Source organism: Ramlibacter albus, from assembly GCF_014297445.1.
GTDB classification, from domain to species: Bacteria; Pseudomonadota; Gammaproteobacteria; order Burkholderiales; family Burkholderiaceae_C; genus Ramlibacter; species Ramlibacter albus.
In genome coordinates this window covers 334,827-390,102 of the sequence record NZ_JACORU010000004.1, presented here as the reverse complement: position 1 = coordinate 390,102, position 55,276 = coordinate 334,827, and the positions used below count along the sequence as shown (strand labels likewise).

Annotated in this window: 56 protein-coding genes and 1 other RNA gene (1 of these 57 running past the window's edge); 9 read left to right on the top strand and 48 right to left on the bottom strand. The window is 68.2% G+C overall.

Annotated features, from left to right (window positions below; genetic code table 11):
- Window positions 1-58: 58 nt before the first annotated feature.
- From ftsZ to H8R02_RS13510, 21 genes are all read right to left on the bottom strand, one after another.
- Window positions 59-1,300, bottom strand: coding sequence for a cell division protein FtsZ (gene ftsZ, locus H8R02_RS13610; protein ID WP_187081965.1), 1,242 nt, complete (start codon window positions 1,298-1,300; stop codon window positions 59-61).
- A gap of 127 nt (window positions 1,301-1,427) precedes the next feature.
- Window positions 1,428-2,657, bottom strand: coding sequence for a cell division protein FtsA (ftsA, locus tag H8R02_RS13605; RefSeq protein ID WP_187081964.1), 1,230 nt, complete (start codon window positions 2,655-2,657; stop codon window positions 1,428-1,430).
- 15 nt (window positions 2,658-2,672) lie between these two features.
- Window positions 2,673-3,455, bottom strand: coding sequence for a cell division protein FtsQ/DivIB (locus H8R02_RS13600; protein WP_187081963.1), 783 nt, complete (start codon window positions 3,453-3,455; stop codon window positions 2,673-2,675).
- Window positions 3,452-4,426: a D-alanine--D-alanine ligase gene (locus tag H8R02_RS13595; RefSeq protein WP_187081962.1), complete on the bottom strand. Its 975-nt coding sequence runs from the start codon at window positions 4,424-4,426 to the stop codon at window positions 3,452-3,454. Before H8R02_RS13595 ends, H8R02_RS13600 begins: the two co-directional genes overlap by 4 nt.
- Window positions 4,423-5,820, bottom strand: coding sequence for a UDP-N-acetylmuramate--L-alanine ligase (gene murC, locus H8R02_RS13590; protein ID WP_187081961.1), 1,398 nt, complete (start codon window positions 5,818-5,820; stop codon window positions 4,423-4,425). Before murC ends, H8R02_RS13595 begins: the two co-directional genes overlap by 4 nt.
- Complete coding sequence (gene murG / locus H8R02_RS13585; protein WP_187081960.1) at window positions 5,817-6,875, bottom strand: undecaprenyldiphospho-muramoylpentapeptide beta-N-acetylglucosaminyltransferase; 1,059 nt, start codon at window positions 6,873-6,875, stop codon at window positions 5,817-5,819. Before murG ends, murC begins: the two co-directional genes overlap by 4 nt.
- Window positions 6,872-8,107 (bottom strand): putative lipid II flippase FtsW, encoded by a 1,236-nt coding sequence (gene ftsW / locus H8R02_RS13580; RefSeq protein WP_187081959.1) that lies wholly within the window; start codon window positions 8,105-8,107, stop codon window positions 6,872-6,874. The genes murG and ftsW overlap by 4 nt, the downstream gene beginning before the upstream one ends.
- The gene (gene murD / locus H8R02_RS13575) at window positions 8,104-9,633 is read right to left on the bottom strand and encodes a UDP-N-acetylmuramoyl-L-alanine--D-glutamate ligase (RefSeq protein WP_187081958.1); all 1,530 of its coding nucleotides are present in this window, start codon (window positions 9,631-9,633) and stop codon (window positions 8,104-8,106) included. Before murD ends, ftsW begins: the two co-directional genes overlap by 4 nt.
- Complete coding sequence (gene mraY, locus H8R02_RS13570; protein WP_187081957.1) at window positions 9,633-10,811, bottom strand: phospho-N-acetylmuramoyl-pentapeptide-transferase; 1,179 nt, start codon at window positions 10,809-10,811, stop codon at window positions 9,633-9,635. The genes murD and mraY overlap by 1 nt, the downstream gene beginning before the upstream one ends.
- Window positions 10,808-12,160, bottom strand: coding sequence for a UDP-N-acetylmuramoyl-tripeptide--D-alanyl-D-alanine ligase (locus tag H8R02_RS13565; RefSeq protein ID WP_187082061.1), 1,353 nt, complete (start codon window positions 12,158-12,160; stop codon window positions 10,808-10,810). The genes mraY and H8R02_RS13565 overlap by 4 nt, the downstream gene beginning before the upstream one ends.
- A gap of 5 nt (window positions 12,161-12,165) precedes the next feature.
- On the bottom strand, window positions 12,166-13,632 hold the full coding sequence (locus H8R02_RS13560; RefSeq protein ID WP_187081956.1) for a UDP-N-acetylmuramoyl-L-alanyl-D-glutamate--2,6-diaminopimelate ligase: 1,467 nt from the start codon (window positions 13,630-13,632) through the stop codon (window positions 12,166-12,168).
- Complete coding sequence (locus tag H8R02_RS13555) at window positions 13,632-15,395, bottom strand: peptidoglycan D,D-transpeptidase FtsI family protein (protein ID WP_187081955.1); 1,764 nt, start codon at window positions 15,393-15,395, stop codon at window positions 13,632-13,634. Before H8R02_RS13555 ends, H8R02_RS13560 begins: the two co-directional genes overlap by 1 nt.
- The gene (gene ftsL, locus H8R02_RS13550) at window positions 15,392-15,667 is read right to left on the bottom strand and encodes a cell division protein FtsL (RefSeq protein ID WP_187081954.1); all 276 of its coding nucleotides are present in this window, start codon (window positions 15,665-15,667) and stop codon (window positions 15,392-15,394) included. The genes H8R02_RS13555 and ftsL overlap by 4 nt, the downstream gene beginning before the upstream one ends.
- Window positions 15,664-16,572, bottom strand: coding sequence for a 16S rRNA (cytosine(1402)-N(4))-methyltransferase RsmH (rsmH, locus tag H8R02_RS13545; RefSeq protein WP_187081953.1), 909 nt, complete (start codon window positions 16,570-16,572; stop codon window positions 15,664-15,666). Before rsmH ends, ftsL begins: the two co-directional genes overlap by 4 nt.
- A gap of 9 nt (window positions 16,573-16,581) precedes the next feature.
- Complete coding sequence (gene mraZ / locus H8R02_RS13540) at window positions 16,582-17,010, bottom strand: division/cell wall cluster transcriptional repressor MraZ (RefSeq protein ID WP_187081952.1); 429 nt, start codon at window positions 17,008-17,010, stop codon at window positions 16,582-16,584.
- A 244-nt stretch (window positions 17,011-17,254) separates the two neighbouring features.
- Window positions 17,255-18,562: an ATP-dependent protease ATPase subunit HslU gene (gene hslU / locus H8R02_RS13535; RefSeq protein ID WP_187081951.1), complete on the bottom strand. Its 1,308-nt coding sequence runs from the start codon at window positions 18,560-18,562 to the stop codon at window positions 17,255-17,257.
- On the bottom strand, window positions 18,559-19,104 hold the full coding sequence (hslV, locus tag H8R02_RS13530) for an ATP-dependent protease subunit HslV (RefSeq protein WP_187081950.1): 546 nt from the start codon (window positions 19,102-19,104) through the stop codon (window positions 18,559-18,561). The genes hslU and hslV overlap by 4 nt, the downstream gene beginning before the upstream one ends.
- Before the next feature lie 41 nt (window positions 19,105-19,145).
- Window positions 19,146-21,092, bottom strand: a complete 1,947-nt coding sequence (locus H8R02_RS13525; protein ID WP_187081949.1) for an STAS domain-containing protein — start codon at window positions 21,090-21,092, stop codon at window positions 19,146-19,148.
- Window positions 21,093-21,150: 58 nt separating this feature from the next.
- Window positions 21,151-22,104, bottom strand: a complete 954-nt coding sequence (gene dksA, locus H8R02_RS13520) for an RNA polymerase-binding protein DksA (RefSeq protein WP_187081948.1) — start codon at window positions 22,102-22,104, stop codon at window positions 21,151-21,153.
- A 204-nt stretch (window positions 22,105-22,308) separates the two neighbouring features.
- Window positions 22,309-23,349 carry a CobW family GTP-binding protein gene (locus tag H8R02_RS13515; RefSeq protein ID WP_187081947.1) on the bottom strand — a complete coding sequence of 347 codons (1,041 nt, stop codon included), beginning with the start codon at window positions 23,347-23,349 and terminating at the stop codon, window positions 22,309-22,311.
- 32 nt (window positions 23,350-23,381) lie between these two features.
- Window positions 23,382-24,563 carry a class I SAM-dependent rRNA methyltransferase gene (locus H8R02_RS13510; protein WP_187081946.1) on the bottom strand — a complete coding sequence of 394 codons (1,182 nt, stop codon included), beginning with the start codon at window positions 24,561-24,563 and terminating at the stop codon, window positions 23,382-23,384.
- A gap of 70 nt (window positions 24,564-24,633) precedes the next feature.
- On the opposite strand from H8R02_RS13510, the gene H8R02_RS13505 reads away from it, so the two are divergent.
- The gene (locus H8R02_RS13505) at window positions 24,634-26,406 is read left to right on the top strand and encodes a sensor domain-containing diguanylate cyclase (protein ID WP_187081945.1); all 1,773 of its coding nucleotides are present in this window, start codon (window positions 24,634-24,636) and stop codon (window positions 26,404-26,406) included.
- 92 nt (window positions 26,407-26,498) lie between these two features.
- Here H8R02_RS13505 and H8R02_RS13500 read toward each other — a convergent pair whose 3' ends face one another.
- The 4 genes from H8R02_RS13500 to H8R02_RS13490 are packed head-to-tail and all read right to left on the bottom strand — an operon-like array spanning window position 26,499 to window position 29,619.
- Window positions 26,499-27,416, bottom strand: a complete 918-nt coding sequence (locus tag H8R02_RS13500) for a tyrosine recombinase XerC (RefSeq protein WP_255429326.1) — start codon at window positions 27,414-27,416, stop codon at window positions 26,499-26,501.
- 1 nt (window position 27,417) lies between these two features.
- Complete coding sequence (locus H8R02_RS30405) at window positions 27,418-28,116, bottom strand: DUF484 family protein (protein WP_255429325.1); 699 nt, start codon at window positions 28,114-28,116, stop codon at window positions 27,418-27,420.
- Entirely contained in the window at window positions 28,117-28,977 is an 861-nt protein-coding gene (gene dapF / locus H8R02_RS13495; protein ID WP_187081943.1) for a diaminopimelate epimerase, read from the bottom strand.
- 9 nt (window positions 28,978-28,986) lie between these two features.
- Window positions 28,987-29,619 (bottom strand): 2-hydroxychromene-2-carboxylate isomerase, encoded by a 633-nt coding sequence (locus H8R02_RS13490; protein ID WP_187081942.1) that lies wholly within the window; start codon window positions 29,617-29,619, stop codon window positions 28,987-28,989.
- Window positions 29,620-29,628: 9 nt separating this feature from the next.
- On the opposite strand from H8R02_RS13490, the gene H8R02_RS13485 reads away from it, so the two are divergent.
- Window positions 29,629-31,113 (top strand): NAD(P)-binding domain-containing protein, encoded by a 1,485-nt coding sequence (locus H8R02_RS13485; protein WP_187081941.1) that lies wholly within the window; start codon window positions 29,629-29,631, stop codon window positions 31,111-31,113.
- A 3-nt stretch (window positions 31,114-31,116) separates the two neighbouring features.
- On the opposite strand, the gene H8R02_RS13480 is transcribed toward H8R02_RS13485, so the two are convergent.
- A complete protein-coding gene (locus H8R02_RS13480) occupies window positions 31,117-32,100 on the bottom strand; it encodes a Bug family tripartite tricarboxylate transporter substrate binding protein (RefSeq protein WP_354004917.1) in 984 nt (327 codons plus the stop codon).
- Between the two features lie 64 nt (window positions 32,101-32,164).
- Between H8R02_RS13480 and H8R02_RS13475 the strand changes: the two genes are divergently transcribed.
- Window positions 32,165-33,799 carry an MBL fold metallo-hydrolase gene (locus tag H8R02_RS13475; protein ID WP_187081939.1) on the top strand — a complete coding sequence of 545 codons (1,635 nt, stop codon included), beginning with the start codon at window positions 32,165-32,167 and terminating at the stop codon, window positions 33,797-33,799.
- 12 nt (window positions 33,800-33,811) lie between these two features.
- A complete protein-coding gene (locus H8R02_RS13470) occupies window positions 33,812-34,813 on the top strand; it encodes a DUF898 family protein (protein ID WP_187081938.1) in 1,002 nt (333 codons plus the stop codon).
- On the opposite strand, the gene rnpB is transcribed toward H8R02_RS13470, so the two are convergent.
- Window positions 34,808-35,122: RNase P RNA component class A (gene rnpB / locus H8R02_RS13465), an RNA gene on the bottom strand. The two genes, H8R02_RS13470 and rnpB, sit on opposite strands and share 6 nt — an antisense overlap.
- A gap of 61 nt (window positions 35,123-35,183) precedes the next feature.
- On the opposite strand from rnpB, the gene H8R02_RS13460 reads away from it, so the two are divergent.
- Window positions 35,184-35,432 carry a type II toxin-antitoxin system Phd/YefM family antitoxin gene (locus tag H8R02_RS13460; RefSeq protein WP_187081937.1) on the top strand — a complete coding sequence of 83 codons (249 nt, stop codon included), beginning with the start codon at window positions 35,184-35,186 and terminating at the stop codon, window positions 35,430-35,432.
- Window positions 35,429-35,842 (top strand): type II toxin-antitoxin system VapC family toxin, encoded by a 414-nt coding sequence (locus tag H8R02_RS13455; protein WP_187082060.1) that lies wholly within the window; start codon window positions 35,429-35,431, stop codon window positions 35,840-35,842. Before H8R02_RS13460 ends, H8R02_RS13455 begins: the two co-directional genes overlap by 4 nt.
- 40 nt (window positions 35,843-35,882) lie before the next feature.
- On the opposite strand, the gene htpX is transcribed toward H8R02_RS13455, so the two are convergent.
- From htpX to H8R02_RS13360, 19 genes are all read right to left on the bottom strand, one after another.
- On the bottom strand, window positions 35,883-36,755 hold the full coding sequence (htpX, locus tag H8R02_RS13450; RefSeq protein ID WP_187081936.1) for a protease HtpX: 873 nt from the start codon (window positions 36,753-36,755) through the stop codon (window positions 35,883-35,885).
- Window positions 36,756-36,818: 63 nt separating this feature from the next.
- Window positions 36,819-37,580: a DUF3025 domain-containing protein gene (locus tag H8R02_RS13445; protein WP_354004916.1), complete on the bottom strand. Its 762-nt coding sequence runs from the start codon at window positions 37,578-37,580 to the stop codon at window positions 36,819-36,821.
- Window positions 37,562-38,596 (bottom strand): dihydroorotase, encoded by a 1,035-nt coding sequence (gene pyrC / locus H8R02_RS13440; RefSeq protein WP_187081935.1) that lies wholly within the window; start codon window positions 38,594-38,596, stop codon window positions 37,562-37,564. The genes H8R02_RS13445 and pyrC overlap by 19 nt, the downstream gene beginning before the upstream one ends.
- A gap of 31 nt (window positions 38,597-38,627) precedes the next feature.
- Window positions 38,628-39,365, bottom strand: a complete 738-nt coding sequence (locus tag H8R02_RS13435) for an amino acid ABC transporter ATP-binding protein (protein WP_187082058.1) — start codon at window positions 39,363-39,365, stop codon at window positions 38,628-38,630.
- A gap of 18 nt (window positions 39,366-39,383) precedes the next feature.
- Entirely contained in the window at window positions 39,384-40,055 is a 672-nt protein-coding gene (locus H8R02_RS13430) for an amino acid ABC transporter permease (protein WP_187081934.1), read from the bottom strand.
- Between the two features lies 1 nt (window position 40,056).
- Window positions 40,057-40,824: an amino acid ABC transporter permease gene (locus H8R02_RS13425; protein WP_187081933.1), complete on the bottom strand. Its 768-nt coding sequence runs from the start codon at window positions 40,822-40,824 to the stop codon at window positions 40,057-40,059.
- Window positions 40,825-40,881: 57 nt separating this feature from the next.
- Window positions 40,882-41,778 (bottom strand): amino acid ABC transporter substrate-binding protein, encoded by an 897-nt coding sequence (locus H8R02_RS13420; protein WP_187081932.1) that lies wholly within the window; start codon window positions 41,776-41,778, stop codon window positions 40,882-40,884.
- A gap of 92 nt (window positions 41,779-41,870) precedes the next feature.
- Window positions 41,871-43,286, bottom strand: coding sequence for an aspartate ammonia-lyase (gene aspA / locus H8R02_RS13415; protein WP_187081931.1), 1,416 nt, complete (start codon window positions 43,284-43,286; stop codon window positions 41,871-41,873).
- Between the two features lie 80 nt (window positions 43,287-43,366).
- Window positions 43,367-44,299 carry a LysR substrate-binding domain-containing protein gene (locus tag H8R02_RS13410; RefSeq protein ID WP_187081930.1) on the bottom strand — a complete coding sequence of 311 codons (933 nt, stop codon included), beginning with the start codon at window positions 44,297-44,299 and terminating at the stop codon, window positions 43,367-43,369.
- A 7-nt stretch (window positions 44,300-44,306) separates the two neighbouring features.
- On the bottom strand, window positions 44,307-44,807 hold the full coding sequence (locus H8R02_RS13405) for a GFA family protein (RefSeq protein WP_187081929.1): 501 nt from the start codon (window positions 44,805-44,807) through the stop codon (window positions 44,307-44,309).
- Window positions 44,792-45,256: a YybH family protein gene (locus H8R02_RS13400; RefSeq protein WP_187081928.1), complete on the bottom strand. Its 465-nt coding sequence runs from the start codon at window positions 45,254-45,256 to the stop codon at window positions 44,792-44,794. Before H8R02_RS13400 ends, H8R02_RS13405 begins: the two co-directional genes overlap by 16 nt.
- 10 nt (window positions 45,257-45,266) lie before the next feature.
- A complete protein-coding gene (locus H8R02_RS13395; protein ID WP_222622460.1) occupies window positions 45,267-45,926 on the bottom strand; it encodes a glutathione S-transferase in 660 nt (219 codons plus the stop codon).
- A gap of 17 nt (window positions 45,927-45,943) precedes the next feature.
- On the bottom strand, window positions 45,944-46,450 hold the full coding sequence (locus tag H8R02_RS13390; RefSeq protein WP_187081927.1) for a GNAT family N-acetyltransferase: 507 nt from the start codon (window positions 46,448-46,450) through the stop codon (window positions 45,944-45,946).
- 27 nt (window positions 46,451-46,477) lie between these two features.
- The gene (locus H8R02_RS13385) at window positions 46,478-47,788 is read right to left on the bottom strand and encodes a Y-family DNA polymerase (RefSeq protein WP_187081926.1); all 1,311 of its coding nucleotides are present in this window, start codon (window positions 47,786-47,788) and stop codon (window positions 46,478-46,480) included.
- A gap of 4 nt (window positions 47,789-47,792) precedes the next feature.
- A complete protein-coding gene (locus H8R02_RS13380) occupies window positions 47,793-48,173 on the bottom strand; it encodes a LexA family protein (RefSeq protein WP_187082056.1) in 381 nt (126 codons plus the stop codon).
- A gap of 59 nt (window positions 48,174-48,232) precedes the next feature.
- Window positions 48,233-49,960, bottom strand: a complete 1,728-nt coding sequence (locus H8R02_RS13375) for a DUF3482 domain-containing protein (protein ID WP_187081925.1) — start codon at window positions 49,958-49,960, stop codon at window positions 48,233-48,235.
- Window positions 49,961-49,972: 12 nt separating this feature from the next.
- Window positions 49,973-50,902, bottom strand: coding sequence for a threonine/serine dehydratase (locus H8R02_RS13370; RefSeq protein WP_222622483.1), 930 nt, complete (start codon window positions 50,900-50,902; stop codon window positions 49,973-49,975).
- An 8-nt stretch (window positions 50,903-50,910) separates the two neighbouring features.
- Complete coding sequence (gene ispH, locus H8R02_RS13365) at window positions 50,911-51,849, bottom strand: 4-hydroxy-3-methylbut-2-enyl diphosphate reductase (protein WP_187081923.1); 939 nt, start codon at window positions 51,847-51,849, stop codon at window positions 50,911-50,913.
- Window positions 51,846-52,298: an FKBP-type peptidyl-prolyl cis-trans isomerase gene (locus tag H8R02_RS13360; protein WP_187081922.1), complete on the bottom strand. Its 453-nt coding sequence runs from the start codon at window positions 52,296-52,298 to the stop codon at window positions 51,846-51,848. Before H8R02_RS13360 ends, ispH begins: the two co-directional genes overlap by 4 nt.
- A gap of 76 nt (window positions 52,299-52,374) precedes the next feature.
- Here H8R02_RS13360 and radC point away from each other — a divergent pair, with 76 nt between their 5' ends.
- The 3 genes from radC (at window position 52,375) to H8R02_RS13345 (ending at window position 54,258) form a co-directional block, all read left to right on the top strand.
- On the top strand, window positions 52,375-53,052 hold the full coding sequence (gene radC / locus H8R02_RS13355) for a RadC family protein (RefSeq protein WP_187081921.1): 678 nt from the start codon (window positions 52,375-52,377) through the stop codon (window positions 53,050-53,052).
- Window positions 53,049-53,684, top strand: a complete 636-nt coding sequence (locus H8R02_RS13350) for a Smr/MutS family protein (protein ID WP_187081920.1) — start codon at window positions 53,049-53,051, stop codon at window positions 53,682-53,684. Before radC ends, H8R02_RS13350 begins: the two co-directional genes overlap by 4 nt.
- Before the next feature lie 181 nt (window positions 53,685-53,865).
- Window positions 53,866-54,258, top strand: coding sequence for a hypothetical protein (locus H8R02_RS13345; protein WP_187081919.1), 393 nt, complete (start codon window positions 53,866-53,868; stop codon window positions 54,256-54,258).
- Between the two features lie 10 nt (window positions 54,259-54,268).
- On the opposite strand, the gene H8R02_RS13340 is transcribed toward H8R02_RS13345, so the two are convergent.
- Window positions 54,269-54,649, bottom strand: a complete 381-nt coding sequence (locus H8R02_RS13340) for a group II truncated hemoglobin (protein WP_187081918.1) — start codon at window positions 54,647-54,649, stop codon at window positions 54,269-54,271.
- A 10-nt stretch (window positions 54,650-54,659) separates the two neighbouring features.
- A protein-coding gene (locus H8R02_RS13335) for an ABC transporter permease (RefSeq protein WP_187081917.1) crosses the window boundary here: on the bottom strand, window positions 54,660-55,276 show its end. It continues 1,903 nt past the right edge of the window; the window shows 617 of its 2,520 coding nt (coding positions 1,904-2,520); its start codon lies off the right edge, out of view; its stop codon occupies window positions 54,660-54,662.

The following is a 55,276-nucleotide window of genomic DNA, read 5'->3' as shown; positions in this document are numbered from 1 at the left end:
GGGGGCGGGTGCCACCGTACCCGCCCCAATCCCCTTGGAGAACGCCTTCTGGCCGGCTTCAGTCCGCCTGCTTTCGCAGGAAGGCGGGGATCTCGAAATCGTCCATGCCACCGGAGGACAGCGCGTCCACCTTGGCTGCCGCCTGCGTGCGGTTGGTGCGCCACACGCTGGGCACGGCCATGCCGTGGTAGTCGGGCTGGGCCTGCGCGGCAGCCTGCATCTCGCGCGTGACGATGGCACCCGGGCCGCCGACCGCGTTGTTCACCGTGGGCACATGCACCGGCGCGTTGTCGGTGCCGGTGCGCAGCACCTGCAGCGGCGGCGCGGTGCGGCGCTGGCCCTGGCGCGACAGGCCCGTGGCGATGACGGTCACGCGCATCTGGTCGCCCAGCTGCTCGTCGTACGCGGCGCCGTAGATCACGTGCGCGTCCGGCGACGCATACGCGCGGATCGTGTTCATCGCCAGCTTGCTCTCGGCCAGCTTCAGGCTGCCCTTCGACGCCGTGACCAGCACCAGCACGCCCTTGGCGCCGGACAGGTCGATGCCCTCCAGCAGCGGGCAGGCAACGGCCTGTTCGGCGGCGATGCGCGCGCGGTCCGGGCCGGCGGCGAGCGCCGTGCCCATCATCGCCTTGCCCGGCTCGCCCATCACGGTGCGCACGTCCTCGAAGTCGACGTTGATGTTGCCGTAGTCGTTGATGACTTCCGCGATGCCGCCCACGGCGTTCTTCAGCACGTCGTTGGCGTGCGCGAACGCCTCGTCCTGCGTGACGTCGTCACCCAGCACTTCGAGCAGCTTCTCGTTGAGCACCACGATCAGCGAATCGACGTTGGCTTCGAGCTCGGCCAGGCCCTGGTCCGCATTGGTCATGCGGCGCCCGCCTTCCCAGTCGAACGGCTTGGTGACCACGCCGACGGTCAGGATGCCCATCTCCTTGGCGATGCGCGCGATCACCGGCGCGGCACCGGTGCCCGTGCCGCCGCCCATGCCGGCCGTGATGAACAGCATGTGCGCGCCGTCGATGGCCTCGCGGATGCCCTCCTCGGCCGCCACCGCCGCCTCGCGGCCGCGCTCGGGCTTGCTGCCCGCGCCCAGGCCGCTGATGCCCAGCTGGATGTGCTTGGCCGCGCCGTTGCGCGCGAGCGCCTGCGCGTCGGTGTTGGCGCAGATGAACTCCACGCCCTGCACCTTGCGTTCGATCATGTGCTGCACGGCGTTGCCGCCGCCGCCGCCCACGCCGATCACCTTGATCTGCGTGCCCTGGTTGAACGCCGCTTCTTCGATCATCTCGATACTCATTTGCGAATCTCCTGTTGCAGTTGCCAGTTGCGAAGCTTGTTGGTTTGGATACTTCAACGTTGCACGGGTGGATCGGTGGACCGACATCGTCGTCGTCGTCGTGGGGGTGTTCGGGTTCTGAGCATCTCTAGAAGTTCCCCACGATGAAATCCTTGAATCGGCCGAAGGCGGTTTTGACGGACCCGTGCTTCTGCGCCACCTTCTGCCCGCGCACGCGCGCGATCCGCGCTTCCTCGAGCAGGCCCATGACCGTTGCCGCGCGCGGCTGCGCCACCATGTCGGCCAGCGCGCCCTTGTAGTTCGGCATACCGCGGCGAACCGGCTTGAGGAAGATGTCCTCGCCCAGTTCCACCATGCCCGGCATCACCGCGCTGCCGCCCGTGATGACCACGCCCGACGAGAGCACTTCCTCGTAGCCCGAATCGCGGATGACCTGCTGCACGAGCGAAAAGATCTCCTCCACCCGCGGCTCGATCACGCCGGCCAGCGCCTGCTTGCTCAGCATGCGCGGGCCGCGGTCGCCCAGGCCGGGCACTTCCACCTGCTGCTCGGGGTCGGCCAGCAGCTGCTTGGCATAACCCGACTCCACCTTGATGTCCTCGGCGTCCTTGGTCGGCGTGCGCAGGGCCATCGCGATATCGCTGGTGATCAGGTCGCCGGCGATCGGGATCACGGCCGTGTGGCGGATCGCGCCGCCGGTGAAGATCGCGACGTCGGTCGTGCCCGCGCCGACATCGACGAGCGCGACGCCGAGGTCCTTCTCGTCGTCCGTGAGCACCGCGGCGCTGGAGGCGAGCGGGTTCAGCAGCAGCTGCTCCACCTCGAGGCCGCAGCGCCGCACGCACTTGATGATGTTCTCCGCCGCGCTCTGCGCGCCGGTGACGATGTGCACCTTGGCCTCCAGCCGGATGCCGCTCATGCCGATCGGCTCCTTCACGTCCTGGCCGTCGATCACGAATTCCTGCGGCTCCACCAGCAGCAGGCGCTGGTCCGTGGAGATGTTGATCGCGCGCGCGGTCTCGACAACCCGCGCCACGTCGGTCGGCGTCACTTCGCGGTCCTTCACGGCCACCATGCCGCTGGAGTTGATGCCGCGGATGTGGCTGCCGGTGATGCCGGTGTAGACGCGCGTGATCTTGCAGTCCGCCATCAGCTCGGCCTCTTTCAGGGCCTGCTGGATGCTCTGCACCGTGGCGTCGATGTTCACCACCACACCGCGCTTGAGGCCGTGCGATGGCGCGACCCCGAGCCCGGCGAGCTTGAGTTCGCCGTTGGGCATGACCTCGGCCACCACCGCCATCACCTTGGCGGTGCCGATGTCCAGGCCGACGACCAGGTCCTTGTAGTCTTTTGCCATCTCCGTCCTCTTCTCCTACCTCTTGGGCTGCGCTTCGGTCGTCGTGACCCCGCGCAACCTGATCGCGTACCCGTTCTCGTGCCGCAGGTCCGCCGACACCAGCGCCTCCGGCCGCCGCGCGTACTTGCCCGTCACCTGCGTCAGCGTCTGCACGAAGCGCTGCGCGCGTGCGGCCACTTCCTGCGGCGTGCCGCGCCCCAGCTCCACGACGGCGCCGGTGTCCAGCTGCAGCGACCAGCTGCCGCGGCCCGTGAGCGTGAGCTCCTCCACCGACAGGTCCAGCGGCTCGAAGAGCGGCGCCACGGAGCGGTACAGGCCCAGCACCTGCGCCGACTCGCCGTCGGGGCCCGCCAGGCGGGGCAGGTTCTCGGTTTCCACCTCGCCCGCGTTGGCTTCGAACACCTCGCCGAAGCTGTTGACCATGCGCGTCTCGCCTTCCGCGCCCCAGAACGCCACCGCCTGGTGCTCCTGCAGCTGCACCTTCAGCCGGTTGGGGAACTGCTTGCGCACCACCGCCTTGCGCACCCACGGCGCCGTCTCGAAGACGCCCTGCGCCTGCTTGAGGTCCAGCGTGAAGAAGTTGCCCGCGAGGCGCGGCGCGACGTTGGCGCGCAGCGTCGCCACGCTGTTGTGCGCCGTGTCGCCCGTCACCGTGATGCCCGCGATGGCGAAGAGCTGGTGGTTCAGCGCCCAGCGCACGCCTGCCACGACCAGCAGCACGCCGAAGCCGAGGAACAGCACCGTGGCGGTGATGTTCATCAGCTTGACGTCGACCGGTGCGGGCAGGCTGGCGGTCATTTGGTCTTCGCCTCCTGGTCCAGCGCCGCGTCGGCGAGCAGCATCAGGCACAGGTCCTCGTACGAGATGCCTGCGGCGCGCGCCGACATGGGCACGAGCGAGTGGCCCGTCATGCCGGGCGAGGTGTTGATCTCCAGCAGGTAGGGCTTGCGCGTCTTGCCGTCGATCATCACGTCGATGCGGCCCCAGCCGCGGCAGCCCAGCACCTTGTACGCCTTGAGCACGATCTCCTGGATCGCGGCCTCCTCGCCTTCGGGCAGGCCGCAGGGCACGAGGTACTTGGTGTCGTCGGTGAAGTACTTGTTCTGGTAGTCGTAGTTGCCCTCGGGCGCGACGATGCGGATCACCGGCAGCGCGCGCGCCGTGTCGCCGGTGCCGAGCACCGGGCAGGTCACCTCGTCGCCGGAGACGAACTGTTCGCACAGGATGTCCGCGTCGAGTTCCGCGGCCTTCGTCACCGCGTCCTGCATCTCGGAGTAACCCTGCGCCTTCGTCACGCCGATGGACGAGCCTTCGCGGGCCGGCTTCACGATCACCGGCAGGCCCAGCTCGTCGGGGACCTGGATCACCTGCTCGCGCGTGAACAGGCCGCGCCTGAGCAGCTGGTACTTCGGCGTGGGGATGCCCTCGGCGACCCACACGCGCTTGGTCATCGTCTTGTCGATGGCGATGGCGCTGGCCATCACGCCGGAGCCGGTGTAGGGGATGCCGAGCAGTTCCAGCGCGCCCTGCACCGTGCCGTCCTCGCCGAAGCGGCCGTGCAGCGCGATGAAGCAGCGCTTGAAGCCCTTGCGCTTGAGTTCCACGAGGTCGCGCTCGGCCGGGTCGAACGCATGCGCGTCCACGCCTTTCGATTGCAGTGCCTTGAGCACGCCCGCGCCGGACATGAGCGAGACTTCGCGCTCGGCGGACTGGCCGCCCATCAGCACGGCGACCTTGCCGAAGGACTTGACGTCGACCGGGCCGCTCATTTCGCCATCTCCACCAGCTTGGCCGGGACGCCGCCGATCGAGCCGGCGCCCATGCACATCACGACGTCGCCGCCCTTGGCGATGTCCTGGATCGCCTGCGGCATCGCGGCGATCTCGGGGACGAAGTGCGGCTCGACCCTGCCGGCGACGCGCAGCGCGCGCGCCAGCGAGCGGCCGTCCGCTGCGACGATGGGTTCCTCGCCGGCCGCGTACACCTCGGACAGCAGCACCACGTCGGCCTGCCCGAGCACGCGAACAAAGTCTTCGAAGCAGTCGCGCGTGCGCGTGTAGCGGTGCGGCTGGAAAGCGACCACGAGGCGCTTGTCCGGGAACGCGCCTCGTGCAGCAGACAGCGTCGCGGCGAGTTCCACCGGGTGGTGGCCGTAGTCCTCGATCACCGTGAACTTGCCGCCATCCTTGGCCGGGAGTTCGCCGTAGCTCTGGAAGCGCCGCCCCACGCCCTTGAACTCGGCCAGCGCCTTGAGCACCGCTTCGTCGGGGATGTTCAGTTCCACGGCCACCGCGATCGCGGACAGCGCGTTCAGCACGTTGTGCATGCCCACGAGGTTGAGCGTGACATGCAGGTCCGGCAGCGTCACGCCGTTGCGGCGTTGCACGCGGAACTTCATCTGCGTGCCCTCGGCGCGGATGTCCAGCGCGCGCACCTGCGCGTCCTCGCTCGTGCCGTACGTGGTGACCGGGCACTGCACGTCGCCGATGATCGAGCGCACGGCCGCATCGTCCACGCACAGGATGGCCGTGCCGTAGAACGGCATGCGGTGCAGGAACTCGACGAAGGCGCGCTTCAGGTTGTTGAAGTCGTGCCCGTAGGTGTCCATGTGGTCGGCGTCGATGTTCGTCACGACCGCCATCACCGGCATCAGGTTCAGGAACGACGCGTCGGACTCGTCGGCTTCCACGACGATGTAGTCGCCGCTGCCCAGCTTGGCGTTGGCGCCGGCACTGTTCAAGCGGCCGCCGATCACGAAGGTGGGGTCGAGCCCGCCCTCGGCCAGCACGCTCGCGACGAGGCTCGTCGTCGTCGTCTTGCCGTGCGTGCCCGCGATGGCGATGCCCTGCTTCAGGCGCATCAGCTCCGCGAGCATCACGGCACGCGGCACGATCGGGATCTTGCGCTTGCGCGCAGCCACGACCTCCGGGTTGTCGGCCTGTACGGCGGTGGAGGTCACCACCGCATCGGCGCCGATCACGTTCGCGGCCTGGTGGCCGATGAAGGTCTGGATACCGATGGATTGCAGGCGCTTGGTGGTCGCGCTCTCGGCGAGGTCCGAGCCGGAGATCAGGTAGCCGAGGTTGCGCAGCACCTCGGCGATGCCGGACATGCCGGCGCCGCCGATGCCGACGAAGTGGATATGTTTGATTGCGTGTTTCATGTGGCCAGTTCCTCGCATGCGGACACGATGTCCGCAGTGGCCTCCGTCTTCTGCATCTTCTTGGCAGCAACCGCCCTCTGGAGCAGCTCGTCCCGCTTGAGGTTGCTGATGAAATCCGCCAGCTTCTGCGGCGTCAGGTCTTTTTGCTGGATCAGCCAGCCGCCGCCGTTGTCGGCAAGGAAGCGGGCGTTGGTTGTCTGGTGGTCGTCCACGGCGAAGGGGAACGGCACGAACAGCGCCGCGGCTCCGACCGCCGCGATCTCGGTCACCGTGCTCGCGCCAGCGCGGCAGATCACGAGGTCCGCTTCGGCGAACGCTTCCGCCGTGTTCTGGATGAAGGGCGTGAGCTCGGCGAACACGCCCGCGTTGGCGTAGTTCGCCTTCAATTCGTCGATCTGCTTCTGGCCGCTCTGGTGCAGCACGTAGGGCCGCAGCTCGGGCGGCATCAGCGCGAGCGCCTGCGGCACGATCTCGTTGAGCGCCTTGGCGCCCAGGCTGCCGCCCACCACCAGCACCTTGAACTTGCCGGCGCGCGACTTGAGCCGCTGCTCCGGCGGCGGCTGCTTGAGGAACTCCTCGCGCAGCGGGTTGCCCACCCAACGGCCCTTTTTGAACACGCCCGGGAACGCGGTGAACACGCGGTCCGCCACACCGGCGAGCACCTTGTTCGCCATGCCCGCCACCGAGTTCTGCTCGTGCAGCACGAGCGGCTTGCCGAGCAGCACGCTCATCATCCCGGCCGGGAAGGTGATGTAGCCGCCGAGACCCACCACCACGTTCGGCTGCACGCGCCGCACCACCTGCAGGCTTTGCCAGAAGGCGCGCAGCAGCCGCAGCGGCAGCAGGAACAGCGTGAGCGGACCCTTGCCGCGCACGCCGCCGAAGTCGATCGATTCGAACGCGATGCCGCGCGCGGGGACGATCTGGCTTTCCATGCTGTTGGGGCCGCCCAGCCAGTGGATGGTCCAGCCGCGGCCGCGCAGCGCCTCCGCGACCGCGAGGCCGGGGAAGATGTGGCCGCCGGTGCCGCCTGCCATGACCAGGGCCCGCTTCATGCGCGGCCCCCTCGCATCAGCACCCTGTTCTCGTAGTCGATACGCAGCACGATCGCGATCGCGATGACGTTCATCAGCACCGCCGACCCGCCGTAACTCATGAGAGGCAGCGTGAGCCCCTTGGTGGGCAGCGCGCCGAGGTTCACGCCCATGTTGATGAACGCCTGGAAACCGATCCAGATGCCGACACCCTGCGCCACGAGGCCTGCGAACACGCGGTCGAGCGCAATGGCTTGACGCCCGATGTGCATGATGCGGCGCGTCATCCACAGGAACAGGCCGATGACGGTGAGCACGCCCACGAGGCCGAACTCCTCGCCGATCACGGCCAGCAGGAAGTCGGTGTGCGCCTCGGGCAGCCAGTGCAGCTTCTCCACGCTGCCGCCGAGGCCGACGCCGAATATCTCGCCCCGGCCGATGGCGATGAGCGAGTGCGACAGCTGGTAGCCCTTGCCCAGCGCGTGCTTCTCGCTCCACGGGTCGAGGTAGGCAAAGATGCGCTCGCGGCGCCACTCGGACAGCGCGATCATCAGCACGAACGCGATGGTCATCACGGCCGCGATCAGGAAGAACATCCGCGCGTTGACGCCGCCGAGGAACAGGATGCCCATCGCGATCACCGCGATCACCATGAAGGCGCCCATATCGGGCTCGGCCAGCAGCAGCAGGCCGACGACGGCGACGGCGACCGCCATCGGCAGCACGGCGCGGAAGAAGCGCTCCTTCACCTCCATCTTGCGGACCATGTAGTCCGCCGCGTAGAGCACGACGGCCAGCTTGGCCAGCTCCGACGGCTGGAAGCTCATGAAGCCCAGGCCGATCCAGCGGCGCGCGCCGTTGACGCCCTTGCCCACGTGCGGGATCAGCACCACCATCAGAAGCACGAGGGACGCGACGAAGAGCCACGGGGCGAGGCGCTCCCAGCTCACCACCGGGACCTGGAACGCGAGCAGGCCGGCGACGAAGGCGAGGCCGACGAAGAGCGAGTGGCGCGTGAGGAAGTAGTCGTGCGCGTAGCGCGCGAACTTCGGGTTGTCCGGCATGGCGATGGACGCGGAATAGACCATTACCAGGCCGAAGGCGAGCAGGGCGACCGTGACCCACACCAGCGGTTGATCGACGCCGGACACCACAGCCTTGTCATGCCGTGCTCGACCGGGCATCCATGGTGGCGTGTCGCCGCGCCGGAATGGATTGCGGGTCAAGCCCGCGATGACGTTGGCGACACTCATGCGGTGTCACCTCCGAGCATGGACCCGGCCTCGTCCGCCAGCGATTGCACGGCCGCGCGAAACACTTCCGCCCGATGCGGATAGTTGCGAAACATGTCGAAGCTGGCACACGCCGGCGACATCAGCACCGCGTCGCCCGCGTGCGCGCGCGTCGTCGCGAGCTTCACGGCCTCTTCCATCGACCCCGCATCGATCAGCGGCACACCGGTCGGCTCCAGCACCGCACGGATCTGCGGCGCGTCGCGCCCGATCAGCACCGCCGCCCGCGCGAAGCGCGACACCGGCGCCGCCAGCGGGGCGAAGTCCTGCCCCTTGCCGTCGCCGCCGAGGATGACGACCAGCTTGCGTTCGGCACCCAGGCCCTGCAGCGCGGCGACGGTCGCGCCGACGTTCGTGCCCTTGCTGTCGTCGAAGTACTCCACTTCGTTGACGATGCCGACGGGTTCGACACGGTGCGGCTCGCCGCGATACTCGCGCAGCCCGTAGAGCATCGGCGCGAGCGGCAGGCCCGCCGCCGTTGCGAGGGCAACCGCCGACAGCGCGTTGATCGCGTTGTGCCGGCCGCGGATGCGCAGCGCATCGGCCGGCATGAGGCGCTGCAGGTGCAGCTCCTCTTCTTCTTCGTCCTTCCGGCGCTTCAGCGTCTCGTCCGCTTCGTGCGCGCGCACGAGCCAGGCCATGCCGTGCACGACCTCGATGCCGTAGTCGCCCGGCCGCTGCGGCATGTCGCCACCGAAGGTGACGTACTCGCGTTGCTCCATCTTCCCGCCCTTCAGCCGGACGGCAGGAGGCAGCATCGACATCACGACCGGGTCCTCGCGGTTGAGCACCATCAATGCGTGCGAGCCGAAAATGCGCGATTTCGCCGCCGCATAGGCAGTCATGTCGCCATGCCAGTCCAGGTGGTCCTGCGTGACGTTGAGCACCGTCGCCGCCGTCGGCTCGAAGTTGTCCACGCCTTCGAGCTGGAAGCTGGAAAGCTCGATCACCCACACCTGCGGCAGCGCGTTGGCCTCCGCCTTCTGCGCCAGCGTTTCCAGCAGCGTCGGGCCGATGTTGCCGGCCACCGCCACCGTGCGGCCGGTTCGCTCGACGAGCTGGCCGGTCAGTGCGGTGACCGTTGTCTTCCCGTTGGTGCCGGTGACTGCCAGCACGGCGGGCACATAGCCCTGCTCCGCTTTCATCCGCGCCAGCGCATCGGCGAACACGCCCAGCTCGCCCATCACGCGAATGCCGCGTTCCTTCGCGGCGTCCACGACCGGTGCCACTTGAGCGGGCGTGAGGCCCGGGCTGCGCAGCACGAGCGTCTTGCCTTCCAGCAGCGCGGGCGTGAACTCGCCGCCCACGAATTCGGCATCCGGCACCTGCGCGCGCAGGTCCGCCAGCTGCGGCGGCTCGGCGCGCGTGTCAGCCACCGTCACGCGCGCACCCTGCCCGGCGAACCAGCGTGCCATCGCCAGGCCCGACAGCCCGCAGCCCAGCACGAGGACGTGCTGTTGTGGGGTGTTGTTGTCCTGTTCGTCCATCACCGCAGCTTGAGCGTAGAGAGACCGACGAGGCACAGCAGCATCGTGATGATCCAGAAGCGGACCACCACCTGCGTTTCCTTCCAGCCGGTCTTCTCGAAGTGGTGGTGCAGCGGCGCCATCAGCAGCACGCGCTTGCCCGTGCCGTAGCGGCGCTTGGTGTACTTGAAGTACGCCACCTGGATCATCACGGAGACGGCTTCCACCACGAAGATGCCGCCCATGATCGCGAGCACGATCTCCTGCCGCACGATCACGGCGATGGTGCCCAGCGCGCCGCCAAGCGCGAGCGCGCCGACGTCGCCCATGAACACCTGGGCCGGGTACGCGTTGAACCACAGGAAGGCCAGCCCCGCGCCTGCCATCGCCGCGCAGAAGATCAGCAGCTCCCCGGAGCCCGGGATGTAGGGCAGCAGCAGGTACTTGGAGAACACCGCGCTGCCGGTGACGTATGCGAACACGCCGAGCGCGGAGCCGACCATCACGACGGGCATGATCGCGAGCCCGTCGAGGCCGTCGGTGAGGTTCACCGCGTTGCTCGATCCCACGATCACCACGTACGTCAGCAGCACGAAGCCGAACACGCCCAGCGGGTAGCTGATCTCCTTGAAGAACGGCACCAGCAGGCCCGCCTTCGGCGGCAGGTTCACGTCGAAGCCGGACAGCACCCACTTGAAGAAGAGGTCGATCACGCGCAGGTTGGAAACCTCGGAGATGCTGAACACGAGGTAAAGGGCCGCGAGCAGGCCAATCACCGACTGCCAGAAATACTTCTCGCGCGAGCGCATGCCCTCGGGGTCCTTGTTGACCACCTTGCGCCAGTCGTCCACCCACCCGATCGTGCCGAAGCCCAGCGTCACGATGAGCACGATCCACACGAAGCGGTTGCTCCAGTCGAACCACAGCAGCGTGGCCAGCGCGATCGAGATGAGGATCAGCACGCCACCCATCGTGGGCGTGCCGCTCTTCACCAGGTGCGTGTCCATCGCGTAGTCGCGCACCGGCTGGCCGATCTTCAGCTCGGTCAGGCGGCGGATCACCCACGGGCCGGCCCACAGGCCGATCAGGAGCGCGGTCATCGCCGCCATCACCGCCCGGAAGGTGATGTACTGGAACACGCGCGTGAACCCGAACGCGGGGCTCAGCGTCTGCAGCCAGGCGGCCAGCCAGAGCATCATGCTTGCGCTCCCCGTTTTGTGACAGCGTCCACCACTCGTTCCATCTTCATGAAGCGCGAGCCCTTCACCAGCAGGCTGCGCGTGTTGTCCAGTTCGCTGACGACGGCGTCGTTCAGCTCCTCGATCGAGTCGAAGTGCCGGCCCTTCACGCCCGAGGCCAGCTCGCCCAGCGTGAACACCTTGTCGATGCCGCGCTCGCGCGCGTAGTCGCCCACTTCCTCGTGGAACTCGGGGCCCTGCGTGCCCACCTCGCCCATGTCGCCCAGCACCAGCAGGCGCGGGCCGGGCAATTCGGCGAGCACGTCGATCGCGGCGCGCACCGAGTCCGGGTTGGCGTTGTAGCTGTCGTCCACCAGCGTGAGCGTGCGGCCGCCCAGCTTCACCCCGAGGGCGCGCGAGCGTCCCTTGACGGGCTGGAACTGCTGCAGCCCCTGCACGATCGCGTACGCGGGCACGCCAGCCGCGATCGCGCAGGCCGCGGCGGCCAGTGCATTGCGCACGTTGTGGCGGCCGGCGATATGGAGTCGGAAGACCAACCGGCCGGCGCGCGTTTTCGCATCTGCCAGCCAATGCCCCTCAAGCCATTCAGACCCGGCCAAACCGATGTCGGCACTCTCGTCGCCGAAGGTGAGCTGCCTGCGCGAGCCCGCCATCCGCGCCCACAGCGCCGTGAATTCGTCGCCCGCGGGGAAGACCGCGGTGCCGTCCTCGCCCAGTGCCTCTATCACCGAGCCGTTCTCGCGCGCCACCGCTTCGACGCTCGCCATGAACTCCTGGTGCTCGCGCTGCGCGTTGTTCACCAGGGCCACCGTGGGCCGCGCGATCTTCGCGAGGTAGCCGATCTCGCCCGGATGGTTCATGCCGAGCTCGATCACGCCGATGCGGGCTTCCGCACGCATGCGCAGCAGCGTCAGCGGCAGGCCGATGTCGTTGTTCAGGTTGCCCTGCGTGGCGAGGTGGTGATCCGGCTGCCAGGCGCGCAGGATCGACGCGATCATCTGCGTGACCGTCGTCTTTCCGTTGCTTCCTGTGACAGCGATGAGCGGGATGCGGAACTGCTTGCGCCAGGCCGCTGCGAGCTCGCCGAGTGCGAGCTTGGTGTCGTCGACTTCGAGGCCGTTCACGCCGGCCGGGATGCGGCCGCGGTGGGCGATGACCGCCGCCGCGCCCTTGGCGTGCGCGTCGGCGATGAAGTCGTTGGCGTCGAAGGTGTCGCCCTTGATGGCGACGAACAGGTCGCCGGGCTGCAGCGTGCGCGTGTCGGAATGCACGCGCATCACCGGCGTGTCGCCGCTGCCGTGCAGCGTGGCGCCCGGCAGCCAGACAAGGGCCTTCGTGAGCGTGAACATCGGCTTCATGCGCGCGCCTCCAGAGCGGCACGCGCATGCTGCTGGTCGGAGAACGGGTGCTTCACGCCCGCGATCTCCTGGTAATCCTCGTGCCCCTTGCCGGCGATGAGCACCACGTCCTCGGGCGCGGCTGCGGCAACCGTCTCGGCAATCGCGCGTGCGCGATCCGACTGCACTTCCACGCACTCGTGGTGCGACAGGCCCAGCAACACCTGGCTGATGATGGCCTCGGGCTTCTCGCTGCGGGGGTTGTCGCTGGTCACCACCACCTTGTCGGCGTTCTTCTCGGCCACGGCAGCCATCACCGGGCGCTTGGTGGGGTCGCGGTCGCCGCCGCAGCCGAAGATGCACCACAGCTTGCCGCCGCGCTGCTGCGCCATCGGGCGCAATGCCTGCAGGGCCTTGTCCAATGCATCGGGCGTGTGCGCATAGTCGACGGCCACCACCGGCTTGCCGGGCAGCGCGATGCGCTCCATGCGGCCGGGCACGGCGAGCAGGTTGCGGCATGCGGCCACTGCTTCGGGCAGCGGGATGGATTGCGCGCGCAGGGCGCCGATCACGCCGAGCAGGTTGGACACGTTGTACTGGCCGACCACCTGCGTGTGCAGCTCCTCGCGCTCGCTGCCTTCGGTGACCGTGAAGCGCAGCCCTTCAGGTCCATAGCCGATGTCTTGTGCCTTCAGGCGCGCGTCACGCACGCAGCCGACCGTCCACACGTCGACGCCCGAACCGGCGAGCATGGCGACCAGCACGTCGCCCTTCTCGTCGTCGAGGTTGATCACCGCGGCGCGCAGGCCCGGCCACTGGAAGAGGCGCGCCTTGGCCTCCCAGTACGCCTCCATCGTGCCGTGGTAGTCGAGATGGTCCTGCGTGAAGTTGGTGAAGATCGCCACGCGGATGCGCGTGCCGTCGAGGCGGCCTTCGACGATGCCGATGGACGACGCCTCGATCGCGCAGGCCTTCGCGCCTTCATCGATGAACTTGCGGAACTGCGCCTGCAGCAGCACCGGGTCCGGCGTCGTGAGGCCTGTGAATTCCACGTTCGGCGGCCGGCCCGTGCCCAGCGTGCCGATCACGCCTGCTGGCTGCCCGGCATGCGTGAGCGCCTGCGCGAGCCACCAGGCGGTCGATGTCTTCCCGTTGGTGCCGGTGACCGCGAGCACATCCAGCTTGTCGCTCGGCGCGTCGTAGTAAGCGTCTGCGATCAGCCCCGTCGCTGCCTTGAGCCCGCGGTACGCAGCCACGGCTTCGCTGGTGAAGCCGAACGGCTCCGCGCCTTCGCGCTCCACGAGCACCGCGCGTGCACCCTGCCTCAGCGCATCGGGCACGAACTTGCGCCCGTCGACGGCCGCACCGGGCCATGCGATGAAGCCATCGCCCATGCCGACCTTGCGGCTGTCGCACGTGAGCCGCCCCGTCACGCGGCCCTTGAGCCAGCGTGCGGCGTCGAGCGGGGTGGCCAGTTCCAGCATCAGAACGACTCCTCCACCGCTTCGACCACGATCTGCGGGCGGACGTTCATGTCCGGCTGCACGCCCAGCATGCGCAGCGTCTGCTGCACGGTCGCGCTGAAGACGGGCGCGGCCACGTCGCCGCCGAAGTACTTGCCGCCGCTCGGCTCGTCGATCATCACGGCCACGACCACGCGCGGCTTCTCGACGGGCGCCACGCCCACGAAGAAGCCACGGTACTTCTTGTCCGCATAGCCCTTGCCTTCCTGCTTGTGCGCGGTGCCCGTCTTGCCGCCGACCGAGTAACCCATGGTCTGCGCGCGCGGCGCCGTGCCGCCATTGAGCGTGACCAGGTGCAGCATGTTGCGAACGGCCTGTGCCGTCTGCGGCTGCAACACTCGCACGCCGGGCATGTCGCCGTCCTGCTTCATCAGCGTGACCGGCACGAGCTCGCCGTCGCGCGCGAACACGGTGTACGCGCGCGCCAGCTGGAACAGGCTGGCCGAGAGGCCGTAGCCGTAGCTCATGGTCGCCTGCTCGATCGGTCGCCAGCCCTTGGGGTTGCGCAGCTTGCCGCTCACCACGCCGGGGAACGGCAGCTGCGGGCGCTGGCCGAGGCCCACGCTGGAATACATCTCCCACATCTCGCGCGGCTGCATCTGCATCGCCATCTTCACGGTGCCGACGTTGCTCGACTTCTGGATCACTTCCGTGACCGTGAGCACGCCGTGCGGGTGCGCGTCGCTGATCGTGGAGCCGCCGATCGTGAGGCGCCCGGGCGCCGTCTGGATCGGCGTCTCCGGCTTGACCATGCCCTTCTCCAGCGCGAGCGCGGCGATGAAGGGCTTCATCGTCGAGCCCGGCTCGAAGGTGTCGGTGAGCGCCCGGTTGCGCAGCTGCGCACCGGTGAGGTTCTGCCGCTTGCCCGGCACATAGCTCGGGAAGTTGGCGAGCGCGAGGACCTCGCCCGTGCGCACGTCGAGCACCACCACGCTGCCCGCCTTGGCCTTGTGGTCGATCACCGCCTCGCGCAGCTTCTGGTACGCGAAGAACTGCACCTTGGAGTCGATCGACAGCTGCAGGTCCTTGCCGTCCACCGGTGGCACTTGTTCGCCGACGTCCTCGACGATGCGGCCGAGCCGGTCCTTGATCACGCGGCGCTGGCCGGCACGGCCCGCGAGGTCCTTGTCGAACGCGAGCTCGATGCCTTCCTGGCCCTTGTCCTCCACGCTCGTGAAGCCCACGACGTGCGCGGCGGCCTCGCCCTCGGGGTACTGGCGCCGGTATTCCTTGCGCTGGTAGATGCCCTTGAGGTTCAGGGCCGCGATGTCGCGCGCCACCTGGTCGTCGACGAGCCGCTTGAGCCAGACGAAGGTTTTGTCCTCCGTGTCCGAGCGGTCGCCCGGCGGCGGCGCCGGCAGCTTCTTCATCAGCTCCGGCAGCGGCATCTCCAGCAGCTTCGCGAGCTTCGCGAGCTTTTCCTTGTCGCGCTCCACGTCCTCCGCGAACGCCCAGATGCTTTGGGCGGGCACGCTGGTGGCGAGCAGAAGCCCATTGCGGTCGAAGATGCGGCCGCGGTTGGCGGGCAGCTCGAGGGTGCGCGCGAAGCGCACCTCACCCTGCTTGCGGAAGAAGTCGTTGCCCCACACCTGGATCCACGCCGCGCGGCCCGCGAGCACGAGGAAGCCGACGGCGATGCCCGCCACGATGAGCTTGCTGCGCCAGACCGGTGTCTTGCTCGCGAGCAGCGGGCTGGAGGTGTAGAGGACGGCCTTCGATTTCACTTCGAAGCCCCCTTCAAGGTCACGTATTGCGTGATCGCGGGCGTGGCCGCGCGCATCTGCAGCTGCTCGCGCGCGACGCGCTCCACGCGCGCGGGCGTGGCCTGTGCACGCCGCTCGACCTGCAGCCGCTCGTTCTCCACGAGCAGGCGGCGCATCTCGGCCTCCGCGCGCTCCACTTCCACGTAGAGGCGGCGCGACTCGTACTGCACGCGCACGAGGTAGAGCGCGCTGGCCAGCACGGCGAGGAGCAGCACGAGGTTGAGCCTCGTCATGCGTCGGTCCTCTCGGCCACGCGCATGATCGCGCTGCGTGCGCGCGGGTTCGCGGCGACTTCCTGCGCGGAAGGCTTCACGCGCTCCAGTGCGCGCAGCTTCATCGCCTTGGGCGGCGCGAAGGGCGCGCGGCGGTCCACCACCTCGCGCGAGTGCTTCGCGATGAACTGCTTCACGATGCGGTCTTCCAGCGAATGGAAGGCGATCGCCACGAGGCGGCCGCCGGGTTGCAGGATGGTGAGGCTCGCATCTAGCGCCTCTTGCAGCTCTTCAAGCTCGGCGTTGACGAAAATCCGAAGAGCCTGAAATGTGCGCGTTGCAGGGTCCTGGCCCGGCTCGCGGGTTTTGACCGCACGAGCCACGAGTTCGGCCAGCTCGGTGGTGGTTGCAAGAGGGCCCCGTTCCTGTCGGCGAGCATCAATCGCCTTTGCAACCTGAAAAGCAAACCGTTCTTCGCCATAGTCACGGATCACCTCCGCCATCTGCTCCACCGGGGCGGTGGCAAGGAATTGCGCGGCGCTCTGGCCCCGCGTGGGGTCCATGCGCATGTCCAAAGGGCCCTCGTTGCGGAAGGAGAATCCGCGCGAGGGGTTGTCGATCTGCGGCGAGCTCACGCCGAGGTCCATCAGCACACCCGCCACCGAGCCGTGCGGCAACTCGCCCAGCGAGCGGAAACCCTCGTGCCGGATGGAAAAGCGCGCATCCGCGATGCGCGCTGCCTCGGCGACGGCATCGGGGTCCTTGTCGAAGGCGATGAGCCGGCCCTGCGGCCCGAGCTTCGAGAGCAGCAGGCGCGAATGCCCGCCGCGGCCGAACGTCGCGTCGACATAGGTTGCATCCGGCTTGGTGAGGAGAGCTGTGACTGCTTCGTTCAACAAGACGGTGGTGTGTTGCCATGTGTCCACCGTCTGCCTTCAGAAAGAGAATTCCTTGAATACATCGGGCATCTCTGCGGCCATCGCCTCCGCCTCCTTCGCCTCGTAGGTCGCCTTGTCCCACAGCTCGAAGAAGCCGCCCATGCCCAGCAGCATGGTGTCCTTCTCGATGCCGGCGGCGGCGCGCAGCTCGGGCGAGATCAGCACGCGGCCGGTCGAGTCCAGCTCGACGTCCATCGCGTTGCCCAGGAAGATTCTCTTCCACCACTGCGCGGCCATGGGGAGCGCGGCGATGCGTTCCCTGAACTTTTCCCACTCCGGGCGGGGAAAAATCATGAGGCAGCCGTGGGGGTGCTTGGTGATGGTGAGCTGGTTGGCGGCGGTCGCGGCGAGCACGTCACGGTGCCGGGTCGGCATGGAAAGCCGCCCCTTGGCATCTAGACTCAGCGACGACGCGCCCTGGAACACCTGTGTCAGCCCTTGCTACTGTTGAAATGCGCATGGGGAAAGGTAAAGGCACCTTCCCCCACTTAATTGCACTTTTTTGCACTGTAGCAGGAAACGCTGGCGGCGCAAGCGGTCGGCGTGCGGATTTTCCCTTTGGAATCAACGACTTAGAACCGATTCTGACAGTCGATTGGCGCCAAAAACCGTTCTAAAGCAAGCACTTACGTGGGGCTCTGAAAGTGAAGTCTTAGCCTCAACGGCAAGGTCACAGGATGTAGCGCGAGAGGTCCTCGTCCCGGCTGAGCTCCTTCAGCCGGGCGTCCACGTAGGGCCCGTCGATGCGCACGGTTTGGCCGTAGAGCTTCACCGCGTCGTAGCTCACCTCGTCCAGCAGCCGCTCCATCACGGTGGACAGCCGCCGCGCGCCGATGTTCTCGGTGCGCTCGTTCACTTCGTACGCGATGGCGGCAAGACGCGTGATGCCCTCGGGCGTGAATTCGAGCTTCACGCCTTCGGTCTCCAGCAGCGCCTGGTACTGCTTCACCAGCGACGCATGCGTGCTCGTGAGGATGGCTTCGAAGTCCTGCACGGAGAGTGAAGACAGCTCCACGCGGATCGGGAAGCGGCCCTGCAGCTCGGGGATCAGGTCGCTGGGCTTGGACAGGTGGAAAGCACCGCTCGCGATGAAGAGGATGTGGTCCGTCTTGATCGGCCCGTACTTCGTCGACACGGTCGTGCCTTCCACCAGCGGCAGCAGGTCGCGCTGCACACCCTGCCGCGAGACATCGGCACCGCCATGCTCCGCCCGCGAAGCCACCTTGTCGATCTCGTCGATGAACACGATGCCGTTCTGCTCCGCGTTCGCGATGGCCTGCGTGCGGATGTCGTCCTCGTTGACCATGCGCGCGGCTTCCTCGTCCACCAGCAGCTTCATCGCCTCGGCGATCTTCAGCTTGCGGCTCTTGCGCTTGCTGCCGCCCATCTGCGAGAACAGGCCTCGCAGTTGCTCCGTCATGTCCTCCATGCCCGGCGGGCCCATGATCTGCAGGTCGGGCTTGGGCTCGGCCACCTCGATCTCGACTTCCTTGTCGTCGAGCTGCTTCTCGCGCAGCTTCTTGCGGAAGGCCTGTCGCGTCGCATTGCCGTCCTCGCTGTTCATGCCGGGCAGCAGCACGTCGAGGATGCGCTCCTCGGCCGCGTCCTCCGCGCGCGTGCGCACCTTGCGCATCTCGGCCACGCGCGTCTGCTTCACGGCCATCTCGGCGAGGTCGCGCACGATCGAGTCCACGTCCTTGCCGACGTAGCCCACTTCGGTGAACTTGGTGGCCTCCACCTTGATGAAGGGCGCATCCGCGAGGCGCGCGAGGCGACGCGCGATCTCTGTCTTGCCCACGCCGGTGGGGCCGATCATGAGGATGTTCTTCGGCGTGATTTCGGGTCGCAGCTTCTCGTCGACCTGCTGGCGGCGCCAGCGGTTGCGCAGCGCGATGGCCACCGCGCGCTTGGCGTCGCCCTGGCCGACGATGTGGCGATCGAGTTCGGAGACGATCTCCTGGGGCGTCATCGAGCTCATGCCTTGTCCCCTAGAACCTCGATGGTGTGGTTCATGTTCGTGTAGATGCAAAGCTCGCCCGCGATCTCCAGCGACTTCTTCACGATGTCGCGCGCGCCGAGCTCCGAGTTGTCGAGGAGTGCCTTGGCCGCGGCCTGCGCATACGCGCCGCCCGAGCCGATGGCGATGATGCCGTGCTCGGGCTCGAGCACGTCGCCGTTGCCGGTGATGATGAGCGAGGCGTCCTTGTCCGCGACTGCGAGCATCGCCTCGAGCCGGCGCAGCACGCGGTCGGTGCGCCAGTCCTTGGTGAGTTCGATCGCCGCGCGCACGAGGTGGCCCTGGTGCTTCTCGAGCTTGCCCTCGAAGCGTTCGAACAGCGTGAAGGCGTCTGCGGTTGCGCCCGCGAAGCCCGCGAGCACCTTGTCGTGGTAGAGCTTGCGGACCTTGCGGGCCGAGCCCTTGACGACGACGTTGCCGAGGGTGACTTGCCCATCGCCGCCGATCGCGACCTGCCCGTTGCGGCGCACGCTCAGGATGGTCGTTCCATGAAATTGTTCCATCGAAGCATGATGGGGCCGCGAAGGCCCAAATCAAGCTGCCGTCAGTCGTGGCGGGGGATGACGCGCGCGTGCTCGCTGATGCCGATCACGTTGAAGAACGCGGCGACGAGGCGATGCACCTCGATGAACTGCACCTGCCGGCCCTCGGCCTGCCGCGCCGTCACCCAGTTCAGCAGCGTGCCCGCCGCCGAGAAGTCGATGCGGATGAGTCGCGCGCACGAGATGACCATCACGTCGGCACCGAGCAGCTTGCTTTCCAGCAGGTCCAGCGCGTCGGTGGCGTCGCCGAGGATCTGGCCTGCCAGCTCCACGGTGGAGACGTTCGACATCTGCGAGTGCTGCGAGTTGATCTGCGTGTCGCCGTAGCCCTGGCTCATGCCGGACGTGAGCGAATCGCGGAAGGCTTCACCGACGATGGTGTGCCCGCCCGCATAGCTGCCGTCCGCCTGCAAAGGCTTGTACTCGCAGCGCGCGCTGTCCCACGACGGCGGCGACACTTCGTACGTCACGCAGTAATCGAGCGCGACCAGCTCGAACTCGTCGGGCCGGTGCATCACGCGCAGCACTTCCATGCGCAGCTTCCACCACGCGGGGTTCACGCCACGGTCACCCGATGGCGTCGCATCCTTCAACACCTTCTCGAACGCGTCGGCGCCGATGAAGCGCAGCTGCACGGGCTGGGCGGCCCACTGCGTGAACAGGCGCGTGAGCGGCTCCACGGCCGCCTCCTGGATCGTCGTGAGCTTGGACCAGGACAGGCGCCACGGCTGCTGCGCCTTGGCCAGGCCCGCGTTCATGGCCGCGAGCGTCTGCGTGCCGAAGGTGGCGGGGCAGGTCCAGTCCGCCACGGGCTGGCCGGCCGGCGGTGCAGCGGCTGCGGCCGCCGCTGCTGGCTGGCTCATGCGGCCCACGATCTCGGGCATCGAGAACCACTGCGGCGCCGAGCGCCCGAAGCGGCCCGCGAAATCGATCGCCGCCGTCTCGAAGCGGTCCTGCCGGCCGGTGGCCCGGTACAGGTCGAACAGCGTCAGCCAGGTCTCGTCGTGGTTGAGGCGGGCGCCGTTCGGCCCCAGCACCTCCAGCAGGCCGGCCTCCGCGCCGGCGTCGTCGCCATTCGCGAAACGGATGGACGCCTCCTCCAGCTCCGGGTCGTGCGCGAATTCGTCGACGTCGATCGCGAACAGCTTGGAGGCCGAGAACGCGCTGGACGGCGTGCCGCCCGGCTCGGAGGGCGGGCCCATGGACATGGGTGAAATCTGCACCGGCGCGCGCGCCGGCGCCGGTGCGGGAGCGGCCGGCTCCGCGGCGAGGGGGGCCTGCTGCGACATCGGCGGCGTACGCGGGATGCCCGAAGAGCCGGGCGGCGCACTGCGACCGACCGGGCCCGCATCCGGCGGCGCCGGCTGGCGCGCCATGGGCGTGATGGACTCCAGCATCGGCGCGTCCACCTGCGGCGCCGGCGTGGGAGCGGCGGCCAGCTCCTGCGGCGCCGTGCGCGTGTACGCCGTCGACTTCATGCCGGGCGCGTCCACCGGGCGGCTCACCGCGTCCGGCGGCATGTGCGACGACATGGGAAAGTTGGTGCTGCTGCCGCCGGCGCCGCGCAGCTGGTCGGGGCCGCCATGCTTGGTCTTCCACCACTGCATGGACATCTGCGCCTCGATCTCGTCGATCTTCTTGAGCGTGGTGGCGCGGTCGTCCGGCTTGGACGGCATGGAGCTCTGGAAGAAGGAGGGGCGGGCGGCGGGGTCCTGCCCCGCCATCACCTCGCTGCGGCGCATCTTGCGAAGCATGTCGAACTCGCGCTTGCGCACGAAGTCGTTGCGCCGCTTGCGCTCGATCATCTCCTTGAGCATCTGCTTGGAGTACGAGCTCTCCCGCTCGGCCTCCTGTTCGCCCAGGTCGGCCCAGTTCGTGGTCGGGTTCTTGACGAAGCGAACTACCTTGGAAAGCAGGCCGGCTTCGCGTTCGTCCTTCGGCGGCGGCATGTCGCTAGTGTGGCGGCGGGCTGCGGGAAAAGCCAGTAGCGCGGATGGATGAAGGGGGTCAGTCCCCGAACATCTTCTGCTTCAACTCGCGCCGCTGCTGCGCCTCCAGCGACAGCGTGGCGGTCGGGCGGGCCAGCAGGCGGCCGACGCCGATCGGCTCGCCCGTCTCGTCGCAATAGCCGTAGTCGCCGGCGTCGATGCGGGCGATGGACTGCTCGATCTTCTTGAGCAGCTTGCGCTCGCGGTCGCGCGTGCGCAGTTCCAGCGCGTGTTCTTCCTCGATCGTGGCCCGGTCGGCCGGGTCCGGCACGATCACGGTCTCCTCGCGCAGGTGCTCGGTGGTCTCTCCCGCGCTATTGAGGATGTCCTGCTTCAGCTGCAGCAGCTTCAGGCGGAAGAACGCCATCTGCTTGTCGTTCATGTACTCGGAGTCCGGCATGGCGAGCACTTCGGCGTCGCTCAGCTCGGAGGCGTCCTTCGTTTTCCAGTTGTTGGCCAACTTGGGGTCTTTCTTGACTGCCACGACGGGCGGAGGGGGGAGTGTGGATTGGGCCATGGGGGTATAGCTTGCTTTGGCCGCGGCGGGCGCGGCCGGCGACGGGGCGGGTGCCACGGCGGCGGGCCGGGGCACGGGGGCCGGTGCCGCGGCCACGGGGGCGTGCGCGGCAACAGCGGAGGTGGCGGCCTTGGCCGCCGGCGCCGGCTTGGGCGCCGGGGCGGCGGACGCGGCCGCCTTGGCGGACTTCACGAGGTTCTTCACAGCTTCGACGGCCTTGGCGGCGACCTTGGCCACCGTCTTGGCGGCGGTCTTGGCCGGCGCTTTCTTCGCCGGCGGCGCCTTGGCGGCCTTGGCCGGCGCGGCCTTCTTCGCCGCCGGCTTGGCCGCCTTGGCGGGGGCCGCCTTCTTCGCCGGCGCCTTGGCCGCCGCCTTCTTCGCAACGGGCTTCGGGGCCGGCCTGGCCTTTGCCGCGGGCTTCTTTGCCTTGGCCGCGGCCTTGGGCTGTGCCTTCACTGGTTGTCTCCTCGCTGGTCAGGCGCCGGCAGCGCCATGCGGCCGAGCCGCCGGACTGCCTTTTTCTCGGGGGGTAACGCCTTCATGAGGGCGATTTATACCCTGATTGTCGGGCGGCGCATGCGCGCTGGCAGCCTTTTTGCCTGTAGGCAGGACGTCTGTCCCAGCCGGGCCGTGGGCAGTTGCGCCCTTAAGACACATTGACTAAACCAGGCACTGCTCCAGGCCCTGCAGGAAGATGTCCCGGGGCAGGTCGATGCCGATGAACACCATCTTGCTCAGGCGCTCCTCGCCGGGTGCCCAGTTCGGCCCGAGGTCGCTGCCCATGAGCTGGTGCACGCCCTGGAAGATCACCTTGCGCTCGGTGCCCTTCATGTTCAGCACGCCCTTGTAGCGCAGCATGCGCGGGCCGTAGATGTTGACGATGGCGCCCAGGAAGTCCTCGAGCCTGGCCGGGTCGAAGGCGCGCGGCGAGCGGAACACGAAGCTCTTGACGTCGTCGTCGTGCGCATGGTGGTGCGGGTGGTCGCAGTGCTCGCCATGCTCGTGGTCATGGTCGTGGTGGTGGTGCTCGTGGTCGTGGTCGTCTTCCTTCAGGAAGTCCGGGTCGATGTCCAGCTTGGCGTTCAGGTTGAAGCCGCGCAGGTCGAACACCTCCTTGATCGGCACCTCGCCGAAGTGCACCGGCTTGTGCGGCGCGCGCGGGTTCATGTGCTTGAGGCGGTGCACCAGCGCATCCACTTCGTCCTTCGCCACGAGGTCGGTCTTGCTGATGAAGATCTGGTCGGCGAAGCCCACCTGCCGGCGCGCCTCCTGCCGCTCGTCCAGCTGGCCCTGCGCGTGTTTGGCGTCCACCAAGGTGATGATGGAGTCGAGCAGGTAGCTCTCGGCGATCTCGTCGTCCATGAAGAAGGTCTGCGCCACCGGGCCGGGGTCCGCCAGGCCCGTCGTCTCGATCACCACGCGGTCGAAGTCGAGCAGGCCCTTGCGCTTCTTGGCGGCCAGCAGCTGCAGCGCCTGGCGCAGGTCCTCGCGGATCGTGCAGCAGATGCAGCCGTTGCTCATCTGGACGATCTGCTCCTTGGTTTCATTGACGAGGATGTCGTTGTCGATGTTCTCCTCGCCGAACTCGTTCTCGATCACGGCGATCTTCTGGCCGTGGGCCTCGCCGAGCACGCGCTTGAGCAGCGTCGTCTTGCCCGAGCCGAGGAAGCCGGTGAGGATGGTGGCGGGGATGAGGGACATCTTGGAACTCCTGGGGGAACCGGAAAGTGTAGTTACTTGCGAACGACCACGAGGCCCTTCAAGTATTCCCCTTCGGGAAATGCGAGCGTCATCGGGTGGTCGGGCGCGGCGCCCATGCGCTGCGCGATGTAGCCGTCCACGGCCGCATCGGTGCCGGCGGAGGCGACGATCTTGTGGAAGAGGTCGGCGGAGATGCCGCCCGAACACGAGTACGTGAAGAGCACGCCGCCCGGCTCCAGCAGCTTGAGGGCGAGCCGGTTGATGTCCTTGTACGCCCGCGCGGCGCGTTCCGCGTGCGCGGCGGTGGGCGCGAGCTTGGGCGGGTCGAGGACGATGGCGTCGAACGTGCGGCCGGCCTCGATGAAGCCGCGCAGCGTGGCGTTGACGTCCGCATCGAGGAACTCCGCGCGCGCCGCGTCGAAGCCGTTGAGGGCGACGTTCTCGCGGGCGCGCGCGAGCGACGGGCCCGACGAGTCGACCGAGGTCACGTGGGCGGCACCGCCCGCGAGCGCCGCGATCGTGAAGCCGCCGGTGTAGCAATAGCAATTGAGCACGCGCTGGAATTGCAGGCGTTCGGCGTACGAGGCGAAGAGATGCCGGCTGTCCCGCTGGTCGAGGTAGAAGCCCGTCTTGTGGCCGGCCGCGATGTCGACCGCGAAGCGCCAGCCGTGTTCGCGGATCTCCAGCTGTGTCGGCCCTTCGCCCCGCAGCCAGCCGGTGGCAACGGGCAGGCCCTCGAGCGAGCGCGCATTCGCATCGGAGCGCTCGTACAGCTTCGCCAGGCCGGTGGCCTCGAGCAGCGCATCGGCGAGCACCTTCTTCCACCGCTCCGTGCCGGCCGCGAGGAACTGCGCCACGAGCGTGTCCCCATAGCGGTCCACCACCAGCCCCGGCAGCCCGTCCGACTCGCCGTGCACCAGCCGCATCCCGTCGCTCTGGATCCCCATGCGCTCGCGCGCCGCGACCGCGCGCGCGACGGTCTGCCGCAGGAAGTCCGCATCGATGCGCTGCCCCTCCTGGAAGCTCCACGCGCGCACGCGCATGTGCGACGCGGGGCTGAACGCGCCCCAGGCCAGGAAGCGGCCGTCCTGCGCTTCCACGCGCACCGTCTCGCCGCTGTCCGCGCCGCCCTTGTGGACCGCGGAATCGAAAACCCAGGGGTGGCGGCGCAGCAGCGAACGCTCCTTGCCCTCCTTCAACCGGATGACTTTCATGCGCCTATTGTCATTCCGGCGGCAGACAGGCCGCCCCGGCGCGGGGACAATCCGGCGAAAAGGAGTGCGGATGGGGTTGTTGGAAAGGGCACGCGCCTGGCTGGGCGGCGCGCTGCTGGTGACCTGCATGGCCATGTTGGGGGCCACGCCCGCGTCAGCACGCCACGTGCTGGAGCTGGACGTGGCCAGGGGCCCGGTGCAGCTGCTCGACTGGGGCGACGCGTGGGTCGACGAGGGCCCGCAGGCGAAGGTGGAACGCGTCGCGTCGGATCCCTCCATTCCCTGGCAGCCCACGCACGAGGGCGCCATCTACCGGCTGGACACGCACAAGGCGCTGTGGGTCCGCTTCACCGTGCCGCCCGCGCCGGACCACGAACGCTGGTACCTCGAGGTGCCGTACCCCTCCGTCAACCGGGTGACGCTCTACACGCAGGACAGCGCGGGCGAGTGGCAGTCCCAGTCGGCGGGCGACACCCTTCCCGTCGCGGACTGGCCGGTGCCCTACCGCCACCCGCTCATGCCGATCCAGGTGTCGGCCGAGGTACCGCGCAAGTACCTGGTGAAGATCGAGAACCCGCACAGCTTCAGCGCGCCGCTCACCTTCGTGTCCGACAGCTACCTCGCGCGCAGCGAGCAGCGCACGTCGCTCGTCCTGGGCATGTACTTCGGCCTGGTGGCGCTGTCCGTGATCGTCGCCCTGCTCAGCGCGGTTTCGCTGCAGGACACGGCCTATGGCTGGTACGCCGCCGTGGTGGGGCTGATGGGCCTCGGCCAGGGCGCGATGACCGGCGTGGCCGGCCTGCACCTGTGGCCCAACTGGCCGTACTGGCACGACCTGTCCTCGATGGTGCTGCCCGTCGCGGCGGTCGCGGCGATGCAGGGTTTCGTGTCGTCGCTCGTGTCGCTGCCCGAGCGCTCGCGGCGGCTGCACTGGCTGCTGCGCGCGGTGTCGGCGCTGGGCATCGTCGTCATCGCCGTCATCGTGCTGTCCGAGCCCTCCTACCGGTTCCGGATCATGGTCCCGTACATCGTGCTGGGCACCTCGGTGGGCACGGCCGCCAACATCTGGGCGGCGTGGCGCGGCGACCGCTTCGCCGTGGGCCTGCTGGTAGGGACCATCCCGGTGCTGATCGGCGCCGCCTTCCCGCTGGCGCGGCTCGCAGGCCTCATCCCGGTTAGCTTCGCGACCATGCACGGCATGCAATTGGGCATCGCGCTGGAACTGCCGATCCTGCTGGTCATCCTGATGCTGCGCAGCCAGCACCGGCGCGAGAACCGGCGGCGCATCCTGAAGATCGACCGGGTCGACCCCGCAACGGGCCTGATCAACGGCTTCGTCTTCAATGAGCGGCTCGTACAGATGATGGCGCGCTCGGTGCGGCTGAAGTACCGCAGCGCGGTGCTGCTGGTGGACATCGCCAACATCGAGGACGTGCGGCGGCAGTACGGGCGCGCGGCCGCCGACGAACTGCCTTTGCGCGTTGCCGGGCGGCTGCTCTCGTCGGCGCGAGAGATCGACAGCGTGGCGCGGCTGTCGGAGAACCGCTTCGGCATCCTGCTCGAAGGGCCGCTGACGGCGGGCGAAGTGGCGGAGGCGGCGCCGCGCGTCGTGGCGCGCTGCCTCATGCCCTTCAAGAACCGTCCGATCGACTGGGTGGCGCAGGCTCGCGTGGCGCAGGCGCTGATCCCCATGGACGGCACCGACCCGGAGGACGTGCTCACGCGGCTGGAGGCGCTGCTGGCAAACGTACCTGCGGACAGCAAGCGCGCGGTGTTCACGCTGCCGAGGGACCCGACGCCGACAGCTGTGAGCCCGGGCCAGGCGGGGGTGCAGGGCGCCTAGTCCGGTGGGGCCGTCATTGCGGGCTTGACCCGCAATCCATGTCGGCGCGCCACCATGGATCCCGGATCAAGTCCGTGATGACAGACCTTCTTTCACTTGCGTTTCGCGCGCGGGTGCGCCGCGTCGTACGCCTTCGCGAGGTGCTGGAAGTCGAGGCGCGTGTAGACCTGCGTCGTGCCGATGCTTGCGTGACCGAGCAGCTCCTGCACGGCCCGCAAATCCTGGCTCGATTGCAGCACGTGGCTGGCGAACGAGTGCCGCAGCATGTGCGGATGCACGGGTGTCGCGAGGCCGGCGAGCAGGCTGCGCCGCTTCAGCCGCGCCCAGATCGACTGCGCGGTCAGCCGCGTGCCGTGGCGGCCGATGAAGAGCGCGGGCTGCTCCGCGAGGGCCGCCTGGTCGCGCACGGCCAGCCACGCGCGCAGGGCTTCGAGCGCCTTCGCGCCGACCGGCACGATGCGCCGCTTGCTGCCCTTGCCGAGCACGTGGGCTTCGCCGCCTTCGAGGTCGAGCCAGCCGCGTGACTTCGGCCCCGCATGGGCATCGAGCCCCACGACTTCGCCGACGCGCAGGCCGCAGCCGTAGAGCAGCTCGACGATCGCCGCATCGCGCGTTTCGAGCCACGGGTCATCGGCTTCTTCGTTGTGGTCGGCCAGCTGCATCGCTTCGTCGACGCCCAGCGCCTTGGGCAAGGGCTTCGGCGCCTTCGGTGCGCGCACATCGACCACGGGATTGGTTGGAACCAGCCCTTCGCGCCCGAGCCACGCATAGAAGCCGCGCCAGCCGGAAAGGATGAGCGCGATCCCCCGCGGGCTGCGCCCGCCGCCGTGCATCTGCGCCACCCAGCGGCGGATGTGCGCGTTCTGCACGCGCGTGAGTTCGATGCCCGCCTTTTCGGCGTTGTCGGCCAGCTTGCGCAGGTCGAGCGAGTAAAGCTCCAGCGTGCGGTCGGCCAGCCGCTTCTCGACGCGGACGTGTTCGAGATACTTCTCGATCAGTCCGGTGTCCATGTCACTTCGGCCGGATGCGCGCCAGCGCCGCGCTCGCCAGCTCCGCGATGCGCTCCAGGAAGTCCGTGCCCATGCCGCTCTGGAAGCGCTGCGGGTCGGGCGACGCGAGCACCAGCATGCCGAACGCCGCGCCGGGGCTGTTGATCGCACCCGCGCGCAGCGGCACGAGCGCGATCGACATCGCGGTGGCGGGGTCTTCGAGCCAGTCCACGGCCTCGAAACCGGAGTTGACGCCGCAGTAGGCGGAGGTGAGCGACGAAGCAAAGCTCTTCGCATCCTCGCTCACGCCCTGCGCGAACGGCTCGCCGGCATAGCGCGTGTCCACGTCCCAGACCTTCAGCGCCACCTGCGGCACCATGAACTGCTTCTGCAGCTCCGCCACCAGCGTGGGCGGCAGCGCGCGGCCGGACTGCACGACGAACATCGAGCGCGCCCAGCGGTGGATGCGGTCGGAGATCACCATGTTCTCGTTGCCGTTGCGCACCATGTCCATGATGCGGTGCTCCAGCGCCTTGATCTTCTCGCGCAGCATCTCGGCCTGCCGCTCCTGCAGGCTCACGGCGCGGTTGCCGTGCGGGCTGGTCAGCTGCACGGCGGCCAGCAATTGCGCATGGCGCTCGAAGAAGTCGGGCGTGTTCGCCAGGTAGTTGGCGATGTCGTCCTCGGTGATCGGGTTCATGCCGTCGCTGGGTGTCGTCATTCAGAGTTCCATTTCGCCTTCGAAGACGGTGACCGCGGGCCCCGTCATCAGCACGTTCGCGCCGGGGCGCCATTCGATGGTGAGCACGCCGCCGTGCGTCTGCACGTCAACGCGATTGTCGAGCCTGCCAAGGCGAATGCCCGCGACAACGGCGGCGCAGGCCCCCGTGCCGCATGCGAGCGTCTCGCCCGCGCCACGCTCCCACACGCGCAGCTTCACGCGCGAGCGGTCCAGCACCTGCATGAAACCGGCGTTCACGCGGTTCGGAAAGCGCGGGTGGTGCTCGATCTTCGGGCCCATCTCGCGCACGGGTGCGGTGTCGACGTCCGCCACCTCCTGCACGGCATGCGGGTTGCCCATCGAGAGCACCGCGACCTGCACCTTGGGCGAATCGGCATTCGTGCCGAGCGCCAGCGTCCACTTCTCCCAGCCGCCGTCGGTGTGCGGCGACAGGCCGGCTGCGTCGAACGGCACCTGCGGCAGCGCGAAGATGGGCGCGCCCATGTCCACGGTGACGCGGCCGTCCGCGCCGATGCGCGGCTCGATCACGCCCGAGAGCGTCTGCACGCGGATGGTGTCGCTGCCCGTCAGGCCCTTGTCGCGCACGTAGCGCGCGAAGCAGCGCGCGCCGTTGCCGCACTGCTCCACCTCGCCGCCGTCGGCGTTGTGGATCACGTATTCGAAATCGACACCCGGCGCGGGCGAAGGGCGCACGGAGAGGATCTGGTCGGCGCCGATGCCGAAGTGCCGGTCGGCCAGGCGGCGGTACTGCTCGGGCGTGAGCTGCAGGCGGCCGCGGGTTTCGTCCAGCACGACGAAGTCGTTGCCGGCGCCCTGCATCTTGGTGAACCGCACTTTCATGGGCAGCGATTATCCGCGCGCGCGCAGCTTGTCGAGTGCGCGGTCGACGAATTCGAGGCGGTCCTGTCCCCAATAGCGCACACCTTCCAGCACGAAGGTCGGGGCGCCGAACACGCCCTTCTTCACGGCCTCCTCGCTGAAGGCCTGGTACTGCGCCAGCGTCTGCGGCGCCTGCTCCAGCGCGTGCAGTGCCTTGCCGTCGTAGCCGTTCTCGTTGGCGATCGCGATGCGCACTTCGGCCTGCGAGGTGTCGCGCTCCTCCGCCCACAGCGCGCGCAGCAGCGCGTGCGAGAGCGGCAGCGCGTCGAGCCCCTGGGCCTGCGCCGCGATCACCATCCAGCCCGCGTACTTGTTCCAGTTGGGGTCGCTGACGGTGTAGCGCGGGTAATGTTTCGGCTGCAGCACGATCGGCATGCCGAGGTATTCGGAAAAGCGCGCGAGTTCCTCGTCGTGATAGGTGCGGCGCGGTTCGGGCCGCGTGCGGATGGGCACGCCACCGGTCTGCACGACCACCGCCTGGAAGTCGTACGGCTTGAGGACCAGCTTCGCGTGGTGGCGGCGCACGATGTCCTGCAGCCGCGGCCCGGCAAAATACGCCCAAGGCGACGACAGGCTGTAGAAGCAGTCGAGTTGTATCGTCATCCACGGATTATGTTGTCACTTCCCCCCGTACCGCCGCAGTCGCTGGCCAGCCCTCGTGACGAGGCGGCGCTGGCCCGCCTGGCCGAAACCGCGCGGGCCGACCTCGCTCGCCTGAACTATCCCGTTGGGAACTGGGTGCCGCCCACCGAGGCGCCCCACGGCGCGCCCGTGCTCGATGCACTGGTCGCCGGCGCCGGCATGTGCGGCCAGACTGCCGGCTACGGCCTGCTGCGTGAAGGCATCACCAACATCCGCGTGATCGACCGTGCCGCACGCGGCGAGGAAGGCCCGTGGGGTACCTATGCGCGCATGGTGACGCTGCGCAGCCCCAAGCACCTCACCGGGCCGGACCTCGGCGTGCCTTCCCTCACCTTCCGCGCGTGGTACGAGGCGCAGCACGGGGCAGCGGGTTGGGAGGCGCTGCACAAGGTCGGCCGCATCGACTGGCGCGACTACCTGCTGTGGGTGCGGGACACGGTGGGGCTGCGCGTGGAGAACGATACGTCACTGGTTTCCGTGGACGATTCCGGCGACTTGCTGCGCGTCGCGCTGCGCACGCCGCGCGGTGAAGAGGTCGTGTGGACGCGCAAGCTCGTGCTGGCACTGGGGCGCGACGGCAGCGGCGCGCCGCGCTGGCCCGGGTTTCCTTCGCTCGACCGCACGGCGTCGCGCGGCCGCGTGTTCCACTCCGCGGACGCGATCGACTTCGATGCGTTGAAAGGCAAGCGAGTCGGCGTGCTCGGCGCGGGCGCATCCGCGTTCGACAATGCCGCATGCGCGCTGGAAGCCGGCGCCCGCGTGTCGCTCTTCGCCCGCAGGCCGATCCTGCCGCAGGTGAACAAGAGCAAGTGGACCTCGTTCGCCGGCTTCTTCCGCGGCTACGAAGCACTCGACGACATGCGCAAGTGGCGCTTCTACACCTATATCTTCGACGAGCAGGTGCCGCCGCCGTGGGAGACGGTGCGGCGCTGCGATGCGCATTCGACCTTCGAGTTGCGTCTCGCCGAGCCTTGGGTCGACGTGAACGCCGACGCGCAAGGCGTCACCGTCACGACGTCGAAGGCAACGGAGCGCTTCGACACCATCATCTTCGGCACGGGTTTCGACGTGGACCTGCTGGACCGTCCCGAGATCGCGCGCTACCTGCCGCACATCGACGTGTGGGCCAATCACGTCCCGCCGGAGCATGCGCGGAAGAATGCGGAAGCCGCGCGCTTCCCTTACCTCGGGTCCGGCTTCGAACTGCGTTCCACCGATGCGGCACACGCAGCCCCACTCTCGCGCATGCACCTGTTCAACTGGGGCAGCACCATGAGCCACGGCGCGCTGGCGGGCGACATCCCCGGCCTGCAGATCGGCGCGCGGCGGCTGGCCGAGGCCATTGCACGCGACCTGTTCGTGCAGGACGCGGACGCGCACTGGGCGCGCCTGCAGGCGCTCGAAGAGCCGGAGTTGCTGCCGACGAAGTGGTACGTGCCGCCGGCGCAGCGGTGAGGTTCACTCGATGGTGATGTTGGCCTGCCGCACGACCTCGGCCCACTTCTGGCGGTTGGCATGCACCGTCGCCTTGAACTGCTCGGGCGTCTCCAGGCGGATCGTGTTGCCGGCGCTCTCCAGCTTGCTGCGCACCTCGGGCATCTGCAGCACCTGCCGCACCGCGCCGTTGAGCTTGGCGACCACGGCGGGATCGGTGCCCTTCGGGGCGAACAGCGCGAACCAGGTCGAGCTGTCGAAGCCCTGCGTCCCGGGGATGCCGCTCTCGGCGATCGTCGGCACCTCCTGCACCGCCGCGACGCGCTTCGCCGTGGTGACACCCAGCAGGCGCACCTTGCCGGCCTTGTACTGCGTCAGCACCGTCTGCACCTGGTTCATGATGCAGCAGGTCTCGCCCTTGAGGATGGCCTGCATCGCCTCGGGCCCCCCCTTGTAGGGCACGTGCACCATGTTCAGCCCGAGCTTGGAATTCAGCTCGGCAAAGGCCATGTGCGTGCCCGTGCCGTTGCCGGTGGACGCGTAGTTGTACTTGCCCGGGTGCGCGCGCACCTCGTCGACGAACTCCTTGAGCGTCTTCACGTTCATCACGTCCGGGTTGATGGTGAGCACGTTGGAGACGTCGAGGATCGGCGTCACCGGCACGAAGTCGGCCTCCACATCGAACGGCAGCTTCTTGTACAGGGCGGCATTGCTGCCGTGCGTGGCGGCCGTGCCGAACACGACGGTGTAGCCGTCCGGCTTGGCCCGGGAGACGTACTCGCTGGCCACGTTGCCGGCGGCGCCGACCTTGTAGTCGATGACCACCGGCTGGCCGAGCACCTTGCCCAGCGGCTCCTGGATCGTGCGCGCGACGACGTCGACGCCCGAGCCGGCCGGGAAGGTCATGATGAAGGTGATGGGTTGCTTCGGCCAGTCGGCCTGCGCGAAGGCGGCCGCGGCTGCGAACGAAACGGTGACGGCGGCAAGGGCTTTCAGAAGCTTGGACACTGCGGCTCCTCGGTGTGTGCGGCGATTATGCGGCGCGCCGAATTCCCCGTGATGTAATCGGCGCATGGTCCGAGCCACCCAACTCCTGCACCCCCAGCGCGAGCCCGCTGTCCCCCGGCCCGCGGCCACCGTGCTGCTGCTGCGCGACGGCGCGCAGGGGGTCGAGGTGCTGATGACGCGCCGCTCGCCCACCGCGAGCTTCGCACCGGGTGCCTATGTCTTCCCCGGCGGCGCGATCGACGCCGCCGATGCGCAGGTGCACGGGCACGCGATGCGGCGGCCCACGCAGGACGACCTGCGCCTGACGCAGGCCGTCGCCGCCATCCGCGAGAGCTTCGAGGAGCTCGGCGTGCTGCTTGCGCGCCATGCCGACGGCACGCCGCTGTCGCCCGCCGACCTTGCCGCTTTCGACCGCAGGAAACCCTTCGTCGCGCAATGCATCGAGCACGGGCTCAAGCTCGCCGCCGACCAGGTGTTCGTGCTCGCGCACTGGATCACCGACCGCGACCTGCCGCGCCGCTTCGACGTGCCCTTCCTCGTCGCGCGCATGCCGCCCGGGCAGCAGCCCGTGGCCGACGAAGCCGAGCAGTTCGAGCCGGTGTGGGTGCGCCCGGCGGATGCACTGCAGCGCCACGAGGCCGGGCAGTTCTTCATGATCTTCCCGACCATCCGCACGCTCGAGCGCCTGCGCAAATTCGAGACGGTGGACCAGGTGCTGGCCGCGTGCGCCACGGAGCAGCCGCTGTGGACGAGCTGCCCGCGCGCGGGCTTCGTCAACGGCGCCGAGCAACGCTACATGGAACACGAGATGGCGTACGGCGAACTCGCGCTCACCTCGCCCGACGGCCAGCTGGTGCACCACCTCGACTGGCGCCACGACCAGCCGGTGCGTTTGCTCAAGAACGTGATGCGGCTGACCGCGGGCAACCCCGGCGTGATGACCGGCCCCGGCACCAACAGCTACATCGTGGGTGACCCGGCCACGGGCTACATCGCGATCGACCCCGGCCCGGACGATGCGGAGCACCTCGAACGCATCTGGTACGCCACCCATGGCGACATCCGCATGATCGTGTGCACGCATTCGCACCCGGACCATTCGCCCGGCGCGCGGCCGCTGCAGGCCATGTGCGAGAAGAAGCCGCCGATCCTCGGGCTGGCGTCGCTGCCCACCGCGCGGCCCGCCAGCGAGTTCACGCCGGACCGCCCGCTCGCGCACCACGAGAAGCTTCAGCTGCAGGCGGGCGACGTGACGCACACGCTCAAGGTCATCCACACACCCGGGCATGCGGCCAACCACCTGTGCCTGGTGCTGGTGGAAGACGGGCTGCTGTTTTCCGGCGACCACGTGCTCAACGGCAGCACGACCGTGGTCGACCCGCCGGACGGCGACATGACCGACTACCTCGACTCGCTCGATGCGCTCACCGCGGCCTGCGACGAGCACGGCATCGAGTACATCCTGCCCGCGCACGGGCACGTGCTCGGCTTCGCGAAGCAGGCGATCGCGCATCTCAAGGGCCACCGGCTGAATCGGGAATCGAAAGTGGTTGCCGCGATGCGCGCCAAGCCCAAGGGCACGCTGGAGGAGTGGGTGGAGATCGCCTACGACGACGTGCCGCCGCGCATGTGGCCGATGGCCAAGCGCTCGCTGCTCGCGCACGTGCAGCGCATCGAGTCGCTGCAGCTCGCACGCTGAGCTTCCCGCCCGATGCGGCAGCTGCCGGTCACGTTCACCGGGGACCGCGACGAGTGGCGCCGCCTCGCGAGGCGCGACCTGCTGCTGAACCTGCTGTTCACCGGCTTCTACACGCCGATCGCAAAGCGGCGGGCTGGGGACTGGTTCCTGCGGCACACGCAACTCCATGGCACGCCGATCGAAGTGCTTCCGGTGGCGAAGTCGCGCTGGCCGGTGGTCGTGATCGTGGTGCTGTTCATTGCGCTTCGCATCGCCACCGACATTGGGTTCGGGCCGCCCTTGCCGGTGGTGATCGTCACCGGGCTCGTCCTGCTGCCCTATCTCTGGCGCACGACGGCGGCGCGGCGCGTGGACGGGTTGCGCTGGCGGGGCGTGCAATTGCGGTTCGTAGCGGGCTGGGCGGAGGTGTATCGCGCGAGCTGGCCGCTCTTCGCCATCGGCATGCCGTGGGCTGTCATCGCACCTCGGGTCGCGGAAAGCTCGCAGGGCGGGGAGTTGCACTTCCCACCGGGTCTCGTGGCCGCCCTCGTGGTGCTGGTCGCCGCCGCCCTGCCCCTGCTGGTGCGCCTGTCGTTCAACTATCGCCGCCTGCTCGTCACGCGCACGGTGGCGGGTCCTCACTCGATCGAATGGGATGCGCTCTTCGGGCGCTACCTCGCGATCTGGGCGACGAGTGCACTGGCGTTCGCGGTGAGCGTGTTTCCGGTGGTGCTTGGCCTGCGCTACGCGATCTTCGGCACGGCCGCCATGCCCGAAGGCGCGACCGGCTGGCAGGCCATCGCCGTCCCATTGGCAGGCGCGCTGCTCGCCGTCGTGCTTTCGGCGCCTGCGCGCTCATGGCACGAGGCGCGGATGTTCTCATTGCTGTGGAACAACGTTCGCGTGGGTGAAGCGGCTCGCTTCTCATGCACGCTCGACGAGCGCGCTTTCGTCCGCGAGCGCGGCCGTTTCGACAAATATCGCGTGAAGGCTGCGTCGGTGAGCCTGTGGGTCGCCGACGCGGAAAAAATGTGAAGCCCGCCGATACGCCGGATTCTGTGCGCCCGGTTTCCCGGACGTGACCGCCATTCATCTGGGCCGGGGGTCGCCCACCCGGCTCGGTGCTACCTACCCGCCAGCTCCGCGGAGCCACATCGACGCTGGCCTATTTGGTATTGCTGCGCGTAGAGATTGCCCGTTTCACCCCCGCGGCTTGCGCCGCGAGACTCGTCTCTGTTGCTCTGATCCTCACCTCGCGGTGGAGAGGCGTTACCTCCTACGCTGCCCTGTGCAGTCCGGACGTTCCTCCAGTGCTTTCGCACCAGCGACGGCCTGGCGGGCTTCACGAGGCTATTGTCCATCGCCTTTGATTCCGCCGTTGTAGAAACGTAGCTACAATGGCGTCATGCGCATGATTTCCAGCCGCGAATTCAACCAGGACACCAGCAGCGCCAAGCGGGCGGCTGCGAAGGGCCCCGTCTTCATCACGGACCGGGGCCGGCCGGCGCACGTCCTCCTGTCGATCGAAGACTACGAACAACTCGCCGGATCCCAAAGGAGCCTTGTGGAGCTGCTGGCCGATCCCGCAGCGGGCGGAATCGAATTCGAGGCGCCCAAGGCCGATCTCGACTTTCGGCCTGCGAAGCTGCGCTGATGTTCGTCCTCGATACGAACGTCGTCTCCGAACTGCGCAAGGGCGCGAAGGCGAACGCCAACGTATCCTCCTGGGCGGCTGCACATGCGACGACCAGCTTCTACATTTCGGTCGTCACGCTTCTGGAACTCGAGCACGGTGTGCTGCTGAAGGAAAAGAAGGACCCGAAGCAAGGCCAGGTCCTGCGCAACTGGCTCTCCGGCCAGGTGATGCCGGCCTTCCACCACCGCACCCTCGACATCAACAGCGAAGTCGCACTGGAGTGTGCGCGGCTGCACGCGGCAGACCCGCAGTCGTATCGCGACTCGCTGATTGCCGCCACGGCGCTTGTTGCCGGTATGACCGTCGTGACACGCGACACGGCACCCTTCGGCGCGATGAAGGTGCCATTCGTGAACCCTTGGCTCTAGCTGCCGGACAGAAAAAAGCCGCCCGAAGGCGGCTTTCTCGTTACTGCTGCGCCGTTTGCAGCGCCGCGATGCGCTCCTCGATCGGCGGGTGCGTCGAGAACAGCTTGCCGACACCGGACGTGATGCCGAAAGCGGCCATGTTCTTGGGCAGCTCGCCGGGCACCATGCCGCCCAGGCGGGCGAGCGCGTTGATCATCGGCTGCTTGCGGCCCATCAGCTGGCTGGAGCCCTTGTCCGCGCGGAACTCGCGCTGGCGGGAGAACCACGCCACGATGATCGCGGCCAGGAAGCCCAGCAGGATGTCCAGCACGATGGTGGTGACCATGTAGCCGATGCCGGGGCCGCGGCGCTCCTCGCCCTTGGACAGCCAGCTGTCCACCAGGTATCCGATGACGCGCGAGAGGAACACCACGAACGTGTTCATCACGCCCTGGATCAGCGTCATGGTGACCATGTCGCCGTTGGCGATGTGCGCGACCTCGTGGCCGATGACGGCCTCGACCTCGTCGCGCGTCATGCCCTGCAGCAGGCCCGTGGACACCGCGACCAGCGCGCTGTTCTTGAACGCGCCGGTGGCGAAGGCATTGGGCTCGCCCTCGAAGATGCCGACTTCGGGCATGCCGATGCCGGCCTTGTCGGCGAAGCGGCGGACGGTCTCGACGATCCAGGCTTCGTCGGCGCTGCCGGTGCCGTCGATGACCTGCACGCCGGCGCTCCACTTCGCGACCGGCTTGGAAATGAGCAGCGAGATGATGGCGCCGCCGAAGCCCATGACCGCGGCGAACCCGAGCAGCATGCCGAGGTTCAGGCCGTTGGCCGTGAGGTAGCGGTTGACGCCGAGCAGGCTGGACACGATGCCCAGCACCACCACGACGGCGAGGTTGGTCAGGACAAAGAGGACGATGCGTTTCATTCAGGCTCCGAAGGATGGTCGTTGTTCACCCCGCGCGGAAGATGAGGCTGCCGTGCAGCCAAATCAAGACCCCCGCGGGGCCCGCCGGTCGCCTCTGTTGTGTCCCTCGTTCTGGCGTGCCGGGCGAAATACGAGAGAGTCATCATAGAAGGAAAAGTTCGCGTTCTGCTCCGACCACCCGGGGACGCCCAGCACCGGCAGCGGGGTGAACGGCTTGGCGGCCAGGCGTTCGGCGCTGATTTCGCCGGCCAGCCACTCGTCGACGAAAGCCAGCGGCGCGGGCGCGCACCAGACATGCGCCGTCATGTCCTTGCGCGGGGTGGTGAGCTTCTCCAGCAGGGCGTGGCCGAAGATCGTGAGCTGGGCCTGCTGCCACAGCGGCCGCAGGTCGACGAAGAGGCGACGCCAGTCGCGCGCGAGGAGCGCGTCCCAGAGGGCCTGCGGGGCGGCCAGAAGCGCGCCGTTCTCGTCGAACACCGTGATCGCATCGCGCACCGGGCCGCGGCGCGCGCCGATGCCGCTGCGTTCGATCTCGCTGGCTTGCAAGCGGTTGAGCGCACGCTTGGCATGCGGGAACTTCGACCACACGAGCGCGTTGAAGAGGTCGTGCAGGTTGTCGCGCGTGGGGCAGCGGCCGGTTTCGAAGATGAAGGTTTCGTAGGGCGTGCCGTCGGGCAATTCGGCCGGTGGGACGAAGTCGACCGGCGCGCCTTCGGCGTTCAGGGCGTCCAGCAGCGACGCGGCACGCTCGATGCGCGGCCCGGCGTTGCGCCAGGGCGCATACCAGGGCTGCGACCAATCGACGGTCAGGGCACCAGGCGCCACGGCAGCTGCTCGCCCCCGCGCAGCGGCTTGAGCTCGGCTTCGCCGAACGGCACCGTCTCGGGAGCGGTCCACGCCTCCTTGCGCAACGTGATCGTGTCCGTGTTGCGCGGCAAGCCGTAGAAGTCCGGGCCGTTGAAGCTGGCGAAGGCTTCGAGCTTGTCGAGGGCACTCGCGTTGTCGAACGCCTCGGCATACATCTCGATCGCGGCGTGCGCCGTGTAGCAGCCGGCGCAGCCCAGCGCATGCTCCTTCAGGTGCGCCGGGTGCGGGGCGCTGTCGGTGCCGAGGAAGAAGCGCGGGCTGCCGCTCGTGGCGGCTTCGACGAGCGCGAGCCGATGCACTTCGCGCTTGAGCACCGGCAGGCAGTAGTAGTGGGGGCGGATGCCGCCGGTGAAGATGGCGTTGCGGTTGTAGAGCAGGTGGTGCGCGGTGATCGTGGCGCCAAGGAAGCGGTCCGCGTCGCGCACGTAATGCGCCCCCTCTTTCGTGGTGAGGTGCTCCATCACGATCTTCAGCTCGGGGAAGTCGCGGCGCAACGGGATGAGCTTCTGGTCGATGAACACCGCCTCGCGGTCGAACAGGTCCACCGCCGGGTCCGTCACCTCGCCATGCAGCAGCAGCAGCATGCCGGCCTTCTGCATCGCCTCAAGCGTCTTGTACGTCTTGCGGATGTCGGTCACGCCCGCGTCGCTGTTCGTGGTCGCGCCAGCCGGATAGAGCTTGCACGCCACGACCCCGGCCGCCTTCGCACGCACGATCTCCTCGGGCGCGAGGTTGTCCGTGAGGTACAGCGACATCAGCGGCTCGAAGCGGCGGCTCGAGGGCACCGCCGCGAGGATGCGGTCGCGGTACGCCGTGGCCTGCTGCGCCGTCGTCACCGGTGGCTTCAGGTTCGGCATGATCAGCGCACGGCCGAACTGCGCGGCCGAATGCGGCACGACGTCGCGCATGGGTGCCCCGTCCCGCACATGCAGGTGCCAGTCGTCGGGGCGGGTGATCGTGATTTCTTGCGGCATGGGACGGATTGTCCCAGACCGCAGGGCGTACTCAGTGCGCCAGTATCTTGCTGAGGAAGTCCTTGGTGCGCGGCTGCCGCGCATCCGGGTCGCCGAAGAACTCCTCCTTGCTGCAGTCCTCCAGGATGTGCCCGCCCACGTCGATGAAGATCACGCGGTTGGCGACCTTGCGGGCGAAGCCCATCTCGTGCGTGACCACCATCATGGTCATGCCTTCCTTGGCCAGGTTGACCATCACGTCCAGCACCTCGCCGACCATCTCGGGGTCGAGCGCGGACGTGGGCTCGTCGAACAGCATGACGATGGGGTCCATCGACAGCGCACGGGCGATGGCCACGCGCTGCTGCTGGCCGCCGGAGAGCTGGCCGGGGAACTTGTCCTTGTGCGCCATCAGGCCCACGCGGTCGAGCATCTTGAGGCCGCGGGTCTTCGCCTCGTCGAGCGAGCGGCCGAGCACCTTCACCTGCGCGATGGTGAGGTTCTCGGTGACGGACAGGTGCGGGAACAGCTCGAAGTGCTGGAACACCATGCCCACGCGGCTGCGCAGCTTGGGCAGGTCGGTCTTGGGGTCGGTGAGGCTGATGCCGTCCACCGAGATGTCGCCCTTCTGGAAGGGCTCCAGCCCGTTGACGGTCTTGATCAGCGTGGACTTGCCCGAGCCGGACGGCCCGCAGACCACCACCACGTCACCCTTGTTGATCTGCACCGAGCAGTCGTGCAGCACCTGCACGGGGCCGTACCACTTGGAGACGTTCTTGATTTCGATCATGGCCATGGCTGGTTCTCTTTATCGGATGATCTGGACCTTGAGCTGGATGCGCCGCACGATCCACGACAGGCCGAGGCACATCACGAAATACAGGATGGCGGCGAGCAGGTAGGCCTCGACCGGGCGGCCGAGGTTCTTGCCCGCCGTCTCGAAGCCCTTGAGCATGTCGTACGCGCCGATGGCGTACACGAGCGACGTGTCCTGGAACAGGATGATGGTCTGCGTCAGGAACACCGGCAGCATGTTGCGGAACGCCTGCGGCAGGATCACGAGTTTCATGTTCTGCCCGTAGCTCATGCCCAGCGCGAAGCCCGCGTTCACCTGCCCCTTGGGGATGGACTGGATGCCGGCGCGCACGATCTCGGAGAAGTACGCCGCCTCGAAGGCGATGAAGGTGATGATCGCCGACATTTCCGCGCCGATCGGCCGGCCGATGGCGAACGGGATCAGCAGGAAGAACCACAGCAGCACCATCACCAGCGGGATGGAGCGCATCGTGTTGACGTAGGCCGCCGACGGGATCTCGAGGAACGGCTTGCCCGACAGGCGCATCAGCGCGAGCACCGTGCCGAAGACGATGCCGCCGATGGTGGCGACGATGGTCAGCCAGATCGAGAAGATGAAGCCCTTCGTGACGAACGGCCCGAGGACGTCCCAGCTGAAGAAGGAAAGGTCGAGGTTGCCCAGCATGTCAGTGCCCCCCGCCCATGCCGCCTGCCGCGACGAAGCCGGGCACCTGCGTCTTGCGCTCGATCACGCGCATGATGCGGTTGATGACGAAGGCCGACAGCGCGTAAAGCAGCGTCACGGCCAGGTACATCTCCACCGGGGCGGACGTCTCCTCGCCCGACTGCCGCGCGAAGAAGGTGAGCTCCGCGATCGACACCGCGAAAGCCACCGAGGAATTCTTGATGATGTTCATCGACTCGCTGGTCAGCGGCGGGATGACGATGCGCAGCGCCATCGGCAGCAGCACGTACTTGTAGACCTGCGGTGTCGAGAAGCCCAGGGCCATGCCCGCGTAGCGCTGGCCGCGCGGCAGCGCCTGGATGCCGGCGCGCACCTGCTCGGCCACGCGCGCCGAGGTGAACAGGCCCAGCGCCAGCACCACGAGCACCGTGGAAGGCACTTCCTTCATCGCGGGGAAGATGCCGGGGATGACGAAATACCAGAGGAAGATCTGCACCAGCAGGGGGATGTTGCGGAACAGCTCCACCCACCCGTTGGCAAAGCGCACCAGCCAGGGGCTGTTGGGTAGTGTGCGCAGCGTGCCGATGACAAGCCCTGCGACCAGCGCAACGACCAGCGACGACAGCGCGACGAGCAGCGTCCAGCCCCACGCTGAAATGATCCAGTTCAGGTAGGTCTGGTCGCCGCCCTTGGAAAAGCCCGCGAGGCAGCCTGAGACGACTTCACCCGTCGTGGTCTCCTTGCAGAAGACCTGCCAGTCCCAAGCCATTTTTCTCTCCTCTTTCTACGTATTCTCGCGGCCCCGAAGACTCTTGCGCTTTCTCGCTTACTTCTTCGCGTAGTCTTCCATCGGCTTGTCGTTCAGGTTCTGCCAGGCAGCCTTGGTGCTGTCCGACGCGGCCAGGCCCACCTTCACGTTCTTCGGCGGGATCGGCTGCATGAACCACTTGTCGTAGATCTTCTGCATGTCGCCGCTCTTGACCATCGCGGCGATGGTGTCGTTGCCCAGCTTCTTGAACGCGGGGTCGTCCTTGCGGATCATGATGGCGATCGGCTCGACCGACAGCACTTCGCAGCAGATCTTGAAGTCGGCGGGGTTCTTGGCGTTGGCGATGGCGCCGGCAACGATCTGGCCGTCCATCACGAACGCGTCGGCGCGGCCCGTCTCCAGCAGCAGGAAGCTGTCGGCGTGGTCCTTGCCGAACACCTCCTTGAAGTCGACGCCATTGGCGCGCTCGTGCTTGCGCAGGTGCTGCACGGACGTGGTCCCGGTGGTGGTGGCGACCGTCTTGCCGTTGAGGCCGTTGACGGAGTTGATGCCCGAGTTGGCCTTCACCGCGACGCGCACTTCCTCGACGAACGTGGTGTTCAGGAAGGCGACGTCCTTCTGGCGGGCCGTGTTGTTGGTGGTGGAGCCGCACTCGATGTCCACGGTGCCGTTCTGCACCAGCGGGATGCGGTTCTGCGACGTGACGGGCTGGTAGTTCACCTTCAGCGTCTTGCCGGCGGCCTTCTGCAGGTCGGCGATGATGCGCGAGCACACTTCGTAGTGGAAGCCGGCGTACTTGCCGTCGCCCAGCGTGTAGGACAGCGCGCCCGAGGACTCGCGCACGCCCATGGTGACCTGGCCCGAGGCCTTGACCTTGGCGATGGTGTCGTTGGCTTGCGCGAACGCGCCGGCGGCGCAGGCCACGAGGGCGGCGGCGAGCAGATGCTTCTTCATGCGTATCTCCTGTTTTGAAGCGGGGGTGTTGACAGCGGGATTCTAGGGACTCGGCAGTCCGGGGAAAGCAGGGTTTGTGCCCGGTGCCTTCCCTACTCCTGCAAACGCACGGGCTGCGTCAGTTTCTCGGGCACGAGCAGCGCCTCCACCTGCTCGCGCGTCATGATGCCCAGGCCCTGCGCCACCTCGTCGACGGGGCGGCCGGTGGCGATGGCGGTTTTCGCGATGAGCGCGGCCTTTTCGTAACCGATGATCGGGTTGAGCGCCGTCACGAGGGTGATGGACTCGCGCACGCGGCGCGCCAGCAGCTCGTGGTTGGCCTCGATGCCCTTGACGCAGTTCTCGTTGAGCGTGATGCAGGCATTGGTGAGGTGGTTGATGCTCTTGAAGAGGCTCCAGCCCATGATCGGCTCGAAGGCATTGAGCTGCAGCTGGCCCGCCTCCGACGCCATCGTCACCGTGACGTCGTTGCCGATCACTTCGAAAGCCACCTGGTTCATCACCTCGGGGATCACCGGGTTCACCTTGCCGGGCATGATCGACGAGCCGGCCTGCCGCGGCGGCAGCCTGATGTCGCCGAAGCCCGCCTGCGGGCCACTGGAGAGCAGGCGCAGGTCGTTGCAGGTCTTGGACAGCTTGGTCGCCACGCGCTTGAGCACGCCGGACAGCTGCACGAAGGCACCCGTGTCCTGCGTCGCCTCGACAAGGTTGTGCGCCTTCACCACGGGGATGCCGCTCTGCCCGGCCAGCAGCTTGCACGCGAGCTCCGCGTAACCATGGGGCGCGTTGATGCCGGTGCCGATGGCGGTGGCGCCGAGGTTCACTTCCTGGATCAGCGCGCGCGCTTCGCGCAGCCGCGCCTCGTCCTCCTCGATCATCACCGCGTAGGTGCTGAACTCCTGGCCGAGCGTCATCGGCACCGCGTCCTGCAACTGCGTGCGGCCGATCTTCAGCACGTTGCGGAACTCCTCGGCCTTCGCCGCGAAGCCGCCGCGCAATTGCGCCATCGCGGCGAGCAGGCGGTCGATGCCCATCCACAGCGCCAGCCGCACCGCGGTCGGGTAGACGTCGTTCGTGCTCTGCGAGGCATTGACGTCGTCGTTCGGGTGCAGGACGTCGTAGCGGCCTTTCTCGTGGCCGAGCACTTCGAGCGCGAGGTTCGCGATCACCTCGTTGGCGTTCATGTTGGTCGAGGTGCCGGCGCCGCCCTGGATCACGTCCACCACGAACTGGTCGTGGCAGCGGCCCTCCACCAGCTGCTCGCAGGCGCGCGAGATCGCATCCGCCTTGCGCTGTTCCAGCACGCCGAGCTGCAGGTTCGCCGTGGCGGCCGCCTTCTTCACGAAACCGAACGCGCGGATCAGCTCGGGCATTGCCGAGACCGGCGTGCCGGAGATCGGGAAGTTCTCCACGGCCCTGGCCGTGTGCACGCCCCAGTAGGCAGCGGCGGGGATCTGCTTGTCGCCGAGGAAGTCGTGTTCGACGCGGTAGGTCACGGGTTGGGCCATGTGCTTGCAATGGGCGCGAACTGTAGATTTGGCGCGCCCCGCACGCCAATGCCGTTTGCGCGGCCGATTATGCAAAAAATTTATGAGTATCGGCTGGCGCTACTGTGGCTGGCCAGGTAGGACCAGAGTGCCTGCACCGTCCCTTTGGGCGACTCCTTGCCCAAGGGTTTCTCCCTATAAGCGCGAACCTCCATCGTCATCGACAGGTTCTCGCCGCCCGCAGGCACGAGGCGCTTCGTGCGCAGCTCCTTCTTCACCGCGGAGTACGGCAGGAAGGCGATGCCGTGCCCTTCGAGCGCCATCACCTTCAGGCCTTCGGCCATGTCGGTTTCGTAGACGCGGTCGAGGTGGATGGCGGTACCGGCTTCCTTGAGGATCAACTCCGTGACGCGCCCGAGGTAGGCCCCCGGCGCGTAGCCCAGGTACGGCAACGGATGCCCCGCGCGGCCCGGCAGCCGGAAGATGGGCTCGCCATGCGAATCGCCCTTGCAGTAGGGCGCGAGCGATTCCTCGCCGAGGGCGACCATCTCGTAGCGGTCGCTGTCCAGCTGCAGCGGCTGCGAGGGGTGGTGGTAGGCGATGAGCACGTCGCAGCCGCCTTCGACCAGGCGCATCGCGGCGTCATGCACGTTCAGCGCGATGAGCCGGCTCTTGATCGGCCCGAACTTCTCGCGCAGGCTCGACACCCACGCCGGGAAGAACGTGAAGGCCAGCGTGTGCGGCACGGCGAACTCGATCACGTCCTTGCCCGCGGCTGCATGCCCGCGCAGCATCGCGCGCGTGCTCTGCAGCGCCTGCAGCATCTCCAGCGACTGCGCGTAGAGCGTCTCGCCCGCGGGCGTGAGGCGCGTGGGGTAAGAGCTGCGGTCCACGAGGTCCGTGCCGGCCCACGCCTCCAGCGCCTGGATGCGGCGCGAGAAGGCCGGCTGCGTCACGTGCCGCAGCTGCGCGGACCGGCTGAAGCTGCGCGTTTCGGCGAGGCTCACGAAGTCCTCGAGCCACTTGGTCTCCATGCCGCGATTATTGCTTTCGCTGCTTCGCCTTCAAGATTTCGCGGCGCTCGAGGCTCTCTTTCGGCCAATGTTCGTTCAATTCGTAGAACTCGGGCACCGCGTTCGCGCCTTCCGGCAGCACCACCCACGGCTGCTTCGTGGACGTGTAGATGTGGATGTCCGGCGGCAGCAGGTCGGGGTTGTCGAGCGTGCCCACGCGCATGAAGTTCACCGACGGCCCCGCGCCCGAGTAGTGGCTCCACACCGCGATGCGGCAGCGCGGGCAGCGCGCGATCTTCTGGCCCTTGCCGCTGTCGGAGGGCGTGTCGACCAGTTCCACCTCGCCCGAGAGCAGCTGCACGCGGTCGGCCTCGATCATCGCGTTGAGCGCGAACGACGCGCCCGTCTCGCGCTGGCACCAGCGGCAGTGGCAGCAGTGCACGTAGAGCGGCCGCGTCATCATCCGGTAGCGCACATGGCGGCAATCGCAGCCGCCTTCGGCCGGAAACGCGCTCACTTCAGCGGACATTGGCACCCCTTGTCGAAGATGATCTTCCACACGCCCGGCGCTTCCTGCCGCCAGATCGACATGAAGCGGCCGATGAGCGTGCCCTTCGGGTCGTACACCGGGCCCGTGGACAGCGCGAGGTTGCCGGAGTCCAGCACCTGCACGTCGTCGGGCTCCCACGAGAAAGGTGCTTCCGGGCGCTGGTAGAAGCGCGCCCATGCATCGGCCACGGCCTTCTTGCCGCGCGTCGCCTGCGGGCTGAAGAAGATGGTCTCTTCCGCAAGGTAGCTCGTGAACGCGGCGTGGTCGCGCACGGCCATCGTGCGCGCGAAGGCGATCTCGGTGGCGCGCACTTCTTCCGTCGCCTGCGCGAGGCGCTGCGCCGCCGGCAGCGGCACCGGCGTGGGCGGCGGTGCACTTGCGCAGCCCGCAAGCAGCGCCGCGACCAGGAGCGGGGCCAGCAGCTTCATCGTCATCTCCTCAGGCCTTCTTCGGCCAGTGTTCCGCGAACACCGCAGCGACGGTGGGCAGCGCCTCGATGCGTTGCAGCGTGGCGAAGAACGCCGGCCGGTGCTGCTGCAGGTGCTGCCGCGTGCCGGACCAGCGCGTGACCACCGCCGCGAGGTAGTCCAGCGCACCGGCGAACTCGCCGCCGAGGTATTCGCCGTTGCCGTCGAAGAGGTCCGCGAAGATTTCCCAGTGGCGATACAGCTGCTGGCGCGTGCCGGCGCGGATGGCATCCAGCGCGGTTTGCGCTGTATCCGTGGTCCAGCGCTCGGGGTAGTCGCCGATGCTGATCGCGCTGTAGCAGTTGGCGGCGATGAACACCAGCCCTCGCAGCACGCGCGCACGCGCCGCAGCGTCGTTCGGCAGCAGGCCCGTGTCGGGATACAGCAGCCCCAGCTGGATGAGGATCGCGGCGCTTTCGGACATCACGCTGCCGTCGGGGAACACGACCGTGGGGATCTGCTTGAGCGGGTTCACGCGTGACAGCTCCTCGACCGCGGAATCCTTCTCCCAGCTCGACGCATGCACCTTGAGGTACTGCGCGCCGCAGACTCGCAGCGCGACTTCGGCGGCGGCGGAGCCGGAGCCCTGCGTGCCGTACAGCGTGAAGATCTCGGGTGGCGTTTCAGGCATGGCGTTCTCCCTTCAGGTCAGGACGCGAGGATGGCCCAGCGCTCGTGGTCGCGCCAGCGCCCGGCTATCTTGAGGTAGCGCGGCGAGTAGCCTTCCAGCGCGAAGCCGCAGCCGCGCGCGAGCGCGATCGACGCGGCATTGCCGGGCTGGATGTTGGCTTCGAGGCGGTGCAGCTTCATGCGCGTGAACGCATCGCGCACCACGGCGCGCAGCCCTTCCTTCATCAGCCCCTGCCCCTCGAAGCCCGCGAACGCGTAGTAGCCGAGGTAGGCGCTCTGGAACAGGCCGCGCACGATGTTGGAGACGTTGACGAGCCCGGCGATCTCGTTCGTGTCCTTGCGGCAGACGAACCACGTGCAGCTCGCCGGGTCCGCGCAGCGCCGCAGGAACATGCGGTACTTCGCCGGCGTGTCCGGCGCCGCCACCCAGGCGCCGTGCAGCTTGCGGCTGGCCTGCACGCGCGCGAGGAACTCGCGCTGGTCCGCCGCCGCGGGGTGACGCAGGTAGATGCGCGAGGTGGCCATGAGGAGCCGAAGAATACACGCTGCGCCTCACGCGTGCGCCACGGGCAGGTGCGCCCAGTTGGTGGTGTATTGCGGCGTGCGCCATTGCTGCTTCATCGTCCACGACCGCGCGTCGCCGCCGACGCCGGCCGCCGCGAGCTGCAGCGTGCCGCGGCCGAAGCGGTCGTTGATGCGGTCCATGGCGGCGCCGAGCTTGCGCACGCGCGGCTCGTCGGGCGCGTCGTCCTCCAGGTCGAGCTCGCCCTGCTCCACGTGCGCATCGCGCAGGTCCAGCAGCATCACGCCGGCCTTGTGGATGCGGAAGCCGGGCCGGAAGATTTCGCGCAACCCGCGCAACGCGGATTGCACGATCGCCGCCGTGTCCGCCGTCGGCCGGCGCAGCGGCACGGTCGCCGAACGCGCGTACTGCTTCTCGTGCGTGCGGAAGGGATTGGTGTGCACGAACACCAGCACCTCGGCCGCGACGCTGCCGTCCTGGCGCAGCTTGAAGGCCGCGCGCGTGGCGTACTCGCTCACGGCTTCTTCCAGCGGCGCGAGCGTGGTGACCGGGTCGCCGAAAGCGCGCGTGCACGCCACCTGCTTGCGCGGCGCGGGCTGGTCTTCGAAGGCCATGCAGGGCGTGCCCTGCAGCTCGCGCACGGTGCGTTCCACCACGACGCTGAAGCGCCGCCGCGCGACCACCGGGTCCATGCGCACGAGGTCCAGCATCGTGCGCACCCCTTCGGCTTCGAGCTGCTTCGAAATCTGGCGGCCGATGCCCCACACCTCGCGAGCTTCGGTGGCTTCGAAGAAGGATTCGAGTTCGTCCTGCGGCACGGCGGCGAGGTTGCACACTTGCGCAAGGTGCGCCGGGTAGGGCGCGCCCGGCTTCCGATCGGCTTCCTTGGCCACATGGTTCGCGAACTTCGCCAGCGTCTTGGTCGGCGCAATGCCGATGCCGCACGGCACGCCGATCCAGTGCGCGATGCGCTCGCGGACCTTGTGGGCGCGCGCGACGAGATCGCCCGGCACGCCCGTCACATCGATGAAGCATTCGTCGATGGAGTAGATCTCCTGCGAAGGCCCGAGCCCCGCCGCGATCGCCATCATGCGGTTGCTCATGTCGCCGTAGAGCGTGAAGTTGGCCGAGAGCGCGACGATGCCGGCGTCCGGCAGCCTGCGCTTGATGTACGGCCACGGCTCCGCCATCGCGATGCCCAGTGCCTTGGCCTCGTTGCTGCGCGCGATCGCGCAGCCGTCGTTGTTGGAGAGCACGATCACCGGCCGCCCGCGCAGGCTGGGGCGGAACACGCGCTCGCAGCTCACGTAGAAGTTGTTGCCGTCCAGCAGCGCGTACATGGCTTCAACGGAAGCGCTTGATGGTGGACGTCACGACACCCACGACCACGAGCCGCTGCGCCTCCGCGTCCTCGAACACGATATCGGGGAATGTAGGGTCCGCCGCACGCAGCTTCACGCGCCCGGCGCGCTTGTGCAGGTACTTCACGGTGAAGTCGTTGTCCACCTCCGCCACCACGATGTCGCCGTGGTGCGGCACCAGCGCGCGGTTGACGACGAGGATGTCGCCGTCGGCGATGCCGGCGGCGAGCATCGAGGTGCCGCGCACGCGCCAGAAGAACGTGGCGCTGGGGTGCGTGATGAGCAGCTCGTTGAGGTCGTGGCGCTTGACGCTGAAGTCGTCGGCCGGCGACGGGAAGCCTGCGCGGACCGTGCCCTGCACCATCGGCAGGGGCAGCGGCGGCCCGGCAACGAAGGGCCACAAGGCGTGAGCGGAACTACTGGTCACCCATACAGTATAGGCGCTGAAGCGGCTTCGAGGCGGCTTTTCAGCTCGGCGAGGTCCGCTTGCAAGCGGTCCGTGAGGTCCGCCGCGACGTCGTCGCCATCGCCTTGCCGTGCGCGTGCCCACAGCGGCGCGTAGCGCTCGGGATCGGATGCCACAAGCGTTGTCGCGAGTTCGCGCGCGGTGGCGGGAAGCACATGCGTGAGGCCCGCGTACGCGAGCAACGCATCGGCCGTGAGCGCGGCCAGCATCTCGTCGCCGAGCTGGACCATGGACTTGCCTTGCGGCGAAGTGCGGTTCATCCAGCGTGCCGCTGTCAACGCGCCGGTGCCGCCGATCAACGCACCCAGCAAGGTCGCGGCGCCCATCGTGAGGCCGCCGCTCAGCAGGTCGACCTTCGCACCCGCAAGTGCACCCGCGGCGACGCCCGCGGCCGCGCCCGCGACGCCGGCTTGCGGCGCATCGACGGGGTCGTGCACGATGAAGTCGCGCGAGACCGCCGTCGACGCGGCGGCCGGCGGCTCGCGCCCATGCAGCTGCGCGATTTCGCCCATCGTCGCGCCCAGGCCTTGCTCGACTCGCTGCAGCAACGCAGCCATGGCCTCCTCGCGCGCCTGCAGGTTCGCGTCGCGTTCGCTGCTGCTGATCAACCGTCGCACGGAGAAAGGCGCGGTCTTCACTTCCTCGGCATCGCGCGCGGCCTGCAGCAGGAACTGCGCGAGGCACCGCACGCCCACGCGCGAGAGCACCGTCACGAAATACGGGTCGCGAAGATCCACCACGATCCGATGGGCCGCCCGGCGCGCACGCCAGCGCGCGTAGAACGCGAGCGCCGCGCGCGGCAGCATCACCACGATGAAGAGCAAGCCCACATACAGCGCCACCCAGTGCCGCGCCTCCGCGCGCGCCACCTGCACGCCCGAGCGGAAGTGCATGCGCTCGAGGTCCGCGACCGTGAAGCCGTCGAGCGGCAGCAACGCGACGACGGGCGCGAACAGCGCGCGCAGGAAGGCGTGAACCTGCGGCAGGTCGAGCAGCGTGCTTTCCCAGCCCACGCGGTACTCGCGCACGAGGCCGCCGACGACGATCGAAACCGCGACGCCGAGAGCCCACGCCGCTGCGGACGCATGCAGCACCTGCTGCAAGCGCCAGGTCTCCACCTGGCCCGCCACGCGCCACCAGAGCATTCGGAATGTCGCGGCGATGGACGAGCGCAAGCTGCCGCGCACGCGTTGCCCCTCGTGCGGCCAGCGCGCGATCCAGCGCCCGAGGAAGCCCGCCGTCGGCGGCGGGTCGCTGCGGCTGCGATGCAGCAGCGGCGCCGCCGCGAGCGCGACGTACACGGCGATGTTCCACGCCAGGAACAGCAGCAGCGGCGGCGACAGCATGTTCACGTGCTGCGGGTTGCCGATGCGGTCCAGCGCCGCGCCGAAGCAGAAGCCGGCCAGCGGCAGCAGCCACGTGAGCATCGGCTGGGCGGCATGCGCCTGCTCCAGCGCCGCGATGCGCGACTCGCGCGGTGTCACCAGGTCAAGCACGCGCCGCGCGCGCTCCTGCAGGTAGCGCGCCGATTCGGGTGCGGCGCGCCACGCCTCTTCCTCGATGCGCTCGCGTTCCGCGCCGTGCAGGATGCGCCCGTGCACGTCCGCGGTTTCGATGGCCTGCACCAGCAGCAGCCGCCGCGCCGCGGCTTCGTCGAGCGTGAGGGTTCCCGCCGGTTCGGCCACCGCTTCGTTCGTTCAGGCCAGCGTGGCCGGGTCGAGGTTGGCGCCGCAGACGATGAGGCACACCGTCTCGTCGCGCGCAGGCTTGTACGCGCCGGTGTGAAGCGCGGCCAGCGGCAGCGCAGCCGCGGGCTCCACGGCCAGCTTCATCTGCTTCCACAGCCACAGCTGCGCTTCACGGATGGCGGCGTCGGGCAGCAACAGCGCCTCGGCGACGTGCCGCGATGCGATCTCCCACGCGATCGAACCGATGCGCTTCGCACCCAGCGAATCCGCCGCGATGCCGCTCACGGGCACGTCGACGGGCTCGCCCTTTTCGCGCGCGCAATGCAGCGTCGGGGCCAGTTCGGGCTCGAGGGCGACCACGCGTGCGCGCTGCTCGAACCACGATGCCACGCCGGCGATGAGCCCGCCGCCGCCGACGCTCACGAGCACGCTGTCAGGCGCACCGCCGCCCTGCTCCTCGACTTCCTTCGCGAGCGTGCCGGCGCCGGCCACCACTTCCGGCTGGTCGTACGCGTGCGTGAGCAACGCGCCGGTTTCCTTCTGGCGCGCGAGGCACGCCTCGAGCGCTTCGGCGTACACCGCGCCGGTGACGACGAGCTGCGCGCCCAGCTGGCGCAGCTTGGCCTGCTTGGACGGGCTGGACAGCGTGGGCACGAACACCTCGCACTTCACGCCGAGCGCCTTGGCTGCCGCGGCCGTGGCGATGCCGGCGTTGCCGCCCGATGCGACGATCACGCCCGCGGAAGGAATGGGGTTGGCCAGCAGCCGGTTGAGCATGCCTCGCGCCTTGAAGCTGCCGGATGTCTGCAGGTGCTCGAGCTTGAGCCACACCTCGGCGCAGTCGATACCGACCGACGCGCCAGGCATCTTCCACAAGGGCGTGCGCCGGATGAAATCGGGTGCGCGCTGTTCAGCCAGCGCAGCAGCTTCGGCAATCAGCGAAGGGTTCACCCCTCCAGCTTAAGCCCTTTCGGCAGCGGAAACTTCACCGTCTCCACGATGCCGTCCATCTTGCGCACGGCGACCGCGCCCTGCGCCTTGATGCGGTCGATGACTTCCTTGACCAGCACCTCGGGCGCCGACGCGCCGGCCGTGAGGCCCACGCGCGACTTGCCCTCGATCCATTCGGGCTTGAGCTCGGCCGGGCTGTCGACCATGTACGCCGGAACGCCCAGCTTGCGCGCGAGCTCCGCGAGGCGGTTGCTGTTGGAGCTGGTGGGGCTGCCCACCACGATCATCACGTCCACCTCGCGCGACATCAGCTTGACCGCGTCCTGCCGGTTCTGCGTCGCGTAACAGATGTCCTGCTGCTTCGGCTCGCGGATGCTCGGGAAGCGCGCGCGCACGGCCGCGGTGATCTCGGCCGCGTCGTCCACGGACAGCGTCGTCTGCGTCACGACGGCAAGCTTTTCCGTCTGCAGCGGCGAGACGCGAGCGACGTCTGCCACGTCCTCCACGAGGTGGATGCCATGGTCCAGCTGGCCCATCGTGCCTTCCACTTCGGGGTGGCCCTTGTGGCCGATCATGATGAACTCGTAGCCCTCCTTCGCGAGCTTGGCCACCTCGACGTGCACCTTGCTCACGAGCGGGCAGGTGGCGTCGAAGATCCGGAAGCCCCGCTGCTCGGCTTCTTCCTGCACCGCCTTGCTCACGCCGTGCGCGGAGAACACGAGCGTGGCGCCCGGCGGCACGTCGGAGAGCTCCTCGATGAAGATCGCGCCCTTGGCCTTGAGGTCGTTGACCACGAAGGTGTTGTGCACGATCTCGTGGCGCACGTAGATCGGCGCGCCGAACTTCGCCAGCGCCCGCTCGACGATGTCGATGGCCCTGTCGACCCCGGCGCAAAAGCCCCGGGGCTCGGCCAGAATGACTTCTTCCACCGTCACAACACCCCGATGACGTGCACTTCGAACGTCACGGGCTGCCCTGCGAGTGGATGGTTGAAGTCGAACAGCACGGCGTCCTCGGCGAGTTTCTGCACGGCGCCAGCATACTGGCCCTTGCCGTCGGGCGCGGTGAACTGCACCACCTCGCCCACCGCGTACTGCTCGTCGGGGTCGCCCATCTGGCGCAGCAGCTTGCGCCCGACCCACTGCACCATCTCCGGGTTGCGTGCGCCGAACGCCTCGCCCGCGGGCAGGTTGAACGTGACGTGTTCGCCCTCCTCCAGCCCGACGAGGCGCTGCTCGACGGCGGGCGACAGCTCGCCGCTGCCGAGCGTGAGCGTGGCGGGTTTCTCGTGGAAGGTGTTGATGATGTCGCCACCGGGGCCGGCCAGGCGGTAATGCAGCGTGAGGAAGGAGCCCGCCTGGACGCGGGGCAAGGTGGAAGGCATGGGAGTCCCGATAAGATGGCCCCATTGTAAAAAGCCCGGCCCGCCAACGGGTTGAGCCCGCGCAAAGCCCCTCCCCATGCCCCTGAAGGACCTGCCGGCCGATGCCCAGCCGCGCGAGAAACTGCTCGCGCGGGGCGCGGCCGCGCTCTCGGACACCGAGTTGCTCGCACTGCTGCTGCGCACCGGCACGGCCCGGCGCGGCGTGCTGCAGATGGCCGAGGACGTGCTCCGGCGCTTCGACGGCCTGAGCGGCCTGCTGCATGCGCGCGCGGACGACCTGAAGCAGGTGCATGGCCTGGGCGGTACCGCCAAGCGCGCCGAGCTCGTCGCCGTGATGGAGCTCGCGCGGCGCGCGCTGGCCCAGCAGTTGAAGCAGCGCGAAGTGTTCGCCTCGCCCGGCGACATCCGCAATTTCCTGCAGGCGCACCTGGCCCATCGCCAGCACGAGGTGTTCGCGGTGGTGTTCCTCGACACGCAGCACCGGATGATCGCGATGGAGGAACTCTTCAGCGGCACGCTGACCCACACCAGCGTGTACCCGCGAGAAGTCGTCCTGCGCGCCCTGCACCACCACGCCGCGTCGGTGGTGCTCGCGCACAACCACCCGAGCGGTACGGTGCAGCCCTCGCGCGCGGACGAGGCGCTCACGCAGGCGCTCAAGTCCGCGCTGGCACTGGTGGATGTCCGGGTCGCGGACCACGTGATCGTCGCGCAGGGCAAGGCGACGTCGATGGCGGAGCGGGGGTACCTGTGAAATTCAAGTCGCTGCAGGACCTGAAGTCGGTCCGCGCGCAGCTGGAAGAGCAGCAGAAGCACCGGCAGGAGGCCGAGGCGCGGCGCAAGGAGGCCGAGCGCAAGGCGCATGCGGAGAAGAACCTCTTCCAGCGTGCCGCGGGCCAGGTGCAGCCGCTGCGCGCGCATGGCCGCGCGAACCTGTCGCTCGACCCGCCGGCGCCGATCCCGGTGCAGCGCCAGCTCGACGAGCAGCGCGTACTGCAGGAGTCGATCAGCGACGAGTTCGACGCGGCCACGCTGCTCGACGTGGACGACGCGCTGAGCTTCCGCCGCCCCGGCATCGGCATGGACGTCACGCGCAAGCTCAGGCGTGGCGAGTGGACCATCCAGGCGGAGATCGACCTGCACGGCCTGCGCCGCGAAGAGGCCCGCGACGCGCTCGGCGCCTTCATCCGCGAGTCGCACAAGCAGGGCCTGCGCTGCGTGCGCGTCGTGCACGGCAAGGGCCTCGGCTCACCCGGCAAGACGCCCGTGCTCAAGGGGCGCGTGCACAGCTGGCTGGTGCAGAAGAACGAGGTGCTCGCGTTCGTGCAGGCGCGGGGGGACGAGGGGGGCGCGGGGGCGGTGGTGGTGCTGCTGAAGCCTTCCTGAGGCAGGAGCCGGCTCCTATGCGCATGCTGGATGCGGATAGAAGCGGATAGAAGCGCATAGAATCTCATAGCACATCCTGCCTTACCTGCAGCCCTTCGAGGACGTCAACAAGCGCGTCTCACGGCTGGCGGCGAACATCCCGCTGATTCGTGCGAACCTCGCGCCCCTTTCCTTCGCGGATGTGCCGCGCGAGAGCTACACGGAGGCCATCCTCGCGGTCTACGAGCAGAACAGTACCGACGTGCTCAAGGATGTCTTCGTGTGGGCTTACGAGCGATCGGCGGGTCAATACGCTGCGGTTCGGCAGTCGATGGTCGAGCCCGACCCGATTCGCCTGAAGTACCGTGCGCAACTGCGAGACCTGATCGGCGAGATGGTGCGCTCGCAGATCACGCGCTCCCAGGTCGTGCGCAAGGTCTCGACCTGGGCGAAAGTCGGTGTCGCGGCAAAGGACAAGGTGCGTTTCGAGGAGCTTGCACAGGAGGAACTGCTCAACCTGCACGAGGGCAACTTCTCACGCTACCGCATCCGCCCCTCGGAGTTCGAGGCCTGGTGGAAGGTCCGGAAGCGATAGTTCGCGCCCGCTACCCGTGCGTGTTGCGCATCCAGTCCGCCGTATTCGCGAACGATTCCTTCAGGCGCGCACGCAACGCTTCGTCCACACCCACCTCGCCCATCGCCTGGTCCATGCACGCGAGCCACTGGTCGCGCTCCCGGATGCCGATGCGAAAAGGCATATGCCGCATGCGCAGGCGCGGGTGGCCGAAACGGTCTTCGTAGTGGCTGGGGCCGCCCAGCCAGCCGCACAGGAACCAATACAGCTTCTGGCGCGCGTTCACCAGGTCGGTGCCGTGCGCGGCGCGCAAATCCTTGTACTGCGGCTCGAGGTCCATGAGGTCGTAGAACCGCTCGACGAGCTGGTGCACCTTCTCCTCGCCGCCGATCACTTCGAACGGGGTCGTCATCCCGCGATTGTCACTCGGGCGCCTTGCGCAGCGTCTCGACGACAGGTCGGTTGAGGACCTCGCGCAAGCCCCACCACCCCGCGGCGAGCGCTAGTACGGCGCCTGCGGCAGAGCCGGCCAGCGGCACGAGCGGCGACGCGGTCCAGTTGAAATCGAACGCGTACTTTGCGAGGCCCCAGCCGACGATGGCTGCAACCACACTCGCGAGAAAGCCCGCCAGCAGGCCCACGCCCGCCAGCTCCGCACGCTGCACCTGCCTCAGCAGCGAGCCGCGCGCGCCGACCGCGCGCATGATCGCGAACTCGCGTGCGCGCTCCTCGCGCGTGGCGGTCACGGCCGCGAACAGCACGACCACGCCGGCCGCGAGCGTGAAGCCGAACAGGAACTCCACCGCGCGGATCACCTTGTCCAGCACGCTTTGCACCTGGGAGATCGTCGCCGTCATGTCGACGGCGGTGATGTTCGGAAATGCACGCACCAGCTCGTTGTCGAAACCCTTCTTCGCCGGCGCGCGGAAAGCGCCCATGTAGGTCGCCGGCACATCGGGCAGCTTCGCCACGGGGTACATCACGAAGAAGTTCGCGCGCATCGACGTCCAGTCGACCTTGCGCAACGAGGTGATCTTCG

Bases quoted from the DNA above. Each gene is read 5' to 3' on its own strand.
- ftsZ (WP_187081965.1), bottom strand. From the start codon at position 1,300: ATGAGTATCGAGATGATCGAAGAAGCGGCGTTCAACCAGGGCACGCAG.
- ftsA (WP_187081964.1), bottom strand. From the start codon at position 2,657: ATGGCAAAAGACTACAAGGACCTGGTCGTCGGCCTGGACATCGGCACC.
- H8R02_RS13600 (WP_187081963.1), bottom strand. From the start codon at position 3,455: ATGACCGCCAGCCTGCCCGCACCGGTCGACGTCAAGCTGATGAACATC.
- H8R02_RS13595 (WP_187081962.1), bottom strand. From the start codon at position 4,426: ATGAGCGGCCCGGTCGACGTCAAGTCCTTCGGCAAGGTCGCCGTGCTG.
- murC (WP_187081961.1), bottom strand. From the start codon at position 5,820: ATGAAACACGCAATCAAACATATCCACTTCGTCGGCATCGGCGGCGCC.
- murG (WP_187081960.1), bottom strand. From the start codon at position 6,875: ATGAAGCGGGCCCTGGTCATGGCAGGCGGCACCGGCGGCCACATCTTC.
- ftsW (WP_187081959.1), bottom strand. From the start codon at position 8,107: ATGAGTGTCGCCAACGTCATCGCGGGCTTGACCCGCAATCCATTCCGG.
- murD (WP_187081958.1), bottom strand. From the start codon at position 9,633: ATGGACGAACAGGACAACAACACCCCACAACAGCACGTCCTCGTGCTG.
- mraY (WP_187081957.1), bottom strand. From the start codon at position 10,811: ATGATGCTCTGGCTGGCCGCCTGGCTGCAGACGCTGAGCCCCGCGTTC.
- H8R02_RS13565 (WP_187082061.1), bottom strand. From the start codon at position 12,160: ATGTTCACGCTCACGAAGGCCCTTGTCTGGCTGCCGGGCGCCACGCTG.
- H8R02_RS13560 (WP_187081956.1), bottom strand. From the start codon at position 13,632: ATGCTGGAACTGGCCACCCCGCTCGACGCCGCACGCTGGCTCAAGGGC.
- ftsL (WP_187081954.1), bottom strand. From the start codon at position 15,667: ATGACGAGGCTCAACCTCGTGCTGCTCCTCGCCGTGCTGGCCAGCGCG.
- hslU (WP_187081951.1), bottom strand. From the start codon at position 18,562: ATGAGCTCGATGACGCCCCAGGAGATCGTCTCCGAACTCGATCGCCAC.
- hslV (WP_187081950.1), bottom strand. From the start codon at position 19,104: ATGGAACAATTTCATGGAACGACCATCCTGAGCGTGCGCCGCAACGGG.
- H8R02_RS13525 (WP_187081949.1), bottom strand. From the start codon at position 21,092: ATGCCGCCGCCGAAGGACGAACGCGAAGCCGGCCTGCTTTCCAAGGTA.
- H8R02_RS13515 (WP_187081947.1), bottom strand. From the start codon at position 23,349: ATGTCCCTCATCCCCGCCACCATCCTCACCGGCTTCCTCGGCTCGGGC.
- H8R02_RS13510 (WP_187081946.1), bottom strand. From the start codon at position 24,563: ATGAAAGTCATCCGGTTGAAGGAGGGCAAGGAGCGTTCGCTGCTGCGC.
- H8R02_RS13505 (WP_187081945.1), top strand. From the start codon at position 24,634: ATGGGGTTGTTGGAAAGGGCACGCGCCTGGCTGGGCGGCGCGCTGCTG.
- H8R02_RS13500 (WP_255429326.1), bottom strand. From the start codon at position 27,416: ATGGACACCGGACTGATCGAGAAGTATCTCGAACACGTCCGCGTCGAG.
- H8R02_RS30405 (WP_255429325.1), bottom strand. From the start codon at position 28,116: ATGACGACACCCAGCGACGGCATGAACCCGATCACCGAGGACGACATC.
- dapF (WP_187081943.1), bottom strand. From the start codon at position 28,977: ATGAAAGTGCGGTTCACCAAGATGCAGGGCGCCGGCAACGACTTCGTC.
- H8R02_RS13490 (WP_187081942.1), bottom strand. From the start codon at position 29,619: ATGACGATACAACTCGACTGCTTCTACAGCCTGTCGTCGCCTTGGGCG.
- H8R02_RS13485 (WP_187081941.1), top strand. From the start codon at position 29,629: ATGTTGTCACTTCCCCCCGTACCGCCGCAGTCGCTGGCCAGCCCTCGT.
- H8R02_RS13475 (WP_187081939.1), top strand. From the start codon at position 32,165: ATGGTCCGAGCCACCCAACTCCTGCACCCCCAGCGCGAGCCCGCTGTC.
- H8R02_RS13470 (WP_187081938.1), top strand. From the start codon at position 33,812: ATGCGGCAGCTGCCGGTCACGTTCACCGGGGACCGCGACGAGTGGCGC.
- H8R02_RS13460 (WP_187081937.1), top strand. From the start codon at position 35,184: ATGCGCATGATTTCCAGCCGCGAATTCAACCAGGACACCAGCAGCGCC.
- htpX (WP_187081936.1), bottom strand. From the start codon at position 36,755: ATGAAACGCATCGTCCTCTTTGTCCTGACCAACCTCGCCGTCGTGGTG.
- pyrC (WP_187081935.1), bottom strand. From the start codon at position 38,596: ATGCCGCAAGAAATCACGATCACCCGCCCCGACGACTGGCACCTGCAT.
- H8R02_RS13435 (WP_187082058.1), bottom strand. From the start codon at position 39,365: ATGATCGAAATCAAGAACGTCTCCAAGTGGTACGGCCCCGTGCAGGTG.
- H8R02_RS13430 (WP_187081934.1), bottom strand. From the start codon at position 40,055: ATGCTGGGCAACCTCGACCTTTCCTTCTTCAGCTGGGACGTCCTCGGG.
- H8R02_RS13425 (WP_187081933.1), bottom strand. From the start codon at position 40,824: ATGGCTTGGGACTGGCAGGTCTTCTGCAAGGAGACCACGACGGGTGAA.
- H8R02_RS13420 (WP_187081932.1), bottom strand. From the start codon at position 41,778: ATGAAGAAGCATCTGCTCGCCGCCGCCCTCGTGGCCTGCGCCGCCGGC.
- aspA (WP_187081931.1), bottom strand. From the start codon at position 43,286: ATGGCCCAACCCGTGACCTACCGCGTCGAACACGACTTCCTCGGCGAC.
- H8R02_RS13410 (WP_187081930.1), bottom strand. From the start codon at position 44,299: ATGGAGACCAAGTGGCTCGAGGACTTCGTGAGCCTCGCCGAAACGCGC.
- H8R02_RS13405 (WP_187081929.1), bottom strand. From the start codon at position 44,807: ATGTCCGCTGAAGTGAGCGCGTTTCCGGCCGAAGGCGGCTGCGATTGC.
- H8R02_RS13400 (WP_187081928.1), bottom strand. From the start codon at position 45,256: ATGAAGCTGCTGGCCCCGCTCCTGGTCGCGGCGCTGCTTGCGGGCTGC.
- H8R02_RS13395 (WP_222622460.1), bottom strand. From the start codon at position 45,926: ATGCCTGAAACGCCACCCGAGATCTTCACGCTGTACGGCACGCAGGGC.
- H8R02_RS13390 (WP_187081927.1), bottom strand. From the start codon at position 46,450: ATGGCCACCTCGCGCATCTACCTGCGTCACCCCGCGGCGGCGGACCAG.
- H8R02_RS13385 (WP_187081926.1), bottom strand. From the start codon at position 47,788: ATGTACGCGCTGCTGGACGGCAACAACTTCTACGTGAGCTGCGAGCGC.
- H8R02_RS13380 (WP_187082056.1), bottom strand. From the start codon at position 48,173: ATGGTGCAGGGCACGGTCCGCGCAGGCTTCCCGTCGCCGGCCGACGAC.
- H8R02_RS13360 (WP_187081922.1), bottom strand. From the start codon at position 52,298: ATGCCTTCCACCTTGCCCCGCGTCCAGGCGGGCTCCTTCCTCACGCTG.
- radC (WP_187081921.1), top strand. From the start codon at position 52,375: ATGCCCCTGAAGGACCTGCCGGCCGATGCCCAGCCGCGCGAGAAACTG.
- H8R02_RS13340 (WP_187081918.1), bottom strand. From the start codon at position 54,649: ATGACGACCCCGTTCGAAGTGATCGGCGGCGAGGAGAAGGTGCACCAG.